52 protein-coding genes, 4 tRNA genes and 2 pseudogenes (1 of these 58 cut by a window edge) are annotated in these 56,959 nt (G+C 57.2%); 27 read left to right on the top strand and 31 right to left on the bottom strand.

Annotated features, from left to right (window positions below):
* Together MRS74_RS17445 and MRS74_RS17440 are read right to left on the bottom strand one after the other, a co-directional pair.
* A protein-coding gene (locus MRS74_RS17445; protein ID WP_254581551.1) for a DUF3047 domain-containing protein crosses the window boundary here: on the bottom strand, window positions 1-520 show its 5' portion. The gene continues 182 nt to the left of window position 1, outside the view; 520 of the gene's 702 nt are visible here — the first part of the coding sequence; the start codon lies at window positions 518-520; its stop codon lies beyond the left edge, outside the window.
* Entirely contained in the window at window positions 517-2,058 is a 1,542-nt protein-coding gene (locus MRS74_RS17440) for a hypothetical protein (protein ID WP_254581550.1), read from the bottom strand. The genes MRS74_RS17445 and MRS74_RS17440 overlap by 4 nt, the downstream gene beginning before the upstream one ends.
* Window positions 2,059-2,322: 264 nt before the next feature.
* On the opposite strand from MRS74_RS17440, the gene MRS74_RS17435 reads away from it, so the two are divergent.
* The 10 genes and pseudogenes from MRS74_RS17435 to MRS74_RS17390 all read left to right on the top strand — a co-directional run bounded on the left by MRS74_RS17435 (window position 2,323) and on the right by MRS74_RS17390 (window position 8,359).
* Window positions 2,323-2,757: a VOC family protein gene (locus MRS74_RS17435; RefSeq protein WP_254581549.1), complete on the top strand. Its 435-nt coding sequence runs from the start codon at window positions 2,323-2,325 to the stop codon at window positions 2,755-2,757.
* 582 nt (window positions 2,758-3,339) lie between these two features.
* Complete coding sequence (locus tag MRS74_RS17430) at window positions 3,340-4,629, top strand: tyrosine-type recombinase/integrase (protein WP_254581548.1); 1,290 nt, start codon at window positions 3,340-3,342, stop codon at window positions 4,627-4,629.
* A 206-nt stretch (window positions 4,630-4,835) separates the two neighbouring features.
* The gene (locus MRS74_RS17425; RefSeq protein WP_254581547.1) at window positions 4,836-5,336 is read left to right on the top strand and encodes a hypothetical protein; all 501 of its coding nucleotides are present in this window, start codon (window positions 4,836-4,838) and stop codon (window positions 5,334-5,336) included.
* Between the two features lie 341 nt (window positions 5,337-5,677).
* Window positions 5,678-5,881, top strand: a pseudogene (locus MRS74_RS17420) (type II toxin-antitoxin system HigB family toxin); the annotation flags it as partial.
* Between the two features lie 18 nt (window positions 5,882-5,899).
* The gene (locus MRS74_RS17415; RefSeq protein WP_254581546.1) at window positions 5,900-6,049 is read left to right on the top strand and encodes a hypothetical protein; all 150 of its coding nucleotides are present in this window, start codon (window positions 5,900-5,902) and stop codon (window positions 6,047-6,049) included.
* A gap of 345 nt (window positions 6,050-6,394) precedes the next feature.
* Window positions 6,395-6,769 (top strand): methyltransferase family protein, encoded by a 375-nt coding sequence (locus MRS74_RS17410; RefSeq protein ID WP_254581545.1) that lies wholly within the window; start codon window positions 6,395-6,397, stop codon window positions 6,767-6,769.
* Between the two features lie 77 nt (window positions 6,770-6,846).
* The gene (locus tag MRS74_RS17405; protein ID WP_254581544.1) at window positions 6,847-7,047 is read left to right on the top strand and encodes a hypothetical protein; all 201 of its coding nucleotides are present in this window, start codon (window positions 6,847-6,849) and stop codon (window positions 7,045-7,047) included.
* A 2-nt stretch (window positions 7,048-7,049) separates the two neighbouring features.
* Entirely contained in the window at window positions 7,050-7,508 is a 459-nt protein-coding gene (locus tag MRS74_RS17400; RefSeq protein ID WP_254581543.1) for an ATPase, read from the top strand.
* A gap of 59 nt (window positions 7,509-7,567) precedes the next feature.
* Window positions 7,568-7,924 carry a heavy-metal-associated domain-containing protein gene (locus MRS74_RS17395; RefSeq protein WP_254581542.1) on the top strand — a complete coding sequence of 119 codons (357 nt, stop codon included), beginning with the start codon at window positions 7,568-7,570 and terminating at the stop codon, window positions 7,922-7,924.
* A gap of 84 nt (window positions 7,925-8,008) precedes the next feature.
* On the top strand, window positions 8,009-8,359 hold the full coding sequence (locus MRS74_RS17390) for a DEAD/DEAH box helicase (protein WP_254581541.1): 351 nt from the start codon (window positions 8,009-8,011) through the stop codon (window positions 8,357-8,359).
* A 261-nt stretch (window positions 8,360-8,620) separates the two neighbouring features.
* On the opposite strand, the gene MRS74_RS17385 is transcribed toward MRS74_RS17390, so the two are convergent.
* The 3 genes and pseudogenes from MRS74_RS17385 to MRS74_RS17375 form a co-directional block, all read right to left on the bottom strand.
* Complete coding sequence (locus MRS74_RS17385; RefSeq protein WP_254581540.1) at window positions 8,621-10,558, bottom strand: pentapeptide repeat-containing protein; 1,938 nt, start codon at window positions 10,556-10,558, stop codon at window positions 8,621-8,623.
* Between the two features lie 40 nt (window positions 10,559-10,598).
* Window positions 10,599-10,877, bottom strand: coding sequence for a cation:proton antiporter regulatory subunit (locus MRS74_RS17380; protein WP_281177193.1), 279 nt, complete (start codon window positions 10,875-10,877; stop codon window positions 10,599-10,601).
* A 27-nt stretch (window positions 10,878-10,904) separates the two neighbouring features.
* Window positions 10,905-11,783, bottom strand: a pseudogene (locus MRS74_RS17375) (ATP-grasp domain-containing protein); the annotation flags it as partial.
* A gap of 314 nt (window positions 11,784-12,097) precedes the next feature.
* Between MRS74_RS17375 and MRS74_RS17370 the strand changes: the two are divergent.
* From MRS74_RS17370 to MRS74_RS17340, 7 genes are all read left to right on the top strand, one after another.
* Complete coding sequence (locus tag MRS74_RS17370) at window positions 12,098-12,601, top strand: hypothetical protein (protein ID WP_254581539.1); 504 nt, start codon at window positions 12,098-12,100, stop codon at window positions 12,599-12,601.
* The gene (locus tag MRS74_RS17365) at window positions 12,598-13,188 is read left to right on the top strand and encodes a hypothetical protein (RefSeq protein ID WP_254581538.1); all 591 of its coding nucleotides are present in this window, start codon (window positions 12,598-12,600) and stop codon (window positions 13,186-13,188) included. The genes MRS74_RS17370 and MRS74_RS17365 overlap by 4 nt, the downstream gene beginning before the upstream one ends.
* A gap of 1,428 nt (window positions 13,189-14,616) precedes the next feature.
* Window positions 14,617-14,919, top strand: a complete 303-nt coding sequence (locus tag MRS74_RS17360) for a type II toxin-antitoxin system HigB family toxin (protein WP_254581537.1) — start codon at window positions 14,617-14,619, stop codon at window positions 14,917-14,919.
* A gap of 18 nt (window positions 14,920-14,937) precedes the next feature.
* The gene (locus tag MRS74_RS17355) at window positions 14,938-15,309 is read left to right on the top strand and encodes a helix-turn-helix domain-containing protein (RefSeq protein WP_254581536.1); all 372 of its coding nucleotides are present in this window, start codon (window positions 14,938-14,940) and stop codon (window positions 15,307-15,309) included.
* A gap of 41 nt (window positions 15,310-15,350) precedes the next feature.
* Complete coding sequence (locus tag MRS74_RS17350; protein WP_254581535.1) at window positions 15,351-17,741, top strand: TOTE conflict system archaeo-eukaryotic primase domain-containing protein; 2,391 nt, start codon at window positions 15,351-15,353, stop codon at window positions 17,739-17,741.
* Window positions 17,742-17,837: 96 nt separating this feature from the next.
* On the top strand, window positions 17,838-18,497 hold the full coding sequence (locus MRS74_RS17345; RefSeq protein ID WP_254581534.1) for a S16 family serine protease: 660 nt from the start codon (window positions 17,838-17,840) through the stop codon (window positions 18,495-18,497).
* 1,629 nt (window positions 18,498-20,126) lie between these two features.
* Window positions 20,127-20,906, top strand: a complete 780-nt coding sequence (locus MRS74_RS17340; RefSeq protein ID WP_254581533.1) for a DUF4197 domain-containing protein — start codon at window positions 20,127-20,129, stop codon at window positions 20,904-20,906.
* 107 nt (window positions 20,907-21,013) lie between these two features.
* On the opposite strand, the gene MRS74_RS17335 is transcribed toward MRS74_RS17340, so the two are convergent.
* From MRS74_RS17335 to MRS74_RS17325, 3 genes are all read right to left on the bottom strand, one after another.
* Entirely contained in the window at window positions 21,014-21,697 is a 684-nt protein-coding gene (locus MRS74_RS17335; RefSeq protein ID WP_254581532.1) for an RES family NAD+ phosphorylase, read from the bottom strand.
* Between the two features lie 64 nt (window positions 21,698-21,761).
* Window positions 21,762-22,148: an MbcA/ParS/Xre antitoxin family protein gene (locus tag MRS74_RS17330; RefSeq protein ID WP_254581531.1), complete on the bottom strand. Its 387-nt coding sequence runs from the start codon at window positions 22,146-22,148 to the stop codon at window positions 21,762-21,764.
* Window positions 22,149-22,233: 85 nt separating this feature from the next.
* A complete protein-coding gene (locus tag MRS74_RS17325; protein ID WP_254581530.1) occupies window positions 22,234-22,800 on the bottom strand; it encodes a gamma-glutamylcyclotransferase in 567 nt (188 codons plus the stop codon).
* A 245-nt stretch (window positions 22,801-23,045) separates the two neighbouring features.
* On the opposite strand from MRS74_RS17325, the gene MRS74_RS17320 reads away from it, so the two are divergent.
* Entirely contained in the window at window positions 23,046-25,280 is a 2,235-nt protein-coding gene (locus MRS74_RS17320; protein ID WP_254581529.1) for a dehydrogenase E1 component subunit alpha/beta, read from the top strand.
* A 13-nt stretch (window positions 25,281-25,293) separates the two neighbouring features.
* Here the strand turns inward: MRS74_RS17320 and MRS74_RS17315 are convergent, their stop codons facing one another.
* Complete coding sequence (locus tag MRS74_RS17315) at window positions 25,294-26,220, bottom strand: histone deacetylase family protein (protein ID WP_254581528.1); 927 nt, start codon at window positions 26,218-26,220, stop codon at window positions 25,294-25,296.
* Window positions 26,221-26,287: 67 nt separating this feature from the next.
* A complete protein-coding gene (locus MRS74_RS17310; protein WP_254581527.1) occupies window positions 26,288-28,102 on the bottom strand; it encodes an adenylate/guanylate cyclase domain-containing protein in 1,815 nt (604 codons plus the stop codon).
* Between the two features lie 28 nt (window positions 28,103-28,130).
* Here MRS74_RS17310 and MRS74_RS17305 point away from each other — a divergent pair, with 28 nt between their 5' ends.
* The 3 genes from MRS74_RS17305 (at window position 28,131) to MRS74_RS17295 (ending at window position 30,444) form a co-directional block, all read left to right on the top strand.
* Window positions 28,131-28,433 (top strand): hypothetical protein, encoded by a 303-nt coding sequence (locus MRS74_RS17305; RefSeq protein ID WP_254581526.1) that lies wholly within the window; start codon window positions 28,131-28,133, stop codon window positions 28,431-28,433.
* Between the two features lie 45 nt (window positions 28,434-28,478).
* Entirely contained in the window at window positions 28,479-29,804 is a 1,326-nt protein-coding gene (locus tag MRS74_RS17300) for an ABC transporter substrate-binding protein (protein ID WP_254581525.1), read from the top strand.
* A gap of 94 nt (window positions 29,805-29,898) precedes the next feature.
* Window positions 29,899-30,444: a hypothetical protein gene (locus tag MRS74_RS17295; RefSeq protein WP_254581524.1), complete on the top strand. Its 546-nt coding sequence runs from the start codon at window positions 29,899-29,901 to the stop codon at window positions 30,442-30,444.
* Between the two features lie 323 nt (window positions 30,445-30,767).
* Here MRS74_RS17295 and MRS74_RS17290 read toward each other — a convergent pair whose 3' ends face one another.
* From MRS74_RS17290 to MRS74_RS17275, 4 genes are all read right to left on the bottom strand, one after another.
* A complete protein-coding gene (locus MRS74_RS17290) occupies window positions 30,768-32,189 on the bottom strand; it encodes a GAF domain-containing protein (protein ID WP_254581523.1) in 1,422 nt (473 codons plus the stop codon).
* The gene (locus tag MRS74_RS17285) at window positions 32,186-32,692 is read right to left on the bottom strand and encodes a hypothetical protein (RefSeq protein WP_254581522.1); all 507 of its coding nucleotides are present in this window, start codon (window positions 32,690-32,692) and stop codon (window positions 32,186-32,188) included. The genes MRS74_RS17290 and MRS74_RS17285 overlap by 4 nt, the downstream gene beginning before the upstream one ends.
* Window positions 32,693-32,914: 222 nt before the next feature.
* On the bottom strand, window positions 32,915-33,457 hold the full coding sequence (locus MRS74_RS17280; RefSeq protein ID WP_254581521.1) for a cupin domain-containing protein: 543 nt from the start codon (window positions 33,455-33,457) through the stop codon (window positions 32,915-32,917).
* Between the two features lie 170 nt (window positions 33,458-33,627).
* Window positions 33,628-34,407 (bottom strand): gamma-glutamyl-gamma-aminobutyrate hydrolase family protein, encoded by a 780-nt coding sequence (locus MRS74_RS17275; RefSeq protein ID WP_254581520.1) that lies wholly within the window; start codon window positions 34,405-34,407, stop codon window positions 33,628-33,630.
* A 290-nt stretch (window positions 34,408-34,697) separates the two neighbouring features.
* Between MRS74_RS17275 and MRS74_RS17270 the strand changes: the two genes are divergently transcribed.
* From MRS74_RS17270 to MRS74_RS17260, 3 genes are all read left to right on the top strand, one after another.
* Window positions 34,698-36,056, top strand: coding sequence for a glutamine synthetase family protein (locus MRS74_RS17270; protein WP_254581519.1), 1,359 nt, complete (start codon window positions 34,698-34,700; stop codon window positions 36,054-36,056).
* Between the two features lie 167 nt (window positions 36,057-36,223).
* Window positions 36,224-37,645, top strand: coding sequence for an aldehyde dehydrogenase family protein (locus MRS74_RS17265; protein WP_254581518.1), 1,422 nt, complete (start codon window positions 36,224-36,226; stop codon window positions 37,643-37,645).
* A 33-nt stretch (window positions 37,646-37,678) separates the two neighbouring features.
* Entirely contained in the window at window positions 37,679-38,962 is a 1,284-nt protein-coding gene (locus MRS74_RS17260; protein WP_254581517.1) for an NAD(P)/FAD-dependent oxidoreductase, read from the top strand.
* Between the two features lie 34 nt (window positions 38,963-38,996).
* Here the strand turns inward: MRS74_RS17260 and MRS74_RS17255 are convergent, their stop codons facing one another.
* The 8 genes from MRS74_RS17255 to MRS74_RS17220 all read right to left on the bottom strand — a co-directional run bounded on the left by MRS74_RS17255 (window position 38,997) and on the right by MRS74_RS17220 (window position 46,242).
* Window positions 38,997-39,899 (bottom strand): hypothetical protein, encoded by a 903-nt coding sequence (locus tag MRS74_RS17255; protein ID WP_254581516.1) that lies wholly within the window; start codon window positions 39,897-39,899, stop codon window positions 38,997-38,999.
* Between the two features lie 203 nt (window positions 39,900-40,102).
* Window positions 40,103-42,688 (bottom strand): UvrD-helicase domain-containing protein, encoded by a 2,586-nt coding sequence (locus MRS74_RS17250; RefSeq protein WP_254581515.1) that lies wholly within the window; start codon window positions 42,686-42,688, stop codon window positions 40,103-40,105.
* Window positions 42,689-42,800: 112 nt separating this feature from the next.
* A complete protein-coding gene (locus MRS74_RS17245) occupies window positions 42,801-43,226 on the bottom strand; it encodes a ketosteroid isomerase-related protein (RefSeq protein ID WP_254581514.1) in 426 nt (141 codons plus the stop codon).
* Window positions 43,227-43,413: 187 nt separating this feature from the next.
* Entirely contained in the window at window positions 43,414-43,692 is a 279-nt protein-coding gene (locus tag MRS74_RS17240; RefSeq protein WP_254581513.1) for a hypothetical protein, read from the bottom strand.
* A 299-nt stretch (window positions 43,693-43,991) separates the two neighbouring features.
* Entirely contained in the window at window positions 43,992-44,654 is a 663-nt protein-coding gene (locus MRS74_RS17235) for a response regulator (protein ID WP_254581512.1), read from the bottom strand.
* A gap of 49 nt (window positions 44,655-44,703) precedes the next feature.
* Window positions 44,704-45,177 (bottom strand): response regulator, encoded by a 474-nt coding sequence (locus tag MRS74_RS17230; protein WP_254581511.1) that lies wholly within the window; start codon window positions 45,175-45,177, stop codon window positions 44,704-44,706.
* Between the two features lie 82 nt (window positions 45,178-45,259).
* A complete protein-coding gene (locus MRS74_RS17225; protein ID WP_254581510.1) occupies window positions 45,260-46,012 on the bottom strand; it encodes a DNA-binding protein in 753 nt (250 codons plus the stop codon).
* A 156-nt stretch (window positions 46,013-46,168) separates the two neighbouring features.
* Window positions 46,169-46,242 (bottom strand) — tRNA-Cys (locus tag MRS74_RS17220).
* A gap of 212 nt (window positions 46,243-46,454) precedes the next feature.
* On the opposite strand from MRS74_RS17220, the gene ada reads away from it, so the two are divergent.
* Both ada and MRS74_RS17210 read left to right on the top strand, forming a co-directional pair.
* Window positions 46,455-47,537 carry a bifunctional DNA-binding transcriptional regulator/O6-methylguanine-DNA methyltransferase Ada gene (gene ada, locus MRS74_RS17215; protein ID WP_254581509.1) on the top strand — a complete coding sequence of 361 codons (1,083 nt, stop codon included), beginning with the start codon at window positions 46,455-46,457 and terminating at the stop codon, window positions 47,535-47,537.
* On the top strand, window positions 47,534-48,481 hold the full coding sequence (locus MRS74_RS17210) for a DNA-3-methyladenine glycosylase 2 (RefSeq protein WP_254581508.1): 948 nt from the start codon (window positions 47,534-47,536) through the stop codon (window positions 48,479-48,481). Before ada ends, MRS74_RS17210 begins: the two co-directional genes overlap by 4 nt.
* Before the next feature lie 225 nt (window positions 48,482-48,706).
* Here the strand turns inward: MRS74_RS17210 and MRS74_RS17205 are convergent.
* From MRS74_RS17205 to MRS74_RS17180, 6 genes are all read right to left on the bottom strand, one after another.
* A tRNA-Leu gene (locus MRS74_RS17205) sits at window positions 48,707-48,793 on the bottom strand.
* Between the two features lie 6 nt (window positions 48,794-48,799).
* Window positions 48,800-48,873: transfer RNA gene (locus MRS74_RS17200), tRNA-Cys, on the bottom strand.
* Window positions 48,874-48,928: 55 nt separating this feature from the next.
* Window positions 48,929-49,004: transfer RNA gene (locus MRS74_RS17195), tRNA-Gly, on the bottom strand.
* 86 nt (window positions 49,005-49,090) lie between these two features.
* Window positions 49,091-49,639, bottom strand: a complete 549-nt coding sequence (gene pgsA / locus MRS74_RS17190) for a CDP-diacylglycerol--glycerol-3-phosphate 3-phosphatidyltransferase (RefSeq protein ID WP_254581507.1) — start codon at window positions 49,637-49,639, stop codon at window positions 49,091-49,093.
* Between the two features lie 36 nt (window positions 49,640-49,675).
* Window positions 49,676-51,583 (bottom strand): excinuclease ABC subunit UvrC, encoded by a 1,908-nt coding sequence (gene uvrC, locus MRS74_RS17185; protein ID WP_256557990.1) that lies wholly within the window; start codon window positions 51,581-51,583, stop codon window positions 49,676-49,678.
* Window positions 51,564-51,881: an excinuclease ABC subunit C gene (locus MRS74_RS17180; RefSeq protein ID WP_254581506.1), complete on the bottom strand. Its 318-nt coding sequence runs from the start codon at window positions 51,879-51,881 to the stop codon at window positions 51,564-51,566. Before MRS74_RS17180 ends, uvrC begins: the two co-directional genes overlap by 20 nt.
* Before the next feature lie 54 nt (window positions 51,882-51,935).
* Here MRS74_RS17180 and MRS74_RS17175 point away from each other — a divergent pair, with 54 nt between their 5' ends.
* Window positions 51,936-52,907 carry a DUF1853 family protein gene (locus MRS74_RS17175; RefSeq protein WP_254581505.1) on the top strand — a complete coding sequence of 324 codons (972 nt, stop codon included), beginning with the start codon at window positions 51,936-51,938 and terminating at the stop codon, window positions 52,905-52,907.
* 262 nt (window positions 52,908-53,169) lie between these two features.
* On the opposite strand, the gene clpX is transcribed toward MRS74_RS17175, so the two are convergent.
* The 3 genes from clpX to tig all read right to left on the bottom strand — a co-directional run bounded on the left by clpX (window position 53,170) and on the right by tig (window position 56,626).
* Window positions 53,170-54,453 carry an ATP-dependent Clp protease ATP-binding subunit ClpX gene (clpX, locus tag MRS74_RS17170; protein ID WP_067382179.1) on the bottom strand — a complete coding sequence of 428 codons (1,284 nt, stop codon included), beginning with the start codon at window positions 54,451-54,453 and terminating at the stop codon, window positions 53,170-53,172.
* A gap of 99 nt (window positions 54,454-54,552) precedes the next feature.
* Window positions 54,553-55,188: an ATP-dependent Clp endopeptidase proteolytic subunit ClpP gene (gene clpP, locus MRS74_RS17165; protein WP_020681372.1), complete on the bottom strand. Its 636-nt coding sequence runs from the start codon at window positions 55,186-55,188 to the stop codon at window positions 54,553-54,555.
* Between the two features lie 97 nt (window positions 55,189-55,285).
* Window positions 55,286-56,626 carry a trigger factor gene (gene tig / locus MRS74_RS17160; RefSeq protein ID WP_254581504.1) on the bottom strand — a complete coding sequence of 447 codons (1,341 nt, stop codon included), beginning with the start codon at window positions 56,624-56,626 and terminating at the stop codon, window positions 55,286-55,288.
* Window positions 56,627-56,959: the final 333 nt, after the last annotated feature.

Genomic DNA, 56,959 nt, shown 5'->3' with positions numbered 1-56,959 from the left:
CCGGCGCTGTCTCGGCGGATTGAACCGCAATCATGCGCGCATTGCCGGTATAGGCGTTGGGCCACTCGCTGCCGATTGGCTGATGGCTGGACCACACATAATTCAGTGCCCGGGTTTTCCAGAAAAATACGCCGCCGGAAAAGACCACATAGATACGTGCCGGATAGTCATCACCGGCTTTGGTGCGCTCATCGGCTCCCTGCAGCAGCTTGTCGATCTTCCATGACCAGTGCAGCCAGGGTGTGGCATTGAGGTCTAGGTCGATCTTGCGAAACAGGCCCGATGCGCTGCCCTGGCTGCGTGCCCCGAGCACAGTGCCGCGCTCGCTGTCTGTTTCGAGCTGATACTCAGTGATGCCAGAAAACTTTTCTGCCTCCCAGTGCTTCAGCACGCCCTGGGAGAACTGCCCTACGTCCAGACGTTCGGCGGCGACGGTGGCTGCGACTGATACCAGCAGGGCAGCGATCAATATACGTGGCAGCAGGGGGGCTATTGAGTGATGCGCTAACAGCGTAGTCATGGGCCAGGGACTCGTTTAAACAGGGAGGGAATCAGATCGGGGTCGTCGAAATGCCGACGGCCGACAAAGGCTACCGCATGGCGGCCCCACTGGCGCATGGCGCCGGGGGAGCGAATTCCCATGGGCCAGAGGATAAAGCGCTCCGGCCTTTCGCTACCGGCCACCAGACCGTGATTACCGAAGAAACTATGGTGACCCTTGGCACCTGGCAGCGCAAGCAGGCTGGCATAGTCCGACACGACGAGCGGGTGACCAGGATCGGCATCCTCCCGCGGATAGACGCGCTGGATAAAATGCCGTTGATGCTCAAGGCGCACCACCAGAGGCCCGGGGGGTGCGGTTTGCGGTACCAGTGGCGGTTCAAATCCAGTTTCCGGAAGATCGGTGCGCAGTTGCAGGGACGCGGTAGGAAAAAAACTGTGGTAACAGCCACAATTGTGAATGCTGTCGTACAGCAGGGGCTGCAGATCGGAGCCCAGAGTAACGCGCCAGGTCAACCCATCGAAACGCCCGGCATAGATATCCTCGCCCGGGCGGGCCTTAAACCAGATAACATAATTCAGCTGCAGCAGTACCTCGTCGCCAAAACGGGTGTAGGAGGGCAGTTGGTACTGGGTCGCTGTGGTGGTATCGAAGCCAGGGCCCCCATCCCATACCGGGGTGCCGATAACGTCGTTGGCATCCACTACGTCAATCTCCCAGACCGGTGCATAGCGGGCAAACAGCTGCGCCAGACGCTCAGGGGCAAGCCTGGGAATGCCCAGGGCATCGCGAGTCAATGTGTGCGCACTATCGATGTGCGCTAAAGCCTCTTCCGGTGCCGGCAGTGCGCTCCAGCGCGTCAGTTGTCCGGTAACGGCTAGCTGGTCCAAGGGCTGACCAAAGGTGTTCCTGGCTTCGTCGTGCCAGCGCCGCACGCCCTGCAGCACCAGCGGAGCACTCAGTGGATAAAGCCCCGCGACACGCCAGGCGATGCGGTAATCATCTGGTACCGAGGCCACTTTGCGCAGATGCCGGAGTTGCCCTGGCTGGTGCAGCAAGTCTGCCACCAGGCGGGTACGACACTCATCAAGCCGTGCATTTAGCGGCGCAGCCATGATCGCCCGCCCGCTGCCTGCAAGGTTGGACAGCTCCGGCCGCCGGGCCTGTGCATCCAGCCGTGCCAGCTGTTGCAGCCAGGTATTGATCTGCGCGGGGGAGTCGAGCTCCGGGCCAAAGGATGCCAGAAAGCGATTGATGCGCAGATAGGGGAAGCCGCTAATCCGTGCCAGACCCTGATGGCGCACGCCGGCCTGATCGATATGGTCGTCTGTCTGTTCAAATAGCCACTGGCACTGCGCCAGTAGACCGGCAGCAAGCCCGGGAGGGTTCGGACTTGGTCTTGGTGCCATAGTGCAGCCACTGACGGCCAGCAGTAACAATAACAGCAACCTGGCCGGCGCCGGCGAGCGCCGTTGTGGCGCAAGGCGCGGGAGGGCTTCAGCAGAAACTCCAGAGCAACCGGAGCCTGCAATACGGGTATCTGCGGTGGTTGTCATGGCTGTGGGCCTAAAGCGTTGCACGGTTAATCGCCTGCTGGTCTGCTGGGTATATTTTAGTTCGTTAGCGCCGTCGTCGTCGGTACGCCCGGGGTGTTCCACTGCGGCTCAGCGACTGGCGCTCAGGCGTCGCAGTCTGAGTACTGGTATGAAGCGAGCAGAACAACTATTGTATGTGGGCGAAAACCGGAGCTCGCGCGCCACGGATAGCTGATCTGAACCTGAGTACGAAAACAATAAATATCGCAGCCAGGCAGGACCAACATGAACAGACAGAGTTATATCAATCTGCCCGTGAAACATCTGGATCGGGCCATCGACTTCTTTACCCATCTGGGGTTTGGCTTCAATCCCCAGTTCAGTGATGCGTCGGCGACCTGCATGGTGGTTTCGTCGCAGATGAGCGTGATGCTGCTCAGTGAAGCGCGCTTTCAGGCCTTTTCTCCCAAAAACATCTGTGACAGCTCCAGCTTTTCCGAAGTGCTGATTTGCATCACCTGTGATAGCCGTAACGAGGTAGATGATCTCGTAAAGCGTGCGCTGCAGGCAGGGGGGCGTACCTATAACGAACCCCAGGATCACGGTTTCATGTACGGCCATGGTTTTCAGGATCTGGATGGGCACGTCTGGGAACTGATCTATATGGCGCAGGAACATATTCAGGACGCCCAGATGGAACTGCAGCAGCAGACCGGCTAGTGCCAGGCGCCTATTTTGGCGCGCTACTTCAACCTCAATGCATCCCCGAGCCGCATCAGCGGCTCGGAGTCATTTTCGCCCCCCAGTGGGTTGAGCCCAAACCTATCAATACGCCGGCCAGCAGATGCTGGCGCTATCTTGCTGCATCACGCCCTCGCAGTACAACTGTCTTCAGGTTGTATCACCGCATCTTGAGATGGCGCCCAGGCACTGTCGGCTGCCGTCTTGTAGCTCTGCCAGTTACCGCTGAGCCCGCGCTCGGCAGTGCCATCGGTTAAGTTCAATCCTTCACCCAGATTCGGGGGCATTGGCGCAGTGACCCTTGTATCGTCTTAAAACAGCGTAAACCAGTGCAAATCAGCCGGCTCCCGTTGCGGCCAGCATTATCGGACTGCCTTCCAGAACCTGCTACATAGATCAGGCTCGCTCTGGTTTTATGTGCGAGGTGAACTTTCGCCGTGACAGGCACCTGAGCATGCTGGCTCTGGATGATGCGAAATTTATAGCAAGGTAATATCTTAGAACTAATATTTAACTATATGATTTAATAGTTATCTAATCTTTTATCCTACGGAATTTTCGATGATCGAGATGCCACCGGCCATGCCGCTGTTTGACGGGATTGCGCATGTGGAAGATGCCAACGCCCATGTGAATCAGTATCTGACCCGCGTCATGCTGGAGTCGGTGCCGGATGCGGGCTTCGTTTACGAGCTGGCGCTGGAATGGCTGCTGGAGCAGCGCCACAGCGAGAACAACTACAAAACCTATCGCAGTGAACTGACGACCTTCCTGCAATGGTGTTTTGATGTGGCACAGATCTCCCTGGCGGATGTGCGCCGCCAGCACATGAACCGCTACGTCGAGTACTGCATGCACCCGCCGGCGAACCTGATTGCATACCGTAACGTGGCGCAGTTTGTGGTTTCGAAAATTCTGGACGAGCGTGTACCCAATCCGCTGTGGCGCCCCTTTCTGGGCAAGCGGGAGCAGGGTGAAACCCTGCCCTATCGCATTACCGAGAAGGCGCTGAAAACCAAGCTGGCAATTCTGTCGTCGTTCTTTGGATACCTGATCCAGGAAGAATACACCGAGCGTAATCCGGCGCTGATGCTGATCAAAAATGGTCGCTACAAGGCGGGTCCTGCAAGCTCAATGAGCGATGCCGAGGAGATGAAGGCCTTCACCGAACTGCAATGGTCTTACGTGATGGAAACCGCAGAGCAACTGGCCCTGGCTGACCCTGAACAGCATCAACGCACCCGATTTCTGATCAGCCTGATGTATGCCTGCTATCTGCGCATCTCTGAAGTGGCTGCGCGCCCGGGATTTGCACCTGTGATGGGACAGTTTCGCCGCGACAGCAAGACCTCGGTCTGGCTGTATTTCATACCGCACAGCAAAGGTGGCAAGAAGCGCACGGTGGCGGTCTCCAGAAAGCTGCTGAGCGCACTCAGGCATTACCGCCGCTACCTGGGGCTGGAAGACCTGCCTTCACCGGCCGACAATACACCGCTGTTCATTCGCCACCGGGCCGCGGGGCGAGGGCGGGATGTTGGCCTGCTGAACGCCAATCTGGGTATCCGTCAGCTGCGCGATGAAATCAATCATGTGATTGAACTGGCCGCGGACAGAGCCGAGAAAGACGGTTTCTCCCAGGATGCCAGAGAGATGCGCACCATGACGCCCCACAGCATTCGCCATACCGGCATATCCCACGATATCAATCTCAATGGCAGGCCTTTGTCCCATGTTCAGGCGGACGCCGGGCATGACAGCATTGAGACTACGTCACAGTATCTGCATACCAGCCGGGCGGAGCGCCATGAGTCGGCCGAGAACAAATCGCTCAACCGATTGCTGGGGGATTAAGCGTCAGTCAGGTCTTAACGACAGGCGTCGATGCCCTCGAAGGTCGCAGCCAGAAACTCGGCGGGTGCTGGATAAACTGTGTTAGTTCGTTGTACCAAAGCGGTAAAGTCACACGGCGACGCAAGGCGCCAACTTCCTGCCTGGCGTATGGGCAGACGGTGTTCTGCGCATCAGCTGTATCGCCGAACAAGCGAGGAACTCGGGAAATGAAAAAGATCTTCTGGGCCGTCTCGATGACGCTTGCCACTGTAACGATGGTCGCCTCGCTATACCTGAACACCATTCTCGGCCTGTTCGGGCTGGCGACAACATCTATTGACGCGCTTCAAGAGCTTCGCAGCTCAAAGCAGGTTGTCGAGCAAATGAAACAAAGGCACCAGCAGAAAAAGGTGTCGGCCTCAAAGCGGCTAGTGAAACGATCGACCAAACGTATTGGCAGCGCAATATTAGCGGCCGCGACCGTCGGAACGGTTGCGGTAACCGCTGTAATGGTCGGTCTCGAAGTCGATGATTATTGCGATGAGAAGCAATCGCTGCAGGAAGCGGAATCGATACTGTACGGCACCGACAATAACTTCGATATTGAGCAATGCTTCGACGAAGGAAGGGAAGAGTTGGCCCGCCTTCTGGTTGATGCCAAGGATGCATCCATTGGCACGCTGTTAAATACTTTCAGGGCCAAAGCGGATGATCGTTCTGATCCGTGATCCGTGATCCGTGATTCGCGAAATCGAAACGCAATGCTGCGGTTAGCACCTGTTCAACGCTGGCAATAACGATACGCGCCAGCCTCCGATGCCTACAAGCAGGCGAGGGCGATGTTCGAACTCACCAAGACTGCGGGGGATGTTGTGCTGATATCCAATGCGGGAAACAGCCTTGCGGCCTGCAAGCAGGAAAAGGATGGGCTCGAGACCTTCAAAAAGGATCTCGGGATCTTTACGCGATACTGCGAGTTGTTGCGTCGTGAAAGCGATGGCGGAAACGTCGATAACGATGATCTCTGCATTGAACTCGCTGGGAAGACAATCCCGCGTACGCGGATGCGACGGAAGCACACTGGGGTTCGCCCGCTGAGGTCAAACAGGACTTTCGCAACGCCAACATACTCAAGGATGGCCGGGGGCTGTTCAACATTGCTGGGAACAAGTACCGGTTGGTGGTCTGGGTCAACTATGCCTATCGTGTGGTCTACGTCCGCTTTATCGGCACTCATGTTCAATATGACCAGATCGATGTCGGGACGATTTAACGCCAGAGGTAACGGAAGATGGACATCAAACCGATCCGCACTGATGCCGACTGCAAGATAGCGCTGCTGCATGCATCACATTCTTATCCGCTGGTGATACTCAGCGCGGAACAAAAGGCACAGTTGTTTCGCGACCTCTTCAGGCAATCCACCCATATTAAGGCATGAGATCGTCAGCACGGCTTCTGGCTCATGTGCTTATGCGGTTTGGGTCGTGGCTTGCGCGGCTTCGATAACCCCTCCCGATGCTTGAAGGTACGCCGGGCGATCAGCATCAGTGCATCCGATAGCCATGAAGCGGCGGCCCTCCCCAACAGCAGGGTGGGCAGCAGCGGTTTCATCCTCACAGGTTCTAGCATAGGAGTAAGCTAGTATAGAGATGAGTGCAATGACGGTTAACGAGCTCGCCAGAAATCTGAAGGGCACCGGATACGGTGCGCTATGACACCCGCCTCGGACTGCTACTGTCCCGTAAGACTGGCTTATCCGCCGTATGTCGCCTGAGTTCTGATCATGTTCGGATTCTTGCTGCAATGGCCAACACTCCTGACGCTGATCATGTTTGCAATACTGGTGGTGGTTTATATTCGACTGGCGATGTGTGAGGAAGCGCTGGTGATACGGGAATTCGGTGATGAGCACCGCTGCTACAGCGCGAAGAAACCGGCCTTTATCCCCCAAACTGCGGGGGCAAAGGGCAAAGGGCAAAGGGCAAAGGCAATGGTCAAGGCAGTCCGGATATCGATCGCAGTGATCAAGCAATGGCGGAGACGTCCCATGACCGAAAAAGACCACAAGCCCGGCGTTCATGATGCGCATCTGGTGAAGCGCCATCTGCCAGCGCCATCGTCGAGGAAATCGGGCAATGGCTGGGCGTTGAAGCTGTGACACTCGACAGCCAAAGCCGGTGTCCCGATATCGTATACGACGCCTCGCAGCCACAGAGCGGGGAGGTCAGGGAAGTCTTGCGCAAGCATGGTGGTGAACTCGAGCAGGGCTGGTATCGCTTCACCGACCAGAACATCCGGGACAATGTCAGGCACAAGGCCCACTGCTCATCTGGTGCATGGCGAACACCAGACGCTGGCGGCCATGCGCGACGGTATGCGACTTATCAGGTGGACGTGGCGCAATATCGAAAAACCTTGGATATCCAGAGGATCTGATTATGCAAATAGAAACCCTTAAAGACGTACTGCACTGGACGGCCGAGCTTCACCGCCAGTTGTCCGGTTGCTTGAAACATTGCGAGGACCGGGTCGTCAGTGAGCGTGCGCAGCTGCTGCTCGACTATCTCGAGCAGCATGAGGATCGGTTGGCCCAGGTAATCGACCGGTTCGAGGAGATGGCCAGCAGCCAGGCGCTGAATACCTGGTGTTATGAATACTTCGACAAGAATCCCGCGCAGGCCACAATGTTGTGTGACGGCGAACTCGACACCCAGGATATCGCGGTGTTGATGGCTCGAATTCTCGAACAGCACAACCTGGCGATCGAGCTTTACCGCTACCTGTTTGCCCAGTCTTCTGGTGGATCGGCGCGGGAGTTGCTGCAGAACCTGATCGACATCGAAACGCACGCGGCGATGCAGATGAGCCAGGGCGGCAATCGCCTCGGCGGTATTTGAAAGAAGCCGCTGAAGCGACGGGTGCCTGCAATCCGGAATCAACGAAGAGGAAGACCCGAATGTCCGATATCGATCACAAGCCCGGCGTTCATGATGCGTATCTGGTAAAGCGCCATCTGAAACTCGAAGACCTGGACGTCGATAAAGCCAGGGCAATTGCGCTGGAAATAGAGCCACTGATAGGTGTCGACAGTGTTGCGCTCGATCCGGAAACGCGCAGACTGGATATCGCCTACGATGCTTCCGTGCTGCAGCTCGAACAGGTCGAAGCGATCGTGCGCCGGCATGGCAGCGATCTGGATCATGGCTGGTGGACCCGGTTCAAGGAGGGCTGGTACCGCTACACCGACCAGAATGCTCGCGACAGTGCCCAGCATGAACCCTGGTGTTGCAGCAAAATTCCACCGAGGAAATAGGGCTGCAGGTACTACACGGCAAGGTGGACCTTTGCGAAGCTGCTGGCATCGAGAGGCCTCAGCGTAGTGGTGTTAAGGGGAGCGATGCAGGCGAAAGAACGCAAGATTGCGAACGAGCAGTTGGCATCAGCTCAAGTAGTGGTTGCCACAGGCAAGTATGTAGGCGAAGGCTTTGACCTGCCGCGACTGGAGACGCTCTTTCTTGCGCTGCCAATTGCCTGGAAAGGAACGCTAGCACAGTATGCCGGCCGCCTGCACCGGGAAATCGAGGGTAAAGAGAAGGTCACAATATACGACTATCTGGACTGTTCATTACCCATGTTGCAACGTATGTTCAAGAAATGGGAAAAAGGCTATGCCGCGATGGGCTATGAGGCCAGATTTCCTGATCAAGATGAACCCGAATGTACGCTTGAGTTGCAGCTCCAAACGTAATCGAAAAATCATGGCTGAACAGCAATAACAAGCAGCGTGTCACGTTGTCCTAACCAGTAGCAAGCTTTCCGTACCTTTAGATGCACTATTCGCCTTACGCCCTTGCTTTCCCTTATCCGCGGGCAGTGATGTCCCATCAAGCCTGTCGTGCCGGATTGGGCGAGGTTTTACTAAGCCCAGAGAGTGCGCCTCGCACGCCACATCATCAGTGCACTTCAGTCAGCACAGTTGATCAGCTTGGGTCCCCCGGGGAAAAGGCTGTTATTCGGGCGCTATGGCCTCGAAGCGAGCGAGCCTTTCAAGCGCCTTGCCTGGTGGTGGCCAGGGCAGGTTCTGCGCCTCCCGCCAATAGCGCCAACGGCCATAGAACGCTTCGTTGCCCAAGTTTTCGCGGGGCCAGTGCGTGGGCCAGTCCCAGCCGTCTGGCAGCGTGACCGAGCCATCGCCAAAGGCTGAGATGATCTGGTCAGGCACAAGGTTTAGCATCTCTATACAATTCACAGATCTAAGGGCCGCGCCGCTGAACGTTGCAGCCTTCACGTCAGTGGATTCGAACTTTGCCCGGTTGATGTACGCCCCTGTCAGCTGTGCCGCGCGGAGATCCGCGCCCTCCAGCCCTGCCTCGAAGAGGTCCGCCCCATCCAGTTTTGCCGCCTGGAGGTTCGCCCTCATCAGCTTTGCCCCGCGGAGGTTCGTCCCCTCCAGCTTTGCCCAGCTGAGGTCCGCTCCCGTCAGCTGTGCCGAGCGAAGATCCGCGCCCGCCAGTCGTGCCGCGCGGAAGTCTGCCCTGTTCAGCTTTGCGGCGCGGAAGTTCGCCCCCTCTAACTCTGCCTCGAAGAGATGTGCCCCCTCAAGATCTGCCTCCCGGAGGTTCGCGCCTTCCAGCTTTGCTCCGCTGAGTTTCGCCCCCTTCAGCTGTGCTGCGCGCAGATCCACCCCCTCCAACTCGGCTCCACTCAGATCCGCCCTGGCCAGACGTGCTCCGCGCAGATCCGACCCGACAAGCGATGCAAGGACCAACCTGGCGTTTCTTAGGTCGGCTTGCCTGAGGTTTCTGGACTCAAGGGCGTTGATTGCAGCGCGACGCTCGATGCGCCACGCGCTGTCGAAATCTCGATCAAGTGTGTTGATGTAAGTTTTGCAATCAACAGGCAACTCCCATTTGAGGCACCAACTCCTGCGGGCATCGACTACATGGAGTGGTGTGTTAGCGACCCTCGCAACATAGGGCCCACAGACGTCCATTGACAAACCCTGTCGCCGGCACCACTCGACGCGGAACTGGCTGCGGTGGACGTCGTATTCGAGGAAGCCGGGGGAGCGGGGCACGAGTTCCACTTCCGCCAGATCGGCAGGCCAAAGTGTAAAGCTATCGCGGATAGCTGCCATCCATGCGGGCACCACACGGTCGATCACGCTGATCGGCCAAACCTCCCGGCTATCCTCGGTGGCGATCCAGGAGATCGTACCGATTGGGAGAGCCAGGACGATGATCAATATGACCTCAACGAGATGCCAACTGCCGCCACCATAGGCCCGGTGCAGCCGCAGATTCGAAAAGACCGAGAGAATGCTTTGAAAGAGCGCTGTAAGCGCGATTACCAGGGCTGCGCCTATAACGAGTGTCGTGCGCTCTTCGTGCGCAGGGAAAGAGCGAAACCAGAAAACGATCAGCGTCGCGGGCCATGCCACGAAGACCAATGTGAAGACAACGATGTTTGAAAGCCAGCTGAGCGCACGGTCAGCTGTGCTGCCGTCGGTTCGCAACCACAATCCGAAGTCGTTGATGAGCCAGGGCGTAACGTGTTCCGCCAGCGGCTTGCCATCAATCCTGGCGTCAGGCACTGAGAGCGCTTCCCAAAGCTTTAAAAGCTGGAAGTGAAAATAGACATAGAGGGCGGTACCCAGAGTAGGTGCGAACAGGAAGAAGCTGGACGTGGGAATGGAGACGTTGACGATTGGCAGCTGAGTTTGTCGACTATCGATAAAGAAGTCCGCGTCCTCGACCCCGAGAAGCGTGATTATGGCAAAGGCAAAATAACCGAGCAGCGTGAACCAAATCGGGCGCGCTGCGTGGGAGAGCTCATTGATGCGAGCAATAGCTGCCGCCCCTGTGTCGTGTCGCGGGGATATCGAGTTCGCTCTACGGCGACGTGATGCAATGTGCTGTTCGTGACGGCGCCGAAACGGGCTGGGCATCTGAGCGTCCTGCCTTTTTCATAGGCCAAAGATGATTAGATTAGATGCCCGTATCCAGCGGCTTGACCTTCGGTTTTCTTTTGCGTCTGGTGTTTGCCGGCACAAGCGTTCGCATGGAATCCAGTTTGCCGAAACAAAGTAACTTATCTCCTGGCTCCAGCACGCGGGAATATTTTGGATTCGGGATCGCTTTAGCATCCCGGTAAAGGGTTAGCACGTTAATATCCTGCTCTAACAGCCCCGAATCCGTAATGGTTTTCCCTATGAATTGAGACTCCGGCGGCACATATATTTCGGCGACACCGTAGCCACGGCTCACGGTCAGGCGCTGGCGGACATCGATTTCGGGGAAATCTACCTGAGCGGCAATGTAATCGATGATGGCGCCGGCAATATCAAGCTGAGTGCAGTTTTCGATGCCCTCCAAGCCGGGCGAGGAGTTTACCTCCATAATCTGGGGGCCATCTTTCCCTTCGAGCATGTCAACTCCGGCCACCTGAAGCCCCAGTATTTGCGCGGCCTTAACGGCCGTGTTTTTGTACTCTTCGCTTAGCTCAACAGGTTCAGCCACACCGCCCCTGTGTACATTGCTCCGAAACTCCTGTCCTTGCGCCACACGACGCATAGCGGCGACCACCCGGTCACCGACAACCAGTGCGCGAATGTCTTTCCCTTTGCTTTCCGCTACAAATTTTTGTACCAGCACGTTTTGTTTCTGGCTTTGCAGCAACTCAATAATCGCCTCAGCAGACTTGGTCGATTCGGCGAGCAGGACGCCAATACCCTGAGTACCTTCAATGAGTTTGATAATAACCGGCGCATTACCCACACGTTCTATGGCGGGGAGGACATCCTTTTTATCACGTACGAAGTTGGTTTTTGGAATGCCGAGGTGATGGCGACTTAAAATCTGCAAGCTTCTCAGCTTGTCTCGGGAGTTCAGAATGCCGTGTGCCGTGTTGGCGCAATAAACATCCATTTCCTGAAACTGACGAACGACGGCCGTTCCGTAGTAGGTGATAGAAGCACCAATACGGGGTAATACCGCATCATAATCGCTAAGCTGCTGCTGTCGGTAATAGAGATCAGGAGAGCCGCGATCAAGATCGATCGCAAATTTTAAGGTGTTAAGTACTTTTACCTTATGCCCACGGGACTCGGCAGCTTCTTTTAATCTGCGGGTGCTATAGGAGTTTGGTCCACAGGAAAGGATAGCGAGTTTCATAACATGGCCTAATCATTTACCTGATAGGGGCTTTAAGCATAGCAAATATCGATAAATTGGTGGTTGGCGTGGGTATAAATCGCATTGCGCGCTGTTACGTGATGCGTCCCTGGCGAACCCAGAGGGGTCTTCATAGTCCCATTTTTTGACTAGCATAATCTCAAATAGAATCAACGGTCTATCAACATTAAGCCCCTCTGGGAAGCTAATCCCGCGTACACTGATTCGCCGTACAGGCATGCGTATCAGAGATCCAGGCGTCGCTTTAGGCCACAGGCGTGCCACAACCAATGAATAGAAAAGAGCCTTGTTGAATGGGAAAGATATCGAACGCCAGTCTGGCCTCGGCCATCAGCCTGCTTGAAGGCATGACACTTGGCGACAAAGAGCAGCTTTGCGACGAAATTTACCAGGCACAGCCGAATCTCCTCGCCTCTGTGCTGGCGTTGTCGCGCATGGAGCAGGAGCTGCCACAGATTGAAGTGGTGCTGGAAATATTGATAGTGATCCATCTGGCGCTAAAAGCATCTGTAACCCGGCTGCAGCTCATCACGGAAGCTGATCAGGAACGGGCGCTGCAACGACTTGTTGCCACGGTGAAGTTTTCCGAAGGCTTGTCCCGATTGCTACAGGAAGAATCCATCGGGCAGTACGAAGCCTTCCAAACCGAACCCTCGCTGCTGGCATTTGTGTTCGGCAGACTAGAAGAAGCAGGGATACTGGAAAACAGCCAGGAGGACACCAAATACCTTGTCCTGGTCGCGCTGAATCTGGTTGCCTGTGTCGCGAGTGCCAGACCTGCCCAGCAGTCGACTTGAATGATACCCGGCGCTTTGGCCTCGGCAGAGCGGGCCACAACACATCCATCATAAGCATTATCTGTATGCCTTCCCGTGATCGTTGGCGGAAACGCTACACCTCCGCTTCCGATGCCTACAAGCAGGCGAGGGCGATGTTCGAACGCACCAAGGCTACGGGTGATGTTGTACTGATATCCAATGCGGAAAACAGCCTTGCAGCCTGCAAGCAGGAAAAGGATGGGCTCGAGATCTTCAAAAAGGATCTTGGCAGCTTTACGCGATACTACGAGTTTATGTCACAAATCGTTGATTATGAAGATAAAGACTTGGAGAATCTGAACCTCTACGGGCGCCACCTGCGTCCGTTGCTGCGCGAAACAGAGGGCGATGACGACGATGATGTTGATCTCAGTAACGTTATGCTGAGTCATTACAGACTGTCCAAAATCCGCCACCAGGACCTGAAGTTGCAGGAAGACGCTTCTGAATACGGTCTGGAGCCAGGCAGCGATATTGGCAGTGCGAAGGCGAGGGACAGGAAAGACGAGTTTCTGTCTGAAATTCTGCGACGACTGAACAACAAGGGCAGGGTAAATTGCCCATGATACGTATTCTGTATTTTTTGACCATATCCCGCCCTGCATATGTAGCTATGCCGATAAACTACGTTATCGGCATAGCTAAGTATCTTTTTGTTTTTAATGGAAAAGTAGTGTGCAAGTTGCATACGACGGTGTCGCTTCTGCGCCTTGATCGCACTTCGTCGTAATTCAGGAATGACAATTAGGTTATCAGGCATAGCCCTAGGCGCCGTCCAGAGCCAAACGTAGAACAATTACCGCACCAATCGACGTAATTATGCTGATATTCCGGCTAGCTCGCCGATATTAGCGTAACGAGGAAGCGTCCTGTGGGTAGAGTCGCTAAGAATTCGAGTTCATGGGCCCAGTGCCAGGTAACAGTTGCTTATACTGCGATTATCTCCACGATTCTGGGGCGCTGCGTACCGTACATCAACATCCGTAGATTATGCGATTGAGTGAGCGGTCGAATCTGGCTTACTGCAGGCATTAATTGGCGCTGAAGTCGGTGATGGCGTAGCAAGGGCTATGTAACGCGTATTGACGCGACATTTGGTTCGTATGAGCCCATTTCCTCGGAACAGGCCTCACATCAGAAGCCACATCGTTTCTTGCGGCCTCAATAAATGCGGCCGCATGGGGTTCCACTATCCATTGATGCAGTTACGGACAACTCGTATCGCCTCAGCAGCAATCCCGCGCTGCTAGGCCAGAGCGTCGCTGCTGCGATGGCTTCAGACAATCTATAACTACGAATTTGGCGGCCATAGCAATACGCGTATACACGACCCTGGGCCGCAGCGTGTGAGCAGAACCGTACCGGTTGTGGCGCCATAATCACGATAGTCAGCGGAATTACTTCGTGCGCTGAGTCGCGTTGAGCGGGACTTTGGTCCGCAAAGAAGTATTCTTGGCGACTCTCCGCACGAGCGGCATGGAAACAGCAGAATCTCATCGTTAGCTGGGTTTTGGGGTTTCGCGAGACAGGGGTGCCAGAGACCAGGGCCTACATGGTCTAGAGCAAACCCAATAGCCATGAGACCCGATCTCATCCTTAACTTGTGTCGATTCCAGTTTAAAACTGAACTTTGATGCATTATGAATCAAAGGCTTAGCGAATTCTTTCCAGTCGGTAACAACTTACGTTTCCAGTTTAAACCTGAATTTTACCGCAGATTTCCAGTTTAAAGCTGAATTTTGCCGAACCGCCACATCGGGGACCTGTCCGCTAATTTGATTTGAGACTGCGTATTCGTAGTGCCTATAGGCAAAGATTATGGACAGGAAGTAGGGTTGTCAATTTAATAGCTTGGGTGCCGGTGCCGGTGCCGGTGCCGGTGCCGATAGCGTGTCGGCTGATGCTGGAGACAATCAAACACCTGCTCGGCGTGGGAACGACACCGACTCAATTCGAACCTTGTCATGGTCCCATTTTGGGACTAAAATCCGTTTATGAGAATCATTGCCCTGTCGACATTGAAGTCCTTCTGGGAAGACAACCCTGCGTACGGCGATGCCACGGAGCCGATACTGGCCTGGTACAGGCACACACTGAAAGCTGACTGGAGCTCGCCCGCCGAGGTCAAGCAGGACTTCCGAAATGCCAGCATACTCAAGGATGGCAGGGTGGTGTTCAACATAGCCGGGAATAAGTACCGGTTGGTGGTCTGGATCAACTATGCCTATCGCGTGGTCTACATCCGCTTTGTCGGCACCCATGCCCAGTATGACCAGATCGACGTCGAGACGATATAACGCCAGAGGTAACGGAAGATGGACATCAAACCGATTCGCACTGATGCCGACTATCGTGCGGCACTGAAAGAAATCGAAATGCTGATGATGGCGGAGCCAGGCACGCCCGAAGGCGAAAAGCTCGACGTCCTGGTCACGCTGGTCGAGGCTTACGAAAGCAAGCATTACCCCCTAAATCTTCCCGACCCTGTGGAAGCCATCAAGTTCGAGATGGAACAGAAAGGCCTCACAGCGAAAGATCTGGAACCGATGATCGGCAAGCGCAACCGTGTGTATGAGGTCCTCAATCACAAGCGTTCACTGACACTGAAAATGATCTGGAAACTCAATCAGGAGCTCGGCATTCCAGCCGAGTCATTGATCAAGCCGCCTCGCCAGACCCATGCATAATGTAAAGAGGCGATTCGTTGTTCCGGTCGCCAGCTTTCTCCATGCCTGCATTCGATAGTCCTACGGCCACACAGGAAGAACTGACAGCCATAGACAAGCGGCTGGCCGAGCTCGAAGCCGAGAAGCAACGGCTGGTCCAGCGAAAGCAGGCGCTACTGCGTACACCTCTAGCCCATGCGCAGCTGCTACTCAGCCCAGAACAAAGGGTAAAGTTGTTCCGCGATCTCTTCAGGGGGCGCAGCGACTTGTTTGCCGTACGCTGGCAAAACGCCCAGGGGCGTCACGGTTATTCCGTTGCCTGTCACAACGAATGGCTACCCGGCATTTGTAAGAAGCCGAAAGTAAAATGCGGTAACTGCGGCCATAAGCACTTCAAAACGCTCGATGAGCAGGTGATATACGAACACCTGGTCGGAAAGCAGGTGGTTGGGCTCTATCCGTTATTACCGGGGAACCGATGTCACTTACTGGCTGCGGACTTTGACAAGACGGGATGGCAGGATGCCGTTAAGGCCATGGCGAAAGTGTGCCACCAGGCATCGATACCTCACGCAGTCGAAATATCGCGGTCCGGCAACGGGGCTCATCTCTGGATCTTTTTCTCTGAACTGGTGCTGGCCCAGGATGCGCGCCGTCTGGGCTTCGCTCTTCTCGACAAGGCAATGGAGATCCATCCCGGGCTCTCCTTCGACTCCTACGATCGGCTATTTCCCAATCAGGATCATATGCCGGAAGGCGGTTTCGGCAATTTGATAGCCTTACCGCTTCAGCACCAGGCCCGAAGGCAGGGTAACAGCCTGTTCGTAGACGCCGATCTTCATGCATACCCCGATCAATGGCGCTTTTTGTCACAACTTGGCCGCTTGTCCGCTGTCAGTCTGTCCAGATTGCTACGAGAGCTTGAGCCGGAACGGCCTGCGACAATCGACGAACGTCCGCCCTGGGAGCAAGGACTACGCAGCGACCGTGACCGTGACCGTATTGAAGACTGCCCCGAGAGTGTCACGCTAACATTGGCCAATCACATCTATATCAAACAGGACGCTATCCCGGCGCCCCTGATTGCAAGGCTGAAGCGGCTGGCCAGCTTTTCGAATCCGGTGTTCTTCAAAACCCAGGCACTTCGCTTTTCGACCCATGGCATACCGCGCTTTATCACCTGTGCTCGAATCGAGCAGGGGTACCTGTCACTCCCGCGCGGATGCCTGGATGATGTGAAAGATCTGCTGAAGGAGCAGCAAATACAGATCGAAATCGAGGATCACCGGCATAGCGGCCAGCAACTTAACGAAATGGCATTTCTGGGGAATTTGCGACCGGGCCAGAGTCGAGCGATTGATGCACTGGCCGAGCATGATACCGGTATCCTGCATGCCCCCACGGCCTTCGGCAAAACGGTGACGGCGATCGGGCTCATCGCCAAGCGTCGTGTGAACACCCTGATCCTGACCCACAGCCGTCAATTACTCGACCAATGGAATGAACGCATCCAGTCGTTCACCACCGGTGTAAATGTTGGAATCATCGGTGGCGGAAAGAAGAAGCCGACCGAAGAAATCGACATTGCGACCTACCAGAGCCTGATCAACAAGAAGGACAATACCGTCTCCGAATACGTTCAGCGGTATGGTCAGGTCATAATCGACGAGTGCCACCATATCTCCGCACCACGATATGAAATGCTGCTCAACGAAGTCAGGGCTAAATACATAGTAGGTCTCACCGCAACACCAGATAGGCAGGATGGCCATCAGAAAATTATGTTCATGGTTGCTGGCCCCATCCGCCACAAAGTCAAAGCGGAGCAGGGTGCAAAATTCCAGCAAACTGTGTTTGTTAACCAGCGCTATGATCAGCCTCCGGCCGAGCTGAGGCTATCTGATGAGCGCCCGCATATCGCATCGGTCTATCGGTGGTTGGCGACAAACGGAGAACGTAATGCAGCTATAGCCGAAGATGTCGTCAACGCAGTAAAGCGAGGGCGCCATCCGCTGTTGCTGACCGAGCGGCGTGAACATGCCGAAGCGTTGGCGCAGCTCCTGGCGTCTCAAGAGCTCAGGGTTCTGATGTTGAGGGGCGCAATGCGCGCCTCAGAACGCAAGAGTGCAAACGAGCAGTTGGCCTCGGTCCAAGTGGTCGTCGCCACGGGCAAATACGTCGGTGAAGGCTTTGACCTACCACGATTGGATACGCTGTTTCTCGCGCTACCCATTGCCTGGAAAGGTTCACTGGCGCAGTATGCAGGCCGTCTCCATCGGGAAGTGGAGGGTAAAGAGGCTGTCACGATATATGACTACTTGGACTCCTCGTTACCGATGTTGCAGCGCATGTTCCAGAAGCGGGAGAAAGGCTATGCCGCGATGGGATATGACGTTAGATTTCCTGATCAAGATGAACCCGAATGTACGCTTGAGTTGCAGCTCCAAACGTAATCGCAAAATCAGGCTGATCGAGTCCTCCGAACCTGGTGAACGATTCACAATCAGGTGCGCCGTCGCGTAAAGGAACAGCTGAAGAAGATCGGTGGAATGGAATTCTACGACGTGCACTTTAGCTACATCGACAATGACAGCCTGGAAGAGCATTTCGTCATGGTAAAAGAGCAGGGCGGTGGTGCCCTGATTCCTGAGGGTCCCGGCAAACCTGGCTTCATCCATACCATAGGCCTCAGTAATAAAGGCATGCCTGGGCTGTACCGCCTGGAACTTCAGGTCACCAAGGGATCCGGTAAACTGGCCACCTCCGGGCTATGGAACTCCGGCGCAGCGAAGGAGCAGATCAAGATCGCCTTCGATTACTTCAAAGCCAACGCTTCCCGCATCAGCGCCTCGGCCAAAGTGATGGACCACAATTTCCATCTGCATGTGGTCGAATTGCAAAACTCAGGCCCCCTGAATCATATGGCGCTGGCCAGCCTGGTGGCATTTGCCTCAGCGCTGATGGGCAGGCCCGCACAGGGCCAGATGGTCGTGCTGGGTGATATGAGCCTGGGCGGAAGCGTCGCGCCGGTGCAGAGTATTGCCGAATGCCTGCAAGTCGCCTTCGATGCTGGCGGCAAAAGGGTGACGCTGCCAATGAGTAGCGCGGTCGATATTCCAACCATCCCGGCGGAATTGTTTACCAAGTTCCAGACAAGCTTCTATGCCGATCCTGTGGATGCCGTGTACAAGGCGCTGGGCGTGGATTGAAACTGGCTACCGAGATGCGGTGGCAACGGGAACTCTGTCGAACGTTGCTGCTTGTAATGGATAGGGCAGATAAAAACCTTTAGTACGTATTCTGTATTTTATGACCAGATCCCGCCCTGCATATGTAGCTATGCCGATAACGCAATTTATCGGCATAGCGACATATCTATTTGTTTTTAATAGTATAAATAGCCAATTAACTACGCGCATCGTGTGCTTCTGTGCCTGGGTCGCTCACCACACATCACGTTGCTGAATCGCAAAGCCTGCTGGAGATTCGACATATGCTAACGCCAGCAATTTAGTGGCGTTATCGGAACAACTTCGTTGAATTATGGGGGCATTCGATCCTTATTACTGCAATATGATTCAATCCGCTGTGAACTGCGCGCAGTTATCACAAAAACTGCTATGAAATATGCTGAGCTGTGCGCGATTGAGAAAAAGGACGGTCCTCTTTGGCGTTAATCGGCGCAGAAATGGCCGCGTTACGTAGTGTTTCCAGGCCCTGAGGTAGTATTCGATTTGTATTTGGCTGTTGGGGAATCCATTTTCTGCGCACAGGCTCCATACCAGCAGCCGCATTGTCTTCAGGCGTAGCAATCAATAAGTGCGGCAATTGATACCACGCTATGATTAATAGATCGCGAGCAGTTCAGGCAATCGCTGAGAACCAGGCTGCCTATAACGCGAAGCGACCCCTGACGCGCGACATAAGTTGAGCCTCTGTGTATCCCAACCAAGCCATGCTGCCTTTAGCGATTTATTTGCATAGATCGGTCGTGCGCTGAATCGCGTTGAGCGGGACTTGGTCCGCGAAACCGAAATCTTCGCGACTCTCCGCACGAGTGTTCGGCATGACTCAGAATTGCCGGCTGATTCACAGTGGGTGACAGGTGCAGCACGGGAGTCTCACGCATAATTTGAGACAGGCTTTTTTGGCTGGGCTGCCAATGTGCGTGACAGCCACGCAGGGCATGCCCTGGAGCGATTCAAACGGCGGTGAGACCGAATCTCAGCTTCAACTTGAAGCGGCTGATGCACTGCAAATGCAGGAGTTCGCAGAATTCAGGTTAAAACTGGAAAACATGCTTCGGACGGTCATGTCGTCATCTGACTGAAGGGTACATGGCACTTGGGTTAAAGGGCTGTTCGAGAGATTCCAGTTTTGGCTGAACGAGTTCCGTTTGAAACTGGAAGCGACAAACGACACGACACACTCGCACATTACACCAATACGCAATTACGTTATTTAACATAATATACATTATGCGCAGTTGTTATTTGTTTAAATTAGGGCTCATTTCCTGCTGCTAGTACTCACTTCATTTATGGTTTTAAGGGCTTCGCCGGCTTGAATCCAAGACTGCCTGGAGCCTGCCAAGCAGATATCCGATCCAGAATTATCTATGTGATACCACCGGCTATGGCGCCCGTGCGGACAGTCGCGAAGATTCTGGTTTCGTGGGTCAAACGTCACATAATGCAACCTGGCGCACCTTCCGGTCGAGCTCAGCTGGAGCTGTCCGCTCGCTGTTGTCGTATCCAGGCTGCATGCTAGAAAGCCAAAATAGGATCAGTAAGATCCTCTATACTCTCGTCCATCTTGAAACCCACTTTGGAGCACCCATGTTACCGTCGCGTCTGCTATCGACACCTGTCCTTATTGCTAGCCTGCTGGGCGTATCCTTGAGTACTCAGGCGGATTGGAAAGCTGTGCTCAACAAGGCGCAGGAAACCATAACGCAGAGCCAGGCTCCGAGCGGGACAACCGCAACCAATGCCGCCATCGCTGGCCTTTCCGACAGCGATATCACTAGCGGCCTGAAGGAAGCGCTGATTCAGGGCTCCAGAACGGCTATTGCCTCGCTGGGGTCCGAAGGTGGATACCTTGATAACCCGGCGGTACGCATTTCCTTGCCATCGCAGCTGCAGATCGTTGAAAAAGGCCTGCGGGCGACGGGCCAGGGAGCTTTGGCAGACAACTTCATCACATCCATGAACCGTGCCGCCGAACAGGCCGTTCCGCTGGCCAGTAATCTGTTCGTCGAGACTATTCGCGACATGTCCCTTGAGGATGTCCGCAGTATTTTGCGGGGGCCGGACGATGCAGCAACCCAATATCTGCGCAAGAAGAACGGCGACAAGCTGAATGCGCTGATGCGCCCCATCGTTGCTGAATCTACGGACAATGTAGGAGTTACCAGCGCCTATAAAAGCATGACGGGCAATGCCGGAATGCTGGGAAATCTATCAAGTCTGGGCTCTTTGGATCTTGATACTTATGTTACCGAGCAGGCAACGGACGGCTTGTTTGCGATGATTGCCGCAGAGGAAAAGCGAATTCGTGAAAACCCTGCAGCACGCAGTACCGATCTGCTGAAAAAGGTCTTTTCCAGCGCCTTGTAACGGCGTGGTAGACGGCAGGCGTCTGTCTGGCTTCGGCCGATTCTGGGGTGTCAGGCGCCCTGCTTCGCGCTCTGTTCAAATAGGTATACTGCATTCTATTTGAAGACTCAGGCCACAGCTTCGACCTTCAATACGGCGGTAATGGCCTGAGCATGGCCGCTCCAGACGTAGCGGTAATGGCAGCCCTGTACAGGGATGCTCAGGGCGCGGGGCTTGAAGGCGGCAAGACATTCTCCGCCTGGGTCCCGCACGCTGGAATAATACAGGCCGGGGCTTTCCTGCTCGCGCAGCTGGCGAGCAAAACGCTGCGAAGGGCTGTAATCGTCTGGTTGGTGCAACTCCCAATACCCCTGGCCCCGTATATCGTGTAGCGGTTGTACCACCTTGCCGATATATTCACGCAATGTGAGTTCGGTATCGGGTTCCTGGGTTGCCCGCAGGAAGGCTTCGCGGTGATATCGGGTTTCGGCGATGGCGGTTTGCAGGGTGCGGGCTGCGTAGTAGACGCCATAATGCCCATCAGTGAATCGGCTCGCAACGCCGATATGGGTAAAGGCCGCCATAACGGGTGTAGAGCCCGGGCCCGATATCCGGTCGGATGTTGCAACCAGGCGCAGGTCGCCGGCTTCATCGCGCAGGCGATCATTGGTCAGGGCTTCCACGGCATACAGGATCTCGAGGTCCTCGGGATCGGCCACGGTTTCAAACAGACTGATGGGCGGGAAGTGGCTCGGGACCAGACGGTGCGCCTTGTCCCAGTCAAGGTCGATCAGTGCCGGCATGGCATGCATGGATCAGGGCCTGTAAAAATTGCATAGACGATTCGTAATCTGACAGCTCATGTCCGGCAGGCTGCTAGCCCCTGGCGTGATCCAGATAGCGGCGCACATCGGCCAGATTGATAAGACTGCCCTGGAGCATGACCGTGAGCGCCGATTCGCCACCAAAGTAGGCGTTAGCCTTGGCTGGCCAGGCGTTGGCCTGATCTTCGGTGGGAAACAGGATGCGCAGCGCCTTGTAGATTCCCATGACATAGGAAATCCGCTCCAGCGTATCACGCGGCAATACAGGCCCCTCGCCTTTGCGCCATTTGTAGAACGTAGAGCGCGCCGGCTCGCCTAGCAGAACCTGCTCCTGTTCGCGGCTGAGGTGCCATGCCGATGCGATATTGAAAAATACCTTGAGAGAAACCTGTGATACCCGCTTGGGATCCTGCTGCCTCAGTTCGACGACCTGTTTCATGTTAATGGTTCTCCCAATCACCACCTGGGCTTAAGCTTAGTCTCTATGGAAACATATTTCTATTAAGATCTCTGTAGAAACTTTTTTACTTCAACACCAGGCGCAACTGCTGCTCGATCTCGAACACGTGGTCATCGTGCTCTCCCAGGCCGCGTAATGACTCGGCCAGATGGAGCACATAGTCAGCATTGGGACCGCTGGGCCCAGTGGCGCCGGCAACCTGGCACGCAATCTCGCGTTCGCTGGCAGGGCCCAGGAAGGCGGTGTTGTCAGGCGTCGCTATATACACAAGACCCTGGGCATGGCTGCCATCGTCGAAGGTCATTTCGGTGGAAAAACGCAGATAGCCGTTCTTTTCCCGAAAATCCAGATGGTCAAACACCTGCGGCGAAATCAAATAGGCTACGCCAGTACAGGGGATGCCCGGGGTTTCGATCAGGGTCGCCACGCGCCCTGGTGCCTCTGGAGTACCGCGGTGATCATGGGACCCTTGCCAGAAACGGCGCGACCAGCCGATGATACGGGCGCTGCGCCTTTGCAAAAAGGGAAAGTCTGCCTTGAATATCAGGGAGCCATAACCAAATAGCCAAACGGCTTCGTTGTTATTAAAACGAAAACGGGTGCGGTTTATTTCAACGGTATTGGCGGACATCGTATGAGGGTACCGGCGTAAACAATAAAGCATACACCAGCAGCCTGCCGGACTTAACACTGATCTACTCGGCTCGGGCATCCTGCTTCGCCCTACCTCCTGCATCCATGCAGTCGTGCGCAATGCGCTAACGAGGGGGCATTTTTGGTTACGACCGGCCAAGCCCGGCAGGCGGCGAGCTTCACGAACCGGCTAATCGCCACGACCTCAACCATACTCTGGGGAATCTTCAGGGAGCCGTGGTTATGCAGAACCGAGCCGAGATTGTCGACCAGGCCTTTGTTCAAAGGGTCAGCAGTGGCGACCTGCCACCCTCACCCATTCACATCGGCTTGCAGCAAGCGGGCCTTACAGAGGCGCTGTTGCTGCAGCTGTTCGAGAGTCAAGTGCTGAGTCGGCAGCTGGATCTGTGCTCACGCAAACTGCAGGCCCGTGGTGAATCCTTCTACACCATTGGCAGCGCCGGTCACGAGGGCAACGCGGCCATAGCCGCGGCCTTTAGGCACGATGACATGGCGTTTTTGCATTACCGTGATGCGGCGTTTCTGCTGCAACGTGCCCGCCAGGCCGGTAGCACAGACCCGCTCTGGGATATGCTGCTGTCCTTTGCGGCGTCCAGCGAGGATCCGATTTCCGGCGGCCGCCACAAGGTGCTGGGCAGCAAGGCGCTCTTTGTACCGCCACAGACCAGTACTATCGCGTCCCACCTGCCCAAGGCGCTGGGAACCGCGGCCAGCATCGCCCTGGCACGACAGCTGAAACATCCAGGCGCCCTGCCCACCGATGCTGTGGTGCTTTGCTCCTTCGGGGATGCGTCGGCCAATCACAGTACAGCGCTGGGCGCGATTAACAGCGCCTGCTGGACGCGTTACCAGAAGCACCCGTTACCGCTGGTGTTTATCTGTGAGGACAACGGCATAGGTATTTCGACGGCCACGCCCCAGGGCTGGATCGCCGCCAGTTTCGGCCAGCGCCCGGGGCTGCACTACCTGAGTTGCGACGGCCTTGATTTGCTCGATACCTACCGCTGTGCACACCAGGCGGAGCAACTGGCGCGCCGGCACCAGCAGCCCGTGTTTCTGCATATGCGCTGCGTGCGACTGCTTGGCCATGCCGGCTCCGATGCCCAGAGCGCCTACCTGAGTACTGCGCAGATCGAAAACACCGAAGCCCAGGATCCGTTATTGCATTCGGCCAGGCGGCTGATTGAGCTCGGTGTACTGCGTGCCGATCAAATCGTTTCGCTTTACCAGAAAACGGCGGCAGACGTTGCGGACAAGGCCGAGCGTGCCATTAGGCGGCCAAAACTGGCGAGCGCCTCTGAGGTGATGGCGTCTATCGTGCCGCCGCGCCGTGCCGTGCCTGCGCGGGCTCCGCTGGAGCCGGCCGCGCTTGATGTTCTCTTTGCGAGGGACAGAACGCTAATGGCTCAACCTCAGCCCATGGCGCGCCTGCTGAACTGGGCGCTGGCAGAGTTGATGGCCACGCACAGCGAAATATTGCTGATGGGCGAAGACATTGGCCCCAAGGGCGGCGTTTACAATGTGACCGGCAAGTTGTGGGATAAATTCGGCAAGCACCGGGTGATCAATACACTGCTGGATGAGCAGAGCATTCTCGGGCTGGCGCTGGGCGTCGCGCACAATGGCTTTATTCCGATACCCGAAATCCAGTTCCTGGCCTATGTGCACAATGCCGAGGATCAGATTCGTGGCGAGGCGGCGAGCCTCAGTTTTTTCTCCAATGGCCAGTACAGCAATCCGATGGTGATCCGCATTGCCGGGCTCGGCTATCAGAAAGGCTTTGGTGGCCACTTCCACAACGACAACAGCCTGAATGTGTTTCGCGATATACCGGGCCTGATCCTGGCGTGCCCCAGCAATGGCCGCGATGCCGTGGAAATGCTGCGCGAATGCGTGCGCCTGGCGCGGGAGGAACAACGGCTGGTGGTATTTATCGAGCCTATTGCACTCTATATGGCGCGGGATCTGTTTGAGACGGGCGACGGCCGCTGGAGTTTCGATTATGTACCGGCTGCAGGCTGCACGCCGGTCCCTCTGGGTGAAATCGACGTGGAAGGCGACGGCCGACAGCTGGCCATTATTAGCTACGGCAACGGCTATTACCTCAGCCGCCAGGCCGCGAGGGATCTTGCCATCGAGCATGGAATTGAGCTGCGTCTGATTGACCTGCGCTGGCTACAGCCCCTGCCAGGCGATGCCATTGTCGATGCGGTGCGTGCTTGTGAAGCGATACTGATCGTGGATGAATGCCGGCGTAGCGGATCTGTCAGTGAAGCCCTGATGACACTGCTGATCGAAACCCTGGACAGCCTGCCGCGACTCAAGCGCCTCTGCGCCGAAGACAGCTTTATCGCGCTGGGGCCCGCGGCCACCGCCACCTTGCCGAGCCGGCGCAGTATTCGCCAGGCCGCACTGGAGCTTGTGGCGGGCAGCGATGCCAGGCGTTCATCGCCGTAATGGCGACAGCTTGCTAGCGCGCCTCAAGCAATGCCTGCACATGCGCCACGGCGCTTAGGCCAAGCGCCTTGAGGTTATAGCCGCCTTCCAGTACCGACAGAATACGGCCACCGGCGTAGCCACTGGCGGCCTCCCCGATCAGCCCTGTAATCCAGTAAAAGTCCTCGTCGGTCAATTGCAGTTGCCCCAGCGGGTCGTCGCGATGGGCATCAAAACCCGCCGAGACAAAGATCATGTCCGGGCGGTGCTCTGCCAGCGCCGGCAGCCAGTCCTGCTCGATGGCGTGACGAAAGGCACTGCTACCGGTGCCCGCCGCCAGCGGCGTATGGACAATATTAGGCCGGCGAATATCCTGGAAGCGAAATGGATAAAACGGATACTGAAAACTTGAGCACACCAGTACTTCGGGTCTGTCCTTGAAGATATCCACGGTGCCGTTGCCGTGATGGACATCGAAATCCAGCACCGCCACGCGCTCGATATCGCTCTGGCGCAGCGCCCACTCGACCCCCAGAGCGACATTGTTGAACAGGCAGAAGCCCATGGCCGTCGCCTGCTCAGCATGATGGCCGGGCGGACGAATGGCGCAAAAGGCATTCTGGCAGGCGCCGACGAGTATGCGCTGGGTTCCCAGCAGCACGGCCCCGGCAGCCAGGCGCGCAGCACGCAGACTGTGGGGATTCAGCGCCGTATCCGGATCGGCGTAATTGTGCCCCTGCTGCGGGTGCAAGGACTCCAGCTCACGAATATAGGCCAGCGGATGGGCCAGTTCGAGCTGTTGTGTGGTGACGGGTTTCGGTGTCAGGCAGTCGAGCCGGGCCAGCAGGCCGCTGGTGCTGAGCTGATCGGTGATGGCCTGCAGGCGCTGCGGGCTTTCGGGGTGACCTGCTCCCATCTCATGCAGCTGACAGTCGATATGGGTAATGTAGGCTGTCGTCATATGAAATCCTTTTTAATATATAGAGTTAGAATCAAATACTAGAAAAAGGTTTCGTAGAAAAGCAGCATCAGTCCATGCCTGCGATGCTAGGCTCGCGGTGCTTTCGACCGCGCAGCATATAGGTATGCATCCGGCCCTTTCCCTTGATGCTGATAAGCCCGCGATCCTCGAACAGGTAGTCGTGCTGCAGGTGTTTCCAGGTATTTTCGGTGACCTGAATGCAGCCCTCAATGCCCTGAGATTCCATGCGTGAGGCGATATTGACCGCATCGCCCCAGATATCGTAAATGAATTTTCGGGTACCTATGACCCCGGCCACTACGGGTCCTGTGTTAATGCCGATGCGCATGTGCAGATCGCTCTGGTGGCGACGATTGAAACGCTCGATGGCATCCAGCATGTCCAGTGCCATTTCGGCGACAACCCGGGCATGGTCTTTGCGTTCTACCGGCAGGCCTGCACCCACCATATAGGCATCGCCGATGGTCTTTATTTTCTCCAGCCCGAGCAGCTCGCTCAGACGGTCGAACTCGGAAAATATCTCGTTCAGCAGGCTGACAAGCTTCACCGCCGGCAGGCCGGCCGACATGGGCGTGAAATTAACGATATCGGCGAACAGGATGGTAACCTCGGCGAAACTATCGGCAATGGTGCCCTCGCCCTGTTTCAGGCGCGCAGCAATAGGCGCCGGCAGTATATTGAGCAGCAGGTGGTCTGATTTTTCCTGCTCGGCGGCAAGGTCTGCCAGGGTTTCCTCCAGCCGGTCGATCATGGTATTGAAGTTCTGCGCCAGAACGCCGGTTTCATCTTCAGTCAGTACAGGCGCACGTACATGCAGATCCCCTGCGGCGATCTGCCGCGTGGTGGCATTCACGGCAAGAATGGGGCGCGCAATCTGCCGGGCGATGAAATAGGTGCCAAGCAACAGCAGTGCCACGGCCAGCAGCCCGAGCAGCAGCATCAGCCAGCCCAGGCGTGTGGCCGGTTGCAGCGCCTCGCTGACGCGGATTTCCGTGAGCAGGGCCAGACCCAGATCCGGCAGCCAGCGATAGCTGCCAATCACCGCCTGGCCGGCGTAGTTCAGATAGAGCCCAGCGCCGCTTTGGCCCTTTATCGCGGTGTCGATACCCAGACTGTGAGCGCCATCGGGATAGGCCTGTTCCCCGAAGCGCGCCATCGACAGAAAGCGGTGGCCGGTATCCACCAGATAGGATTCACCGGTTTGCCCCAGGCCACCGCGCTGGCTGACGATGTCGACCAGCACCGGCACCCGGATCTGGGCTGCAAGAACGCCCAGCGGCTCGCCATTGCGCCCGGTCAGCGGTGTAGCAACGGTGAGTGTCGGGAGTCGGGTATCGGCTGCCTGATACACCGGCTGGATAAAGGTGTGGTCGCGGCCCTCGACAAAGAATGGGTCACTGCTGCGAACTTCACCCTCCTGCTCGGAGCGGGTTGAGAAGAAAATCCTGCCCTCGTCCTGGCTCAGCAGCATGAGCCCGGTCAGGTCGGTTGCCGCGGCGGAACCGTAATCGAGGAAGGTGGATCGAAACAGCGTATCAGCCATGGCCATATAGGTTGGCTGATATTCCGGGCTGCCCAGGGGCAGCCCGCGCAGCTCACTGATGGCATCGCGCAACGCATCGACAGCTGCGATTTTTCGCACTATATCGGCTTGATCGGCCATAAATTCATAGATTTCCCCTTCCCGCTGTTCGGCAATCAGCTCAAACCGGTCAATGGCCATGCGCTGCAAAAGCCCGGCCGACAGCATGTAGGACACCACCGCCAGGGCAATCACCACGGGCAGGGAAACCAGCAGTATCCCGGCGGTCATTCGCGCCTTGAGGCTGTGCCGCAGTATCGCTGTGCCAGTGAGTCGCATTCACGCCTGTCCGATTATCGGTCCATGAATGGCGCCCGCCGCAGCGGCCGGAGCGCCCTGCCTCAAGGTTAGCGGCTTTTGGTGCTCTTCGGCGCCGATCTATGCCCTGGGCGATCATCTTCTGGCCTTTTCCTGCAAGGATGTCTGCGCTAGCAGCCTGTCGGACTTATCACTGATCTACTGCGGAAAAGCCGAATTTGGTCATTTTTCGTACTCTTTATTGTTAAATAGAACCACTATTCGCCGCAAAAGAGCTCAAAAACTGCCGCAAATCGATCTTTCTCTCGCTACGATCGGCCAAGCCCGACAGGCTGCTGGAAGCCTGAACTAGGCTGATAACAGGGAATAGATGCATCAGGCCAGTCGGAGAACGTCCATGTCACTGCCAGATCAATACTACCGCCGGGGCGATGTCGGCGCTGTTACGCGTCGGCGGTTGCTGCAGCGCTCCGTGCTAGGCGTGGGTGCACTGCTGGGTTGGCCGGCGCAGGCCGAAGACATGGCTGGCGTCGATACTCTGTCGATTGGCTTTTGTGGGCCCTTTACCGGGCCGGCACAGGATACCGGACTCGAGATCAGCCGCGGCGTGCTGATGGCATTAATGGATGCCAGGGCCGATGGCGAGATTCCGTTGCAACTGGCCGGGCAGCGCTACGATATTCATCCTGTCTGGGTGGATACTGCCTCGGATCCGGCCAGGGCAGTGCAGGCCCTCAAGCACGCGCAGGACGAGAATCAGCTGAGCCTGCTGGTGGGTGGCTGGCACTCCGATGTCGCCCTGGCGCTGATGGAAGCCGAGGCGCCCCTTGGAATTCTGCATCTGGGCCATCTGGGAGAAGCCCAGGCAATTTCCGATCGACTGAACCAGGATTACGCCAAATACCGAGGCTGGTTCAAGGGCTGGCCCGCGCCCGGCCTGCTGGCGGCCCGTTACGGTGAGCCACTGCAGTATCTGCGCGATCAGGGGCTCTGGCGCCCGGCGAACAACCGGGCGGCCATCATGGCAGAGGACAGTGCCTATGGCCGTGGTTGGGCGGATGCCCTGCGCAGCAGCTTGCAGTCGGTGGGCTTTAGTGTCGAGTCGCCGGATCTCACCGCCCTCGATCAGGATGATTTCTTGCCACTTCTGGCCCGTTATCGCGACGAGGATATTTCCCTGGTGGCGATGACCACCACCGGTATCCAGGCCGGCGCGCGCTTTGTTCGCCAGTTCCGCGAGCTGCAGCTGAATGCGCTGCTGCTGGGCCACGGGTTGCGCTGGACGCGGGACTGGTACGCCTACACCGGCAACAGCTCGGACTACGTGATTTCGATGGATTCAGCCATGCCGATTGCGCTCTGGCAGCAGTGGTGGGTGCGCCGTTACCACAGTCTTTTTGGCGATATGCCCAGCATAGCCGCTGCAGGGCTGCATTATGACTATACCCGCATGGCTATCCGCATGCTCAATGCTACCTCCAGCCTGGCGCTGGATGACCTGACGCGCACGCTCTACCGCAGCCCCTACCGCGGTGTCTGGAATCGCTACCAGTTCTCCAACAGGCCCCATCCCCGCGCCCAGTCTCCAAACGAAGTCATTACCGGCAGCTTTATGGAAGGTTTTTTCTTTCCGCTGGCACAGCTGCGCAACGGCGAGGCACATATCGTCTGGCCGCCGCGCTACGCCGATCAGCGCTTCATGATGCCAGCAAAACGCAGTTAGCATTCTTTTAAGATTCCTTGAGTGAAGTATTAACAACGCCGCTTGAGTGTCAGGCGTAGGCTGAAACGGTCGAACCTGAAGCTGAGTACGTGGCATGAAAAATGTGTATCTGATTAGTGCATTGGCGCTGCATAGCGCCGTTTCGATGGCGGCGACGCCGAATGACAATGCTGCCGTCATCGAACGTGGCCGTTATCTGGTTGGCGTGGGTGGTTGCAATGACTGCCACTCGACGGGTTATGCCGAAATCGGCGAGGTGATGCCCGAATCCGAACGTCTGCTGGGCTCAGGCGTAGGTTTCGCCGGCCCCTGGGGCCTGAGTTATCCCGCCAACCTGCGGTTGAAAGTTGCAACGATGCAGCCCGAGCAATGGCAGCAGCGCATTCGCGCCGGTGGCATGCCCCCGATGACCTGGCCCTCGCTGCAGCTGATGACACAGGAGGATCAGCTGGCGGTGTATCAGTATCTGCGCAGCCTGGGTCCCGCGGGAATAGATGCCCCTGTCGCCGTCGCTCCGGGGCGGCCGATTCCGACACCCTATATTTCGCTCGAACCACTGCCGCCGACCGACGATGCGGTCATGGCCAGGGGCGAGGCTCAGCTGGATCGCGGAGGTCCTGATGAAAATCCCGAAAACTAGCCACCGGAGGCGCGGCATAATTGCAGCGGGTAGCGACAATAAGCCGCAGCGCAGATTCTGGAAAGCTCCCGCCTTGTGCAAAAAGCTCTGGCCGTGGCGAATCACCGGCTCTGCGACCTTGATGCCAGCAGCCAGGGCCACTTCGCGCAAAAAATCAGGCCTGCGTCGCCAGAAATGGTGGTTGCGGTTCCTGTTGCCCTGGAGGTTGCGACGTCGTCAGTCAGTGGAGGGTCAGGCGTGTTGTAGCGGGAGCCTGTTGAACGCGGCAAACCTGGCAGGCACCCAGGCGGTTGGCGATAATCGCGTTGCCACGGCCCCTGGCGCTACGCCTGATCCGCGCTGGCAGCAGGCTGGCTAATACCGCCTGGCGGTGGCGCCGCGCATGGATTCATCGGCACAAGTACCAGGGGGCGCTGCAGCAGCAGGCGAAAGCGCCCTCGCCCCGTTTTCTCGATGCGCAGGAAAGGGCTGCGCTCCTGCAGACGCCGGCTGAGCAAAATCAGCCGCGCTTCCAGATTGTCGCTGATTTCGGGCAGACCCAGACGGCTATCAAGGCGCAGCTCACGGTTACTGAAATCGACACGCCCTCTTTCGCGGTAATCATTCAGAATGCGCCAGAGCACGGCACCGGCCACACCCTTGATCAGGTAGTCGCCATCGATAAACACGCTGTGATCCCGGTCATGGTATTCCACCCGCAGAGGGTCGGGTGATGCATCTGCGAGGGGATCTTCGATACAGAGACAGTCAGCTGGCGGCGCCACTAGCCTTGGCTCATCGGCAAGTTGCAGGCCCTGAATCGCCAGGCCTGCCTGGGCGCAGAGTGTGACCAGAGCATCTTCGAGGTCATAACTGAAACGGCACTCCTGCTGGCTTTCGGTGTAGAGCACACCGATCAGCCCGCGGATGCCGGGCAAAGGGATGGCCATTTGGCTGGAAGGCTCGTTCAGGCCGGGCAGGTTAATGACCTGCTCCAGCGCATCCACCAGGCCCTCCGCAATCGCCTGCTCGCGCACGGCCCTGGTATAAGCGTATTCGGCGGCGGTAAACATGATGCGAATGGGCACCTGTTCCCGCGCAGCGATACCGATAACACCAACCCCGAGGGGAATCTCGGCACCGATACCTGAGCTGGGGTAGCCCCGGCTCGCCACCACATAAAGCTTGGCACCGGGCCTGTCGGCTATCAGCAGCATGCTGTGGCTGAGTCCCAGGGAGCGGTCCAGCGCATCAAGCAGATTATCAACCAGGTCTTCCAGGCTGGAGCAATTGTGCAGGCGCTCGCTGCACTGGCGCAGCGCCGGCAAGATGGCACGCCCTGGCAGCTGACGTGGCAATTCGGCCCCTGGCACGGCCTCTATATCGAGAATGCGATAGACATCGGTACCGCGCAGCCGGAACACCCCCACCAGACCTTCATGGGATGCGATGCCGGCGAGCCTGGCTTTCATGCGTTCAAACAGCGGACCTTGCGTTTCAGTGCGCAGATAGCGCGCTTTCATGCGATAGCGGGCGGCGGTATCGGGATCCACCATCAGCACCGTTGCCAAAGGGTTGGCGAGAATGTTTTCACGCGTCTTGTTAAAGAATTGAAACGACAGTGCTATATGGTCCTGATCGACATACATCACCTGGGAGACATAGGAGACATTGGGGACCAGGTCACGGCTGCAGGTAGCCACCCCTGCCGGGATAACCCCTTCCAGACAATTGCGCAGCGTGTCGATACTCAGATAGGGATTCATGGGGCTTTTCCCGGCTTCAGGGGCTCACCGGCGTGGGGCCCGGGGGTCTGGCCGTAAACGGCACTGGGCGAGAAGCTTACTGCGACAAGATCGGCGGGATCTGCGGCGTAAAACGCGCGGCTGAAGGCTTCCGGCACCTGGTAGTGCTGCAGGCGCCTTGCCAGGCGCTCGACATAGGGGCCAAGTGCGGCGGCGTCTGCTGCACTGATGGCTTCAATGCGCGCATCATTGCCCTTGAGCTGCACGGTACGGTGGGTTTCGGGTTCATTGAAAACCGCAGCAATGTGCCCGTTAGCGGCGATACACGTCAGCAGTTCGCGGGCCTGGGATACGGGGACCATCAGCGCCAGCCGGTGCCCATCGGCAGACATTCGGGCTCCGAGAGCCCGCGCCAGCGTAGGTTCCCCTGCATCGCTGCAGGCAGCGACCTGTATCGATAGCTGACTGGTAAGAAACTGGATCAGACTGGGATCAAGCGGCCCCTCGACGTTGCTGATGCGCATGGGTGCTTTCCGGCGCGATCACCGCCAGACGGTGATCAACAGTTGGTCATTCGATCACCTAAGCATTGACGACAAAAGGCCGCCCGGCAACGTCTTCGGCGGCACTTTCGCGGGCCATTTTGTCCGAATATGAACGCAGCTACGGTTGGAGGCCGCTTTGTGACAGGCGCATGCTGGTGAATGGCACGGTTGCCTTTTACCAAAAAAGGCGCGGAGACAACGCTAGAAGGTCGGCGGTGTATGGGCGCTGACGATACGGCAGGTTTTCTTGCTGCGATTGCGAAAACGATGGGGGATCTGGGTGGAGAACGAGTAGCTGTCGCCGGCATCCAGCCGATGCACTTCACCGCCGATAGTGACCTCGATAGAGCCTTCGATCACAGTGCCGGCCTCTTCACCTTCATGGGACATCATCTCCGTGCCCGTGTCGGCGCCGGGCTCATAGCTTTCGATGAGCAACGCCAGGCCAGACTTGTTTTCGACACTGCCCACCAGGCGCAGCTCTATGCCATCACTGCCGATATCAATGAGCTCCTCGGGGCGGTACACCACCTTGTCATGGGCGTTCAAATCAACGGTAAAGAATTCGCTGACCGACATCGGAATGCCATCAAGAATTTTTTTCAGTGAACTGACCGACGGGCTGACGCGGTTCTGTTCAATCATCGAAATCGTGCTGTTGGTCAGGCCCACCCGCTTGGCCAGTTCGCGCTGAGAAAAGCCGTAGATTTGACGAATTTTCTTGAGTCGGTCACCTACATCCACTCTTGAAACTCCCATCCTGATAAATATATTGATCGCAGGTCGATTGGCGGCATCAGGCCGGCCGCATCATAGCATGATGCCGACGGATAAAAAGTGGCAGCAGGCAGTGGCTAAAGAGCCACGGCACCTGCTTGCTGCAGTCGTTCTGGCGGCTGCGGAACTGCGCACCTTCAGGCGCTTCGTGCCGCCGCACGGACCCGGCAGGCGTTGCCAAAAGTCTCAAAAATAGCGTGGTAGAAAGGATGCTGTGCCATTTGCCACTCCGGGTGCCACTGCACCGCCAGCAAAAAGCCCGCGCTGCTGTCTTCAAGGCTAAAGGCTTCTACCAGTCCATCCGGTGCCAGGGCTTCGGCACGCAGCCCTGGTGCCAGGCGCTGCACGCCCTGCCCGTGCAACGAATTAACCTGCTGGCTTAGGGCACCGTTCATCAATCGGGCCAACCGACCGCCGGGTTGGAGTTCAACCGGATGACGGGTGGCGTACTGCTGCTGCAACGCCAGTTGCTTGTCTTCGCGGTGATCCTGCAGCCCCGCAACCTGGTGTACGGCCTGATGCAGGCTGCCACCAAGCGCCACATTGATTTCCTGAAAGCCACGGCAGATGCCGAGTACCGGCACCTGCTGCTCGATTGCGGCGCGGATCAGCGTCAGTGTGGTGGCGTCGCGCAGCGGATCCGTGAGCATGTCTTCCTGCTGCTGCGCAGCGCCATAGTGTCTGGGCTCGACATTGGAATGGCTGCCGGTCAGCAGGAGTCCGTCCAGCTGCGACAGCAGTTCGATGCTTTCTTCCCCCAAAGCCGGCAGGAGCAGTACCGAGACATCGGCGCCGCTGCGGGCGGCCTGAATGTACTTGTCACCCACCATGTGAAAACGATGCGCACCCAGCAAGCTGGTGCAACAGGCAATTCCGACAAGGGGGCGTGCTGTTGGCGAGGCGGATAGAGGCGTCATGGTATTTCTCGATTGATCTTTATATTCATCATTCAGGTATGAGTTATAGCCTGTTCTTTTACGCTGAATTAAGCGGTTTTTCTACATCGAAGAAAATAAAAGAACATAAATAGCTTTATAAGCGGGTTTTTGCCGCATCATTGATCAATAAATTGATCAGCCCGGCTTGACCGACAGATTTGCGAATCGCTAAACTGATCGATATAACAAACACATAAAAGCGTTTGTTGTGGCCGCCTCCGGCCATCCCACGCTCATGGCGTGATTTCAAGAAAACCAAGGACAAGACCATGTCTTCCCACAGTCAGCACACCGAAGCCGCTATTTTTCTGCAACAGAATCCGGATATGGAGGCCATTGACCTCCTTATCCCCGATCTTAATGGCGTAATCCGGGGCAAGCGCATTGAACGCGCAGGGCTGGAAAAAGTGTATGAGGATGGCGTGAACATGCCGGCATCCCTGTTTTCCCTCGATATCACCGGCAATACCGTTGAAAGCTGTGGCCTGGGGCTGGAAATTGGCGAGCCCGACCGGGTCTGCAGACCCGAACCCGGCACTCTGAAGCTGTCACCCTGGCAGCGCCGCCCTATGGCCCAGTTGATGATGCACATGTTCGAGGAAGATGGTTCGCCCTTCTTCGGCGACCCGCGCCATGTTCTGGCCCGGGTGTTGAAAAAATTTGACGCACTGGGTCTGACCCCCGTGGTGGCGGTCGAACTTGAGTTCTACCTTATTGATCAGGAACGGGACGAAGCAGGCCGCCCGCAGCCGCCGTTATCACCGCGCAGTGGCAAGCGTGACGAGCATACCCAGGTATACTCGATGACCAATCTGGACGACTACGCAAACCTGCTGGAAGACATCGCCGAGTACACCGCCGCGCAGGATATTCCTGCCGATACCGCAGTGGCGGAAAATGCCCCGGGCCAGTTCGAGATCAATCTCAAGCATCAGGACAATGCCCTGGTGGCCTGCGATAACGCTCTGCTGCTCAAGCGGGTAATCAAGTCCGTGGCCGAACAGCACGGCATGGAAGCCTCCTTTATGGCCAAACCCTACAGCGAAGAAGCCGGCAATGGCATGCATATTCATATCAGTCTGCTGGATGCCCAGGGCAACAACGTCTTAGCCGAGCATCAGCAGATGTTGGAGCATGCCGTCGGTGGTCTTTTGCAGATGATGCCGGCGTCCATGGCGCTGTTCTGCCCCAACGTCAATTCCTACCGTCGGCTGCAACCGGGCTACTACGTGCCCATCGCGCCCAACTGGGGATACGACAACCGCACAGTCGCGGTTCGCATTCCGGCGGGTACGGAGGCTGCTACCCGCATCGAGCACCGAGTCTCAGGTGCAGATGCCAACCCCTATCTGGTAATGAGCGCCCTGCTTGCCGGTGTACACCACGGCCTGCAACAGGAATGCAAACCGGGCCCGGATACCGAGGGCAACGCCTTCGCCGATGAAATCATTGGCTTGCCGATCCGCATGCCCGATGCGCTGGAACTGTTTCGCCAGAGCGAGGTGCTGCGCAACTATCTGGGCAGCGACTTCGTCGATCTGTATGACAGCTGCAAGTCCGATGAGCTTAGCCAGTTTGAGCGCCATGTCAGCGAACTCGAAACCCAGTGGTATCTGTCGACCCTGTAATGCGCCAGTTCTGGCCTTGTTCTGGACTTGTGAAAGCCGCGCAAGCGGGCCTGTTGCCGCGTTCATGATGCAGTCTGATGCCTTTCTGAGGAATGGAAACAGGCCTGCACCCTGGCGTGGGGGCCGCACTCAAACTCTCTAGTTAACATAATAATCAAGGCTTTATGATGGATACGTTAACTGAAATCTATATAGACGGCTGCTGGGTTCCTGCCAGCGGTACCGTGCGGGAGCTGATTAATCCCGCCAGTGGCGCTGTTCATGCCCGGGTTACTGATGCCAGTGCCGCGGATGTCGATCGGGCAGTACTGGCGGCAAGGCGCGCCTTCCCCTCCTGGTCGGTTACGCCTTCGTGCGAGCGCGCCGCCTGCATCGAGCGCATCTGTGCAGGTCTTGAGGCGCGCCTTGAAGAGCTGGCCTGCACCATTAGCCGGGAGATGGGCATGCCACTGCATCTGTCGCGGGACTGGCAGGTCGCTGGCCCTATCGCCGGCATGCGCTCCTTTGTGCCCCGGGCGGCGCTGATGGATGAGGTGCGTCGCGAAGGGCATTCCATGATCCTGCGCGAAGCCATTGGTGTCTGTGCCTTTATCACGCCCTGGAATGTGCCGCTGCACCAGCTGGTGGGCAAGGTGGCGCCGGCGCTGGCCGCCGGTTGCACCATGGTGCTGAAACCTGCCGAGACGACACCGCTGCACGCGCTGATATTCGCCCAGGTAGCCCATGATGCAGGCCTGCCCGCCGGTGTATTCAACCTGGTTACCGGTGACGGCCCAGGCGTGGGTGAGCCGCTCTGTACCCATGCACAGGTGGACATGGTGTCTTTTACCGGCTCCACCCGGGCAGGTGTCCGTATCGCCCAGATGGCGGCACCGGATGTAAAGCGCGTGTGCCAGGAGCTGGGCGGCAAATCACCCCTGATCATTACCGAGGATGCGGATCTGCTGGCTGCGATACGCTTTGGCGTGCGCGATGTCATGGTCAACTCTGGCCAGATTTGCTGCGCCCTCACCCGCATGCTGGTGCCGCGCAGTCGCTACGCCGAAGCCGTGGCTATGGCACGGGCTGAAGTTGAGGCTATAAAGGTGGGTGATCCGCGCTCAAACGACAGTTTTATGGGCCCCATGAGCTCGGCCGCGCACCAGACACGGGTGCTGGATGCTATCCGCAAGGGCGTGCATGAAGGTGCCCGGCTGGTGTGCGGTGGCACTGAACCGCCCGCGGGACTGGAGCAGGGTTGCTATGTGCGCCCCACGCTGCTGGCCGACGTCACCGCCGACATGAGCGTGGCGCGGGAGGAAATTTTTGGCCCGGTGCTGTGCATGCTGGCCTTTGAGGATGAAGCGCACGCCATTCGTCTGGCCAATGACACGGCCTACGGGCTTGCCGCCGCGGTTTGGGCCGGGGATGTCGGGCAGGCGCAGCAGATCGCCCGTCGCCTGCGTGCAGGCCAGGTCAGCCTGAACGGTGCCGGTTGGAATTACAGCGCGCCCTTTGGCGGCTATAAACAGTCGGGCAATGGCCGTGAGTGGAGCAATGAAGGCCTGCTCGAGTTCGTCGAGATAAAGTCGATTCAGCTACCTGAGTAACCCGCCAGATCTCTGCGGGTAACGAGAACCAAGATGACAACACAACAGCATACTGCGTCCTACTATGCCGCCTCCGCCAATGATACCCGGCAGCGGCCGTCCCTTACGGGTGATGCCACGGCGGATATCTGCGTTATTGGTGCCGGCTTTACCGGCCTGTCCAGTGCGCTGCACCTGGCAGAACAGGGCTACAAGGTCATAGTGCTGGAGGCCAGCCGCATTGGCTTTGGTGCCTCGGGCCGCAATGGGGGCCAGATCGTGCACAGCTACAGCCGTGATATGGATTTTATCGAGAAACATTATGGCCAGGATACTGCCAACGCCATGGGCGCCATGGCCTTCGAGGGGGGGCAGATTATTCGCGATTTCGTCAAACGCTACGATATTCGCTGCGATCTGAAAGACGGCGGCATCTTCGCCGCCTGCACCGGCGCCCAGCTGGACGAAATGGCCAGCAAGAAACGCCTGTGGGAAAGACATGGCCATGAGCAGCTTGAGCTGCTGGATGCCAGCAGCATTCGCCAGTACATCGGTTCGGACCGCTACACCGGCGGCCTGCTGGATAAAAGCGGCGGGCATTTTCATCCGCTGAATCTGGTGCTCGGAGAAGCCGCTGCGCTGGAATCCCTTGGCGGCGTGATTTACGAAGGTTCCAAGGTCGTGCGCGTGGAACAGGGCGACAAGGTGCGTCTGCACACCGAACAAGGCTGCGTCAGCGCAAACCATGTTGTGGTGGCCGGCAATGCCTACCTGGGAGGCCTGATTCCGCAGCTGGCGCAAAAATCCATGCCCTGTGGCAGCCAGGTGCTGGCCACCGAGCCCCTGAGCCAGGAGGTGCAGCAGGCGCTGCTGCCGCAGGATCAGTGTGTTGAAGACTGCAATTATCTGCTGGACTATTACCGTCTGACCGGTGATGGCCGGCTGATTTACGGCGGCGGCGTGACCTATGGCGCGCGCGAACCCGGCAAGATAGAGCAGCTGATCCGCCCTAACATGCTCAAGACATTCCCTGAGCTCGCCGGCGTCAAGGTGGATTTCGCCTGGAGCGGCAATTTCCTGCTGACCCTGATGCGATTGCCGCAGTTTGGTCGCATTGGCTCCAATATCTATTATGCCCAGGGCTATAGCGGCCACGGCATTGCCAGCTCGCACCTGGCGGGGCGACTGATCTGTGATGCCATTCGGGGCCAGTCCGGGCGCTTTGATGTGTTTGCCGGCCTGCCGCAGTACAATTTTCCCGGCGGGCGCTTGCTGCGCGTGCCACTCACCGCCATGGGCGCCTGGTACTACAGTCTGCGGGACCGACTCGGCGTTTGATGCTGATGCGCACCTAAGCCTGCACCGAGCGTCTTTATCGCTGTGCGCAGGCGGGCTCCAGAGTTCTGAGCATGGCGCCCCACTCATCCAGATCCAGATCCTGGACGCCGTCTTTGCTGAAACGATCCTGTGCCTTGAGCCAGCTGTTGATACAGGCCTGCTTGGTGCCCTGCTGGGCACTCACAAAGGCGCCGGGATCAATGCGCACGCCCAGAACATCCAGCGTATCGGTTTTGAAATTGTAGGATTTGATAATGCCGCCGGCACAGGCGCCGGCGTCATTGGCGACATCAAGGTAGGGTTTCCAGTCCATAAAGGGGGGCTGATTGTTGCTGGCTTGCTCGTTCTGGTTTGCGGCGTGTTGCTGCATAAACAGGCGCCATTCGCTGAGCCGGGTGGGATTAAGCAGACGAAAGGGTGTGGCCGCCGACAGAAATACCAGCCGATCTGACCCCACCTCCGACACCCGCAGCGCACCGTCGTTGCAGCGATCTCCCCCGGGCACATAGAGCAGCGGTTTTACCACCCTATTGCCCTGCGGCTGCAGCAGCAACCAGATGGAACTGCGAAGGTTGCCAAAGCCATTGGCCGCCGTGACTTCGAACAGGGTCCATTTGTCGTTGCCGGTCTTGCTGGGCCAGTGCCCTGCAACGGCATAGGCGATAAAACCGCGGCTGTAGCCCTCTTCGGTGATGCGTTGCGCGGTATAGGTCAGATCGGCGGCATCCTGCCCCGGAAAGATAAACACCGGATATTTTCCAGGCATGCCATCACAGGTGACAGGACTGAAAGGGCTATCGCCGGTGAGGCCGGACAGTAGCTGGTCAAAGCACAGCGGGTGAATGGCTGCCCCGGGCGGAAATACCTGCTCTTCTGCGCTCAGGGTCAGTGTCGACAACAGCCCCAAAAGCGCGAGCCCTGCGAAAAAGAATCGCATCGCTCACCTCCCCCGACCCTCTGCGCTTGCCGCACCCCGACCGGCCGGATATTAAAGGTATCAGCTATCCATCTGAATATGACATTTTCTAAGTGTTGTCGTTAAGACCGTTGCTGACCAGAATTTGTACCGTCTTTCTTGTCATGTCGAGCGCCATTTTGTTGCACAAAATACGGTCTGATACGACGTTCGAGCTTGGTAAATCAGTGCTGAGACTCGAATTCGCCCTGCTCGATCGGGTATTGATCGGCAATCAGCTCTGTGACAAAGGAGGAAGGCCGCGTGCTGCTGTAGGCAAGGTATGCCCGGTGACGGGCGCGGGTCAGTGCCACATAGAACAGACGCCGCTCCTCAGCATGGGGGAAAGTTTCGCCACCGGGCAACAGAGCATCCAGAACTGGATGCAGGCTGCGCGCTGCCGGAAAACCGTACTTACCGCTCTCCAGCCCGAGGATAATCGCATAATCGGCTTCGCGCCCTTTGGCGGCATGCAGTGTACGGCTTTCCAGCTGCAACTGGCCAAAGCGCTGTTGCAGCTGCGCCAGGCGTGCGCTGTCGGGCAGGCTAAAGCGATTGCGCGCCATAATCATCACTGTGCAGCTGATGCCACACTCAGCGGCGCGGCGCTGGCTGATCACCTGCAGAATGCGTTCGAGCACAGCAGGATCCCTGGCGGGCTCGCGGCTACGGTGAGCCAGCAGTGAGACGGCGGGCGCCTCAACCTGGGTCTGGCTATGCAAATGCTTGGGTAGCTGGGCGGGGTTGCGCAGCACAAAGCGCGATGCCAGTTCACCGATACTGCTGTTAAAGCGAAATGTCTGATCCAGCGCGCTAATAGAGACCGGGCCAAAGAATCCGGCAAAATCGGTGGTCAGCCCTACATCGCTGCCGGTGAAACGGTAGATCGACTGCCAATCGTCGCCCACAGCAAAGAGCGCGGCGCCGGGAACGGCATCACGAAGAGCCCGAATCAGGCGGGCGCGCAGGGCCGATATGTCCTGAAACTCATCCACCAGAATATGCCGCCAGGGAGATGCGAAGCGGCCCTGCTCCACATAGTCCAGCGCCTTCGCAATCATGTCGTCGAAATCGATCTCGTCACTGGCGACAAGCTGCGCTCTGTATGCTGCGTGCAGGGGCTGCAGTAACAGCAGAGCCTGCTCCAGGCGTTGCGGCGCGGGACTTGCGTCTACCCGTGCGCGCAGCTCGGTGGCATCCGGCTGCAGGGTTCTGTGGCAGCGCAGCATCTGGCTCAGAAGATCGCCCAAAGGCTGCAGCAGAGCGCCTTGCTGCACAAGCGCCAGTAACGCCTGATCTGCTTTAGGTTGTGCCACAACACCCTGCTCGCTCAACTGGCGGGCCAGGGCATCGATTAGGCTGCCGTCCTGTTGCTGATGAAACCGCAGCTCAATACGGCGCTGGCCATTGTGGCGCAGTGCATCGAGCGCCCCCAGGTAGGCCGCGGGTTCGATCCAGGCCGGCGTGTCCTCATCCCTATCAAGCAGCAGCAGGTCTATGCAGATATCCTGGGCCGGCAGGTAAAAGTCGGGCACCAGCTGCATGGGCCGGATCGCGCTTTCTGCTGTTGCCAGTGCTTGCTCCGGCGCCAGGGGGTAGATTCCGGCCGGGCGGTAGCGATAGTCGATGCCCTGACTCCAGAGCCAGTCGGCAATGACGCAGGCGGCGCTACTGTGCATTTCATCGCCCGCGCCATCCGATGAGCCATCGACTAAGCCTGAAAGCGTGTGCACGCCGTTGCTGCGCATAAAGCGCTGATGTTCATTTTCTGTGGCGAAGTTGAAGGGACTGTCCGCCGGGAGGCGGAAACGCAGCAGATAGTCCAGTACCTGACGGCGGTATTCGGGCCTGTCCAGCAGTGCTTCAAACTGTTGGGCAACCCAGTTGCCAAGCTTGGCGTCATCTTCGGCGAGCGGGCTGATAGGTGGCCTGCGACCTTCTACCGCGGTGATAATGCGCTGGCCCAGGGCATGGAAGGTGGTGGCGTCAAGCTTGATGCCAAGACGCTGCTGCAGGCGCTGCTGCATTTCATCAGCCGCCTGGCGACCAAAGGCCAGCAGCAGGATGTCCTGGGGTTCAGCCTGGCCACTGGCGATCAGATAGGCGGTACGGCCGATAAGGGTGCTGGTTTTTCCACTGCCAGCGCCAGCCAGTACCAGGTTGTTGTCATCCAGTGTTATGCAGGCGCGCTGCTGACTGGGTGTCAGCGGCAGGCGTTCGATTTTCTCAAACAAAGAGCGGTGACGCGCCTGCTGGCGGCCCAGGTAGTGCTCGCGGTAGCGCTGCAACAGCTGCGGGTCCCCGCTGGCGATGCGGCCCAGCCGCTGGTAACGCAGATCCGGCCGGGCCGGCGCCTGTACCAGGGCGGCATCACTTTTGTGCAGCAGCGCAGCGGCCTGAGTCTGCAGCTGCGACCAGGTTGAGCTGCGCACATAGCCATGCCTTACGGCTGTTTCTATGCGTTGCAGCTGCAGGGCGAAATCGGGTTCGTGCTGCTGGTGCAGGTACTGGCTGAATGCGCGCCAGAATTGACGGTGCCAGCGGCCTATCCAGCGTAGCGCCGGTTTGCCTTCGAACGCGAGTTGGTGAAATGCCGCACCTGTATGAACCTGCTGTGCCACCGCCAGAGACTGCCATGGAATCAGTTCGTCGGGATGATCCCTGAACCCTACCAGCAGCCCGTCGGGCCCGGCGGTCAGGGTTGTCCAGTGGCAATCGAGCCTGTGTGCAAAGAGCCTGGCTGGCAGTGGCGCTGTAATAGTGACGATCAAGCGGACGCAACGCTCCCTGTATTGGGCGCCCGCTGGGTGCGTCGCCTATGCTGAGGCACAGGTTATAGGATCTTGGCAGCACGAACGCAAGGGGTCTGTGCGTTACAAAATGCTAAACCGCCCCGCCCACCTGCTCGAGCCAGTCGTTGAGGTTGTAGTAATTGCTGATGCGCGCCACCCTGGCATCGCGCAATTCGAAGAAGGCGCCAGCGGGCAGGCGGTAGGACTGGCCCTTGGCCTGTGGCAGGCCCTCATCATTGTTGAGGTAGCGCCCAAGTACGACAAATTCAGCCGCTGCACGCTGGCCATCAGCGCTCACCATGACCTCGATATCGACAAGCTGCTCTTCATAGCACTGATTCATGCGGGTCATGAAAGCTGCAAAAGCCTGCTTGCCGATTTCCCGTCCACCCTGGTTGATGTCGTGAATCACGTCATCGGTGAGCAGGTCCAGAAAGGCTGGCATGTCGCCTGCGTTGAAGGCCTGGTAATACTGTTTAACAAGCGTAAAGGCTGCGTCTCTCATGGGGGTTTCCATGGGCTTTATCCGGCATAGGTGTGAAGAGTTGGTGTGACGAATTCATCGTCAGATTTGCTTGATATGGCGTTCGTGCTGTTTATTACAGCAGGCAAGTACAGGCGGACACACTAACACGCACGCAAGAGAATCTTGCTGTGCCTGGGCGACACTTAAATGCCCGCCTGCGCAGCCAGGAGCAAGCAGGTTACATGCAGGTTGGCGCAGGGCGGTTGTCGTAGCTGCTGACAAGGAAGGGATGCACCTGTACCAGTTCACCGGATATATCGGACTGCACCACAAACACCTGATGACCCGGCGCCAGCTCAAGCTTTGCCAGCACTTCATACTGGGAGGCGGTTCTGAGCTGCTGCTCGCCACAGTCGTCCAGATCCGCTTCAAGCCGAATCAGGTCACCGACACTGATCTCATGCCAGATAAAACTGGTTTCAAGCAGCAGCTCGCTGGAACTTTCCATTTGTCGCATGGCAACTCCTTGCCGGGAGATACAGTCACAGTATGGACCCGAGTGCCGCGACCTGCGCGACCTTTATCAATGGCACAGACACTGAGGCTAGCAGCCTGTCGGAATTAACACTGATCTACTCGGCAACTGCTCCATGCGTTGCTCTACCTCCTGCGTCCATGCAGTCGTGCGGAAACGCCGATTTTGGCCATTTTCGTACTCTTTTTCGTTAAATAGAACCACTATTCGCCTTAAAAGAGTCCAAAAACTGACTCAAAACGGCCATTCCCTCGCTACGACCGGTCAAATCCGACAGGCTGCTAGGGATCAATCAGGCCGTGGCGCATGGCCAGATGCACTATTTCGCCATTGGCCTTGAGATCAAGCTTGCGCTTGATGTTGGAGCGATGGGCATGGATGGTTTTGGGGCTGAGAAAAACAGCTTCCGCGATCTGGGCTACCGAATGCCCGTCCGCAAGCATGATGAAAATCTGCAACTCACGGGAGCTCAGCTGGTTTACCGGTGAGCGATCTGTCGCCGAGTCGTCCAGCTGATCCTGAATAGACGGCGAAAAGTAGCGCTCGCCTGAATGCACTTTTACTACAGCTTCGATCAGCTCGGCCGGTGCACAGCGTTTGGTCAGGTAGCCTTTTACGCCGGCGCCAATCACCTGGCTGGGATAAGGCCGCGTTTCACAGCTGGACAGCACCAGCACACGAGCTCGGGAATCCTGCGCCAGAATGCGCCTGATGGCCTCCATGCCGCCGCTGATGGATGAGCTCTCCGGTGCGCCTGCCTGGCTTGGCATGGTGAGATCAAGCACTACTATATCGGGCTTTTTTGCACGGAACTGCTCAAAAGCCTCATAACCGCTGCTGGCACTGGCAATGATTCGAATACGCTCATCAGACTCCAGAATACGCTGGAAACCGTCGCGAACAACCGGATGGTCGTCGGCAAGCAGTACACGGATAGGGCCCATACATTTCCTTAAATTTTAACAATTTAACTACGTATACCTAAGGTAACACCTAGGGTAATACATCGCTAAGCAGGGTGCCTGCGTCAGGCGTCAATGCCTCAGCACCCCGGTAAGCTCCATAGGTCTCTATATCCAGTGCACAGGCCGAAGCGATAGCTTCAGGCTTGATCTGGGCTGGCAAAGCCACCAGTTCGTCGCTGTATCCGACCAACTGTATGCCCTCTTTCTGGCAGTGGCGCAATACCTTTTCCAGGGCCTTTATGACCGTGAGCTGACGGTCGTTCAGGCGATCCGGCACAGGCGCCTGATCGGAGCGTCGCCGGCTGGTGACCTGGCGTATTGCATAGCCGTCGGCATCCAGTAGTTGCAGCGTCACGCCGGACAGTTTTTCCTGTACCAGCGCATGTTTGGCGCTATTAAACAATATTTCCGTGCCGCAGCATACGGCATCCTCGACACCGCAGCGTCGCAGCGCATCCACGATAGTGGTGTAACTGGCATTATCTTCGAGTGTTATATCCATTTTTATACCCAGACAGCAGGATCAGAAATGAATCAGTGGGCGTGCGCACCAAGGCGCAATCCCCTTTTAATGTACCAGGCATTCAGCCGCGGGCCAGGGTACTGCTTTCGCGGCGCGCCAGTTCAAGCTCGAGCTGGTGGATCCGCTCCTGAAAGCCGCGTTCCTGCTCCTGCAACTGTCGGCGCAGCCTGGCATTTTCCTGCGCCAGACTGTCATTGCTGTTGTGCAGGCGCTTCCCATCCTCTTCCTGTATGCGCAGGCGTACACGCAAATCCAGCAACTGTTCAGTATCGGCGTTGCCTGAGCTGCGTTCAAGCAGCAGCGCCTGCTGCTTGAGCTGACGGGCCTGTTCTTCGTTGTCGGAGCCAAGCCGAATCAACCGCTCTTCCTGGCGCAGCCGTTCTGACTGGCTGGCATCCAGCTGCACTGCGAGCTGTTCGTTACGCTCCAGCAAGCGGGCATTCTGCTCCTGCAACAGACGTAGATCCGAAGTGACAGCCAGATCATCCTGGCGCACCCGTTCCAGACTTTCACGATGCTGCTGCTCAAGCTGCGTGCGCTGTTCAAGAAAACGCTGCTCGGCGTAGGCTAGTGCCTGATCCCAGAGTTTGCCGGCGCTCAGTAGCACGGCTTCCGGTACTTCAGGATGCTGGTTGCGCCGCGTAATGCGTTCACCCAGTGTTTGCCACCAGTCGCCCAGGGCCTTGTTGATTGTCGTCAGACTGCCGCTGCCGATCAGTTCGCGAACATTCTGCTGTGTCGGCCGCAGACCCTGCTCCAGCAGTTGATCCGCTGCCAGGAACACTTTCTGGCGTGTGTCGGAACCTGGTTTCATATTATTAATACACAATACGTATTTAAATTCAGGCATATCAATCGCAATCGGCACATCCTGGCCGCGCAATAGAGCCAATGAAAACAGCAGGATAACCTAAAGCAGCGACACCGTCGCCGGGAGATGACAAAAGAGGGAGTGGTAAGCGGGAAATAATGGAGGCTGGAGTCGGAATCGAACCGGCGTACACGGAGTTGCAGTCCGCTGCATGACCACTCTGCCATCCAGCCTCAAGGCGCTGCATAATACAGCAAAGCATTTCAGGGTCAACAGTGCGGCTGAAAAAGCCCGCTAACGGCCATTCAGCCTTGCCCTTTGACCTGCTGCTGCCTTGAATACAACAGTCTTGAATACAACAGCAAGAGTCGGAGTGACCTCAGCGCCTCACCCCGCTAGAGTGGCGGTTGAGAATCATATGGCGATCTGAGACGGGAATGGCAGCGTGAAGAGCCCAGAGCAGCAAGCACCACAACAGGCGCAGATAATATGTTCAGATCCGCGCTGGCGTGCGGTATTGAATCGGGATGGCAGCGCCGACGGTCGTTTTGTCTATGGTGTCGTCACTACCGGCATCTACTGCCGACCAAGCTGTCCGTCGCGTACCGCCCTGCCTGAAAATGTGCGCTTTCATGCGGATGCCAATGCGGCAGAGCGCGCAGGCTTCAGACCCTGCAAGCGCTGCCATCCGGATCAGGCTTCAGCACAGGAGCGTCAGCGCAATACCATAGCTGCGCTCTGTCGCATGATAGAAACCGCCCCACAGTTGCCAACTCTGGAAGAGCTTGCCGCCCGGGCGGGCCTTAGCTGCCATCACCTGCATCGCCTGTTCAAACAAGTTACCGGCCTTACACCGCGCCAGTATGCCAAGGCGCATCAGGCCCGGCGCCTGCGTGACGCGCTGGATCAGAGCGAAACCATCACCGACGCCTTCAATGCTGCCGGTTACGGCTCCAGCGGTCGGTTTTACGCAGAATCCACTCAGCTACTCGGCATGACACCCAGCAGTTATCGCGCCGGCGGCGACGCGGCCCGAATCCAGTTCGCCGTCGGTGACTGCTCCCTGGGTGCCATTCTGGTGGCTCAGAGCGATCTTGGCATCTGTGCCATTCTGCTGGGGGACGATCCCAGCGCCCTGCTGCAGGATCTGCAGCGTCGCTTCGCCAGGGCGCGCCTGGTACCGGGTGATTCTGACTATATGCAACTAGTCGCGCTTGTGGCGGGCTTTGTCGATAACCCCGCAGTAGCTATGGATCTGCCACTGGATATTCGCGGCACCGTTTTCCAGCAACGGGTCTGGCTGGCGCTGCGCGATATCCCACCGGGTGAAACACTGAGCTATGCGCAATTGGCCCAGCGTATCGGTTCACCCCGCGCTGTGCGTGCCGTTGCCGGCGCCTGTGCAGCCAACGCCATTGCGGTCGCAATTCCCTGCCACCGGGTGGTGCGCAGTGATGGTGGCCTCTCCGGCTATCGCTGGGGCATTGAACGCAAGCGTGCGCTGCTGGACAGCGAGCGCGGCGCTTGAAGCCTTTGGAGCCACTCGGGTCTTTTGCCGCCGTGACGCGTCTGCACTGTCGCATTGAGCTGCCGGCGGACTATCGCCTGGCAGATTTTCTGGCGTTTCATCGGCGCGACCCGCAGGAAGTTGCTGAGCGCGTGACGGCAGACAGCCTGACCAAGGGGCTGTGCTGGGCAAAGAGCGCAGCCTGCCTGAGTATAAGATTCAGGGACAATGCAGCCGAGGTGTGGCTCGATATCGACAGTGGCGCTGATCCGGCAGCGCCCAAGCCATCCCCATCCGCCGCCCAGCTTGAGCACAGAGCATGGCTGATGCTAGGCCTGACGCAATCAGTGGACGAGTTTGAGCAGCAGTATCGTGGACACTCCCAGCTTGGCGCGCTAATCCGCAGAGTGCCGGGCTTGCGCATACCGCTGGCGGCAAGCCCGTTTGAAGCCCTGAGCTGGGCCATTATCGGACAGCAAATCAGCGTGCAGGCGGCCATCAGTATCCGGCGTCGGCTAATACAGGCGGCAGGCCCGCAGCATTCAAGCGGCCTCTGGTGCTACCCCGATGCCCGGCAATTAAGCCGCCTGAGTGATGCAAGCCTGCGTGGCACGGGTTTGTCTGCGGGCAAGGTGCGCACATTCAGAGCGTTGTGCGAGGCGCTTGAGTCGGGCCTGCTGCAGCTGGATGCCGAAAGCTGCAATGCCGAACGGCTGGGGGCGCAGTTGTTGCAGCTCAAGGGTATAGGCCCCTGGACGGCCAACTATGCACTGATGCGCGGCTTCGGCTGGCTGGACGGGTCGCTGCATGGCGACGCGGCGGTGCGGCGTAGTCTGCAGAAACTGCTGGCGATGACGGACAAGCCTACAGAAAGACAGACGCAGGACTGGCTGGCGGACTTCAGCCCCTGGCAAGCGCTGGTGGCCGCCCACCTCTGGGCCTTCGATGCCGGGAGCCGCCCCTAGGAGGCTGTCCGACAACACTCAACCTACTGCGAACCACCTGAAAAACGTAAGGAATCGCATCTGCTGCTTGTCGAAAAAATCAGGGGTAAATAATGAGGCTGTATCTGTTGTAGCGCGGGGAAATAGACGTGCTGCAGAACCACTGTATATTCCGAATTATATTCCGAAATATTCCGAAGGCTGTTTTTAGTTGGTGAGTGCTTACGCTGGAGGGTGCATGGATACTGGTGCCCGGGACCGGAATCGAACCGGTACGCCCTTTCAGGCGAGGGATTTTAAGTCCCTTGTGTCTACCAATTTCACCACCCGGGCGAAAAATGGAGGCTGGAGTCGGAATCGAACCGGCGTACACGGAGTTGCAGTCCGCTGCATGACCACTCTGCCATCCAGCCTCGGATAGCGTCTTACAGGGCTCTTCGACATCTGAAGGGATCAGAATGTAAAGATTGGAGCGGGAAACGAGACTCGAACTCGCGACCCCGACCTTGGCAAGGTCGTGCTCTACCAACTGAGCTATTCCCGCCTGCTCTGTAAGTGGTGCGTATTATAGAGACCTGCGCTTTTGTGTCAACACCGAAGTACAAAATATTTTTCTTAAAGATTAAACACTTACAGATCATCGCCCAGCACAGGCCAGGCGGCCTTCAGGTAGAGCACCATTGACCAGAAAGTAAGCAGGCTGGCGCCATAGAGTGCCGCCACGCCAATCCAGGAAAGACTGGTGTAAGGCGTAAAGGCAACCAGCAGCAGGATGGCGACCATCTGCAACGTGGTTTTGATCTTGCCAAGGCCAGACACTGAAACGCTGGCGCGCTCACCCAGCTCGGCCATCCACTCCCGCAGCGCGGAAATAACGATTTCACGCCCGATGATTACCGCCGCGGGGATGGTGATCCAGACCTCGCTAAAGGTCTCTACCAGCACGACCAGCGCCACTGCGACCATCAGCTTGTCGGCCACAGGGTCCAGAAAGGCGCCAAAGGGGGATGACTGATTCAGCTTGCGGGCCAGATAGCCATCAAACCAGTCGGTCAGGGCTGCGACGCCAAAAATCACTGCGGCCGTCATTGGCGCCCAGGCCTGGGGCAGATAATAAAAGAACACGAATACCGGTATCAGCAGGATCCGCAGCAGAGTCAAAATATTTGGAATTTTCATGGAAAACAGCATACCTGCCAGTGGCTCTCCGGGGAGTCATGGATCTGGATGAAGTGCGAAATAGATATCTTCCGCGAGTTTGCGGCTTATGGTAGAGACTTTTGCAATTTCTTCAATACTCGCCCGCTCTATCTCCTGCAATCCGCCAAAATGACGCAGCAGCTCGCGCCGCCGTTTCGGGCCTATGCCGTCAATAGTTTCCAGGCGCGATGTTTTGCGCGCCTTGCCGCGCCTGGCACGGTGCCCTGTAATGGCAAACCGGTGCGCCTCATCCCGTATGTGCTGGATAAGATGCAGCGCCAGCGCATCGCCCGACAGGGTGATTTCTTCACCGCTTTCAGCCAGCACCAGGGTTTCGAGCCCTGCCCTTCGACTGGGCCCCTTGGCGACACCGACAATCAGTACTTCCGTGATCTGCAGCTCTTCGAGCACGGCGCGGGCCTGGCTGACCTGGCCCTTGCCGCCGTCAATCAGCAAAATATCCGGCAACTTGCCCTCGCCTTTCTTCAGGCGTGTATAGCGTCGCAGGAGGGCCTGGTGCATGGCGGCGTAATCATCACCGGGGGTAATGTCACTGATATTGAAGTGGCGATAGTCTGTTTTAAGCGGGCCGTTGTGATCAAACACCACGCAGGAGGCCACCGTCGCCTCGCCGGAGCTGTGGCTGATGTCGAAGCACTCGAGCCGCTGTGGAATGCTGTCCAGCTTGAGTGCGTCCTGCAGCGCAAGGAAGCGATTGTACATGTTCTGCTTGCTCGCCAGATGGCTGCTCAGCTGCTGCTCGGCGTTGGTCTGGGCCAGGCGTTGCCAGCCGGCCTTGTCACCCCGCACGCTATGCTGCAGCACAACCTTGCGACCACGGCGCTGGGTCAGCGCCTCCTGCAGGGCGTCCTGGTCCGTCAGCGCCTGTGGCAAGATGACCTGATCGGGAATTTCCCGACTGGCGCCCAGATACCACTGCGCCACGAAGGCCGACAACACATCAGCTTCGGAATCCTCGATCGACACCCGCGGATGAAACACCTTGCTGCCGATAATGCGCCCGCCTCGGACATAGAGCATATGGATACCAACGCCACCGGGTTTCAGCGCACAGCCAATGACATCGGCCTGGCCTTCAAAGCCACTGACGTATTGCTGCTCCTGCACCTGCTGCAGGTTGCTGAGCTGATCACGCAGCAGCACTGCCTGCTCGAAATTCAGCTGTGCAGCTGCTGCTTCCATCTGGCAGGCCAGTTCCTGCATCACCGCATTGCTCTTGCCCTCAAGAAACATGCTGGCATGGCGCAGGTCGTCAGCGTAGGCCGCCTCGCTGATCAGCCCGACACAGGGGCCGCTGCAGCGCTGAATCTGGTACTGCAGACAGGGGCGACTACGGTTGCGAAAGAAGCTGTCCTCACAGGGCCGGATGCGAAACAGTTTCTGCAGCAGGTTGAGGCTTTCGCGCACCGCCGTACCGCTGGGAAAGGGCCCGAAATAACTGCCCTTGGCGCGTCTTGCACCGCGATGAAAGCGAACCGCGGGATATTCGTCCCGATCAGAAATGAAGATATAGGGGTAAGATTTATCGTCGCGCAGCAGAATATTGTAGGGCGGGCGCTGCTCCTTGATCAGGTTTTGTTCCAGCAACAGGGCTTCGGTTTCACTGTTGGTGACCGTCACCTCCAGATGATGGATGCGTGCAACCAGCGCAGCGGTCTTGGGCGCCAGGCCCTTGCTGCGAAAGTAGCTGCTGACCCTTTTTTTCAGGTTCTTCGCCTTGCCGACATAAAGAATGTCGCCATTGAAGGCGTACATCTGGTAAACGCCGGGCCTGGACGTCAGGCGCGCCAGAAAGGCCTTGGCATCAAAGGCAGACTTGGCCTGATCGTCATCAGTGACAGGCTCAGTCGCGCCAGCTTCCGGGGCTTGCTGCACCGCGGGCTCAGTCGGCGCTATTGGCATGTGCAGCCTTGTTGGCAGCCATGTGCAGGTGAACCGCTTCCTTGTGGATTTGCTGCAGCTGCTCTCGGGTGTCGTCACTGATGCCCGCGCCGCGGGACAGGGACACTTCCAGGAAAACGCCGATCTCGGCAAAATGGTACAGTCGATTATCGAAGCTCTTGCCGCGCTTGAGCTTGCTCAGGGACAGCTGGGCACCGCTGACAAGGATGTAGTTGATGTCGGTATCGGACACCATCGGACGGCGATCCCGCGCACTGATCGGCATGGTTTTGTCGGAGCGTTTCTGTACAAACGTCATGGTGCGGACCTTTTGCAGCGCATTGTGGCGCAGAATGAGAATTGCGAAGCATGAATGGGAGCTACTTTAAGTGAGTTTATTGTACTTGTGAACCTGCCAGCGATAAGCAAAACGCAACAAAGGCTGCAAATACAGTTATTAAGCGAAGCCTGTGAGCTGCGCCGGGATTATCTGTGGGCCTGCTCGGCGCCCTCCCTGATGCGCGCGGCGGCGGCCTCGTTTGACAGCCTGCTGACTTGCCCCGCCACCACGACAGTACCACCAGGCGCCCCCTCGCGTCGTCGCCTGGGCCTGTACTATGAAGACCTTGTCGCAGCCTTGCTCAAGGATACTCTGGCACCAGAGCCAATACACCGCAATGTACAGTGCGTGCAGGGCGGCATTACCGCCGGCGAGTTCGACTTTCTCTATCGCAGCGCTGGCCAGTGGTTTCATCTTGAAACCGCGGTGAAGTTCTACCTCTGTTGCGGGGATGGCAGTGCGCTGAGCGACTTTGTCGGCCCGGGGCGGCGCGACCGGCTGGATATCAAGTGGCAGCGCCTGCAGCAGCATCAGCTTGCCCTCGCCTCCCATCCTGCAGGCAAAGCTACGCTGGATCGACTGGGCATCGAACTACCCCAACCCCGCCTGTTGATGCCGGGCTATCTGTTTTACCGCGCCGGGCAGAACAGGCTCAGTAGCGCATTGCACCCCGATATCAGTGCCGAGCACCTGCGCGGTTGGTGGTTGCCCCTCGGGGAGCTTGAGCGCCTGCATACGGGCACAGAGCACCGCTATGCCCTTGTGCCGAAACTTGGCTGGCTGCCCCCGGCGAGGCGAGAACATTCAGATACACTGAACTGGCGCGGTCTGCGTGCGCACTTGCTGCAACAGCCAGGGCCGATTCTGGTGGCTCAGCTGTCTCGCTTTAACCTGGAGGGCGCGCCCTGCTGGGGTGAAACAGGACGCGGCTTTGTAGTGCCAGATGACTGGGATCATCACCCGGTGCAGCTTAAATCGAGGGCGCGGGCTCAGCCAATAGGCTGAATCTTTGTTGTCAGCACTCGTATAAACAAAAAAATACCTAGTGTACTGTTGCACGCTATATGAAGATTATAACGGCCCCTTTTTCCGCCATCCTGCGTTGTTCGTTGTCGCCGTAGCCCCACTATGACTCCGCCTCACGCCTTGACTGGCGAAAAAATGAGCGCGTTCTAAAGCACCATCAAGAGTGCACCAGTACACTAGCCCATAACGGAAAAAGGACGCCGCAGCGTCCTTTTTGTTAGTCAGAGCCAGGCTCCGTCGATCAGTCTTCAGAGGCGGCCTTGGCCTTCTCCGGTGTTTCGTAGATCAGCAGCGGCTCGGATTCGCCCTCAATGACACCTTCGTCGATCACGACCTTGGTGACATTTTCCATCGACGGCAGCTGGTACATGGTTTCCAGCAATACCGCTTCCAGAATAGAGCGCAGACCACGGGCGCCGGTACGACGATCCAGTGCCTTGCGGGCAACGGCACGCAGCGCTTCCTTACGGAAATCGACCTCTGCACCTTCCATTTCGAACAGCGCCGCGTACTGCTTGGTCAGGCTGTTCTTGGGTTCGGTGAGAATGGTAATCAGCGCTTCTTCATCCAGCTCAGCCAGCACGGCTATCATTGGCAGACGTCCGACAAACTCGGGAATCAGACCAAATTTAACCAGATCCTCAGCCTCGACACCGGCCAGAATCTTGCTCATGGATTTGCCGTCTTCCTTGCCCTTCACGCTGGCACTAAAGCCAATCGAGCTCTTTTCAGAGCGGGCGCGGATGATCTGCTCCATGCCGGCAAAGGCGCCGCCACAGATAAACAGGATGTTGGATGTATCAACCTGCAGGAATTCCTGCTGCGGATGCTTGCGTCCACCCTGGGGCGGAACCGAGGCAACCGTACCTTCGATCAGCTTCAGCAGCGCCTGCTGTACGCCCTCACCCGACACATCGCGGGTAATGGACGGGTTGTCAGACTTGCGTGAAATCTTGTCGATTTCGTCGATATACACAATACCCAGCTGCGCCTTTTCGACGTCGTAGTCGCATTTCTGCAGCAGCTTCTGGATGATGTTTTCGACGTCTTCACCGACGTAGCCTGCTTCAGTCAGCGTTGTTGCATCTGCGATGGTGAAGGGTACGTTAAGCATGCGCGCGAGCGTCTGGGCCAGCAGCGTTTTACCGCTGCCCGTGGGGCCGATCAGAAGAATGTTGCTCTTGCCAAGCTCCACCCCCTGTTCGCGACGCTCCTTGAAGCGCAGACGCTTGTAGTGGTTGTACACGGCAACGGACAGAACCTTCTTGGCCTGCTCCTGACCGATAACGTACTCATCCAGCGTCTTCTTGATCTCAGCGGGAATCGGCAGGCGATCGCTCTGCTCCTGACTCTCGATTTCCTGGATCTCTTCTCGAATAATGTCGTTGCACAGATCGACACATTCATCGCAGATAAATACGGAAGGGCCGGCAATAAGCTTGCGCACTTCGTCCTGGCTTTTGCCACAGAACGAACAGAACAGCTTGCTGCCTTCTCCGCCTTTACCTTTAATCTCGTCGGACATTCGACTACCTCAACAGTGCGATCGCGTAAGCCTTATTGATAATGGCATCGCCAGGTAATTTCAACCCGGCATGCCAATTATAATGCGGTGCTTACGTGATCAGCCTTCGATTACGCGGCGATCCAGTACTTCATCAATGAGGCCGTATGCCTTGGCCGCATGGGGATCCATGAAGTTGTCACGATCGGTATCACGTGCAAGTGTTTCCAGATCCTGGCCGGTATGGAAGGCCAGAATTTCATTCAGTTTCTGACGGATCGACAGAATTTCACGGGTGTGAATCTCAATGTCGGTCGCCTGACCCTGGTAGCCGCCAAGCGGCTGGTGAATCATCACGCGGGAGTTAGGCAGCGCAAAACGCTTGCCTTCAGCGCCGCCGGCCAGCAGGAATGCACCCATGCTCGCCGCCTGACCGATACACATGGTGCTGACATCAGGCTTGATGAACCTCATGGTATCGTAAATCGCCAGACCCGCGGTAACGGAACCACCGGGCGAGTTGATGTAAAGGTGAATATCCTTTTCCGGGTTTTCTGCTTCAAGGAACAGCAGCTGCGCAACAATCAGGTTGGCCATATGGTCTTCGACCTGGCCGACCATGAAAATCACGCGCTCCTTCAGCAGCCGCGAGTAGATATCGTAGGCCCTTTCTCCGCGCGCAGTCTGTTCGACTACCATCGGTACCAGACTGGAGCTGATTCCGGCTCCCGCCTGCCCTGTAAAGATATCTGACATGCAAATCTCTCCTTAGCCTTATAAGCGAAAAAAACGACAGTCAGCATGAGCCAACTGTCGTTTTTCCATGACTCGTTAGAGCGTCGCTGCAGCAGCCTTATTCAGCTGCGGCTTCTTCCGCCGCTTCAGCTTCTTGCTGAGCCGGCTTGATCGCGTCTTCGTAGCTGACTTCAACTTCCACGACTGTAGCAGATGCGAGCAGCTGTTCAACCACCTGATCTTCCATCGCCAGGCTCTGGATCTGGTTCAGCATTTCCTTGTTGCTGTAGTACCAGTCGATAACCTGCTGCGGCTCCTGATAGGTCTGAGCCTGCTCTTCAACCATGGAGCGAACGCGGGCTTCATCAACTTTCAGTTCGTTGGCCTTGATGACTTCCTGCACCAGCAGACCAATGGCAACACGACGCTTGGCCTGTTCTTCGAACAGTTCCTTGGGCAGCATGTTGGGGTCGAGGTTGGCATTGCCGCCGCCGAACTGCTGTACCGCCTGCTTGCGCAGGTTGTCGATTTCACTGTCAACCAGCGGGCTCGGTACGTCAATGGCATTAAGCTTGATCAGCTTGCCGAAAAGCTGCTCTTTGAGCTTCATTTTCAGCGCCTGCTTCAGTTCGCGATCCATATTGTTGCGAACTTCAACCTGGAACTCTTCCAGCGTCTTGCCTTCCAGACCGAACTTGACGAAGAACTCTTCGTTCAGTTCCGGTAGTGAAGAGGCAGATACGCTCTGAACCTTGACCTTGAACAGGGCTTCTTTGCCCTGCAGGTTTTCGGACTGGTAATCCGCCGGGAAGGTTACGTTCAGTTCCTTGTCGTCGCCGGCAACGGCGCCAACCAGGCCTGTTTCGAAACCCGGAATCATGGTGTTGGAACCCAGCACCAGATCCATGCCTGCGCCTTTGCCGCCATCGAAGGCTTCGCCATCGATAAAGCCTTCAAAGTCGATCTTGACGCGATCACCGTCTTCAGCTGCGCGCTCAACAACAGCCCACTCAGCCTGCTGCTTGCGCAGGGTGTCGATCATTTTTTCAAGATCGGCATCGGTAACGCTGGCATTCAGCTTCTTGATTTCTGCCGCGGCGAAGTCAACCAGGGTGATTTCCGGATAAACTTCAAAGGTCGCGGTGAATTCAAAGTCTTCACCCGCCTTGTCTTTCTTGAACTCAATGTTCGGGCCGCCGGCGGGCTGCAATTTTTCCTGCTGCGCCGCTTCGTAGAAGCTCTGCTGGACCACTTCACCCAGGACTTCCTGGCGAATGCCGGCACCGTAGCGCTTCTGAACTATTTTGACCGGCACCTTGCCCGGACGAAAGCCATCGATACGCACACGACGCGCAGTATCCTGCACACGGGTAGCTACATCATTATCGATACGCTCGGCCGGAACAGTGATCGTCATCTGACGCTCGAGGCCCGAAGTCGCTTCAACAGAAACTTGCATGGAATTCCTCACAAAACTTGCAGCATTTTTTAATCGCGATCTGCGGACGAATCCGTCCCCAATAACACCCGCTTGGCGGTAAACTCACTTCCGACCTGGCACGGATGCCGCAGAACCTAAATTCTAAAGCGCGAAATTCTGTGCCAGTTACCCCGAATAGTCAAGCGGAATACCATTAAAGACAGCAGAGTTCGCCACTAGGAAACGATCATAAAGGAATTTCGTCTTCAATCAAGAAAAACGAATAAAAACAGATGGATACAGAGAAAATAGCAAGAAATGGGGTGGACGATGGGGCTTGAACCCACGACCACCGGAATCACAATCCGGGGC

Source organism: Marinobacterium sedimentorum (assembly GCF_024267675.1).
Lineage (GTDB): Bacteria > Pseudomonadota > Gammaproteobacteria > Pseudomonadales > Balneatricaceae > Marinobacterium_A > Marinobacterium_A sedimentorum.
This window is presented reverse-complemented; position numbering and strand designations above follow the sequence as displayed.

Excerpts from the sequence above, each read along its gene's own strand:
- MRS74_RS17440 (WP_254581550.1), bottom strand. The coding sequence starts at position 2,058 with ATGACAACCACCGCAGATACCCGTATTGCAGGCTCCGGTTGCTCTGGA.
- MRS74_RS17435 (WP_254581549.1), top strand. The coding sequence starts at position 2,323 with ATGAACAGACAGAGTTATATCAATCTGCCCGTGAAACATCTGGATCGG.
- MRS74_RS17430 (WP_254581548.1), top strand. The coding sequence starts at position 3,340 with ATGATCGAGATGCCACCGGCCATGCCGCTGTTTGACGGGATTGCGCAT.
- MRS74_RS17425 (WP_254581547.1), top strand. The coding sequence starts at position 4,836 with ATGAAAAAGATCTTCTGGGCCGTCTCGATGACGCTTGCCACTGTAACG.
- MRS74_RS17415 (WP_254581546.1), top strand. The coding sequence starts at position 5,900 with ATGGACATCAAACCGATCCGCACTGATGCCGACTGCAAGATAGCGCTG.
- MRS74_RS17410 (WP_254581545.1), top strand. The coding sequence starts at position 6,395 with ATGTTCGGATTCTTGCTGCAATGGCCAACACTCCTGACGCTGATCATG.
- MRS74_RS17400 (WP_254581543.1), top strand. The coding sequence starts at position 7,050 with ATGCAAATAGAAACCCTTAAAGACGTACTGCACTGGACGGCCGAGCTT.
- MRS74_RS17395 (WP_254581542.1), top strand. The coding sequence starts at position 7,568 with ATGTCCGATATCGATCACAAGCCCGGCGTTCATGATGCGTATCTGGTA.
- MRS74_RS17390 (WP_254581541.1), top strand. The coding sequence starts at position 8,009 with ATGCAGGCGAAAGAACGCAAGATTGCGAACGAGCAGTTGGCATCAGCT.
- MRS74_RS17385 (WP_254581540.1), bottom strand. The coding sequence starts at position 10,558 with ATGCCCAGCCCGTTTCGGCGCCGTCACGAACAGCACATTGCATCACGT.
- MRS74_RS17370 (WP_254581539.1), top strand. The coding sequence starts at position 12,098 with ATGGGAAAGATATCGAACGCCAGTCTGGCCTCGGCCATCAGCCTGCTT.
- MRS74_RS17360 (WP_254581537.1), top strand. The coding sequence starts at position 14,617 with ATGAGAATCATTGCCCTGTCGACATTGAAGTCCTTCTGGGAAGACAAC.
- MRS74_RS17355 (WP_254581536.1), top strand. The coding sequence starts at position 14,938 with ATGGACATCAAACCGATTCGCACTGATGCCGACTATCGTGCGGCACTG.
- MRS74_RS17350 (WP_254581535.1), top strand. The coding sequence starts at position 15,351 with ATGCCTGCATTCGATAGTCCTACGGCCACACAGGAAGAACTGACAGCC.
- MRS74_RS17345 (WP_254581534.1), top strand. The coding sequence starts at position 17,838 with ATGGAATTCTACGACGTGCACTTTAGCTACATCGACAATGACAGCCTG.
- MRS74_RS17340 (WP_254581533.1), top strand. The coding sequence starts at position 20,127 with ATGTTACCGTCGCGTCTGCTATCGACACCTGTCCTTATTGCTAGCCTG.
- MRS74_RS17335 (WP_254581532.1), bottom strand. The coding sequence starts at position 21,697 with ATGCATGCCATGCCGGCACTGATCGACCTTGACTGGGACAAGGCGCAC.
- MRS74_RS17330 (WP_254581531.1), bottom strand. The coding sequence starts at position 22,148 with ATGAAACAGGTCGTCGAACTGAGGCAGCAGGATCCCAAGCGGGTATCA.
- MRS74_RS17325 (WP_254581530.1), bottom strand. The coding sequence starts at position 22,800 with ATGTCCGCCAATACCGTTGAAATAAACCGCACCCGTTTTCGTTTTAAT.
- MRS74_RS17320 (WP_254581529.1), top strand. The coding sequence starts at position 23,046 with ATGCAGAACCGAGCCGAGATTGTCGACCAGGCCTTTGTTCAAAGGGTC.
- MRS74_RS17315 (WP_254581528.1), bottom strand. The coding sequence starts at position 26,220 with ATGACGACAGCCTACATTACCCATATCGACTGTCAGCTGCATGAGATG.
- MRS74_RS17310 (WP_254581527.1), bottom strand. The coding sequence starts at position 28,102 with ATGCGACTCACTGGCACAGCGATACTGCGGCACAGCCTCAAGGCGCGA.
- MRS74_RS17305 (WP_254581526.1), top strand. The coding sequence starts at position 28,131 with ATGGCGCCCGCCGCAGCGGCCGGAGCGCCCTGCCTCAAGGTTAGCGGC.
- MRS74_RS17300 (WP_254581525.1), top strand. The coding sequence starts at position 28,479 with ATGTCACTGCCAGATCAATACTACCGCCGGGGCGATGTCGGCGCTGTT.
- MRS74_RS17295 (WP_254581524.1), top strand. The coding sequence starts at position 29,899 with ATGAAAAATGTGTATCTGATTAGTGCATTGGCGCTGCATAGCGCCGTT.
- MRS74_RS17290 (WP_254581523.1), bottom strand. The coding sequence starts at position 32,189 with ATGAATCCCTATCTGAGTATCGACACGCTGCGCAATTGTCTGGAAGGG.
- MRS74_RS17285 (WP_254581522.1), bottom strand. The coding sequence starts at position 32,692 with ATGCGCATCAGCAACGTCGAGGGGCCGCTTGATCCCAGTCTGATCCAG.
- MRS74_RS17275 (WP_254581520.1), bottom strand. The coding sequence starts at position 34,407 with ATGACGCCTCTATCCGCCTCGCCAACAGCACGCCCCCTTGTCGGAATT.
- MRS74_RS17270 (WP_254581519.1), top strand. The coding sequence starts at position 34,698 with ATGTCTTCCCACAGTCAGCACACCGAAGCCGCTATTTTTCTGCAACAG.
- MRS74_RS17265 (WP_254581518.1), top strand. The coding sequence starts at position 36,224 with ATGGATACGTTAACTGAAATCTATATAGACGGCTGCTGGGTTCCTGCC.
- MRS74_RS17260 (WP_254581517.1), top strand. The coding sequence starts at position 37,679 with ATGACAACACAACAGCATACTGCGTCCTACTATGCCGCCTCCGCCAAT.
- MRS74_RS17255 (WP_254581516.1), bottom strand. The coding sequence starts at position 39,899 with ATGCGATTCTTTTTCGCAGGGCTCGCGCTTTTGGGGCTGTTGTCGACA.
- MRS74_RS17245 (WP_254581514.1), bottom strand. The coding sequence starts at position 43,226 with ATGGAAACCCCCATGAGAGACGCAGCCTTTACGCTTGTTAAACAGTAT.
- MRS74_RS17240 (WP_254581513.1), bottom strand. The coding sequence starts at position 43,692 with ATGCGACAAATGGAAAGTTCCAGCGAGCTGCTGCTTGAAACCAGTTTT.
- MRS74_RS17235 (WP_254581512.1), bottom strand. The coding sequence starts at position 44,654 with ATGGGCCCTATCCGTGTACTGCTTGCCGACGACCATCCGGTTGTTCGC.
- MRS74_RS17230 (WP_254581511.1), bottom strand. The coding sequence starts at position 45,177 with ATGGATATAACACTCGAAGATAATGCCAGTTACACCACTATCGTGGAT.
- MRS74_RS17225 (WP_254581510.1), bottom strand. The coding sequence starts at position 46,012 with ATGAAACCAGGTTCCGACACACGCCAGAAAGTGTTCCTGGCAGCGGAT.
- pgsA (WP_254581507.1), bottom strand. The coding sequence starts at position 49,639 with ATGAAAATTCCAAATATTTTGACTCTGCTGCGGATCCTGCTGATACCG.
- uvrC (WP_256557990.1), bottom strand. The coding sequence starts at position 51,583 with ATGCCAATAGCGCCGACTGAGCCCGCGGTGCAGCAAGCCCCGGAAGCT.
- MRS74_RS17180 (WP_254581506.1), bottom strand. The coding sequence starts at position 51,881 with ATGACGTTTGTACAGAAACGCTCCGACAAAACCATGCCGATCAGTGCG.
- MRS74_RS17175 (WP_254581505.1), top strand. The coding sequence starts at position 51,936 with ATGGGAGCTACTTTAAGTGAGTTTATTGTACTTGTGAACCTGCCAGCG.
- clpX (WP_067382179.1), bottom strand. The coding sequence starts at position 54,453 with ATGTCCGACGAGATTAAAGGTAAAGGCGGAGAAGGCAGCAAGCTGTTC.
- clpP (WP_020681372.1), bottom strand. The coding sequence starts at position 55,188 with ATGTCAGATATCTTTACAGGGCAGGCGGGAGCCGGAATCAGCTCCAGT.
- tig (WP_254581504.1), bottom strand. The coding sequence starts at position 56,626 with ATGCAAGTTTCTGTTGAAGCGACTTCGGGCCTCGAGCGTCAGATGACG.